Here is a 57404-nt window from a genome sequence, read left to right on the forward strand (position 1 = left end):
CGACGTCCCGCCGAGCAGCCGGCGCACGTAGAGCTGCACCGTCTCGCGCACGGACCGGTCGCCTGTGTTGTGCACCTCCACCGTGCACAGGAGTGGCTCCGCGACTCCGCGCGGCGCGTCCGCATCGAACTCCGCCACCGCGACGCACGCGCGGGACAGCCGGGGTGCGCCGTACTCGACCGACGTGTAGGCCAGGCCGTGGCCGAACGCGTGGCGTGCGGTGGCGGGCTGGTCGACATAGCCGCGGTAGCCGTGGTCCTTCCCGTTGTAGAAGACGGGCAGCTGGGCCGCCGACCGGGGCACCGAGACGGGCAGCCGGCCCACGGGTTCCGCCGCGCCGAACAGCACGTCGGCCACCGCGCGCCCGCCCCGCGGGCCGGGGTACCAGGCGCTCAGCACCGCCCCGGCCCGGTCGGCGAGATCCGGCAGTGCGTGCGGACGTCCCTGGACCAGCACCATGACGACGGGGGTTCCCGTCGCGGCGACCGCGGCGGGCAGAGCCGACTGTCCTACGGGAAGCCCGAGTTCAGCGAGGTCCACACCTTCCCCGCAGGTCATCTCCACGGGATTGCCGGAGGCGACGACCGCGGCTCCGTTGGCGTCGAATCGCGTCCCGGACGCCCGCGCGCTCGAACCGCCGAGCACCACCACCGCGACATCGACGCCGGCGGCGAGAGCGACCGCCCCGGGGACGGCCGACAGATCGCCGCCGACGAGATCGCTGCCCCGGGAGTGCGCGACCTCCGTGCCGTCCGGAGCGGCGGCCATGAGGCCGTCGAGGACGCTGAGCCCGTGCCGGGCCGCTGGGGCGCGGTGTAGTCGCCGATCTGCTGGGGTACGGAGTCGGCGTTCGGGCCGATGACCGCGATCCGGCGGACGCGACTCTCGAGCGGGAGCGTCACGCCGCCGTGTGCGAGGAGCGTGACGGATTCCCGGGGGATGCGCTCGCTCAGCAATTCCGGCCCCGGAGTCGGCGCGCGCTCCCCGGTGTACGGGTGCTCGAAGAGGCCGGGCCGGAACTTCAGCGCGAGGACCCGTCCGACCGCGGTGTCGAGGGTGCTTTCGTCGACCAGGCCACGCCGCACGGCCTGTTCCAGCCGGGGGAAGCAGTCGTCCCAAAGACTCAGGTCGGTCCCCGCCCCCAGCGCCGGCCGCCACCGGGTCCCCGGCCAGCCGGACCAGGCGGTCGAGCGCGAGCCCGTCGGCCATCACGAGGCCGGTGAACCCCCACCGTTCGCGCAGGATCCCGGTCAGCAGCTCCCGGTTGGCCGCACAGGGAATGCCGTCGAATTCGTTGTACGCCGCCATGACACCTGCCGCCCCGGCGTGGATCCCCGCCAGAGCGGCCTCCAGATGGATCTCGTGGAGCTCGCGGGCGCCGAGCTCGGTGGCCGCGCTGTTGCGGCCGCCGACCGTGGCTCCCTGCCCGGCGAAATGTTTGAGTACGACAGCAGCCCGGTCCGGCCCGAAGCGATTCCCCGGGGGCCCCTGGACGCCGCGCACCAGGGCTTCGGTGAACCGCGCCGCCAGGTACGGATCCTCGCCGAAGCACTCCTCCGCGCGGCCCCAGCGCGGATCCCGCACCAGGTCGAGCGCGGACACCAGCGCCACATGGCCGCCGCGTGACCGGAGCTGCGCGGCGGCGAGGGCGGCGGCCTCCTCGTACAGCTCCGGGTTCCAGGTGGCACCGACCGCCTGGTTGACGGGCAGCAGGGTGCCGTCCAGCGCCTGGAGACTGTGCGGCATCTCCTCGACCAGCAGGACGGGGATTCCGAGCCGAGTGTTTTCCACTACATACCGCTGGACGGCGTCGGAGACCCGCGCGCCGTCCGCCGCGCCGATGCCCGTTTCCGCCGTCACACCCGACCAGAGGTCGGCGCGCTGCAACCCGTACAGTGCGCCCATCCCGTCGTGGGCGGGCACCTCCGTCCGGAACGCCTCGGTCAGCTCGTGGCCCGAGGAAGTGCGTTCGTACGCGTCCCACCCGTACATCCGTTGGTTGACCTGGCCCACCTTCTCGGTGAGCGTCATCCGCGCCAGCAGGTCGCGCACCCGGTCGGCGACGGGCGCCGTGGGATCACGGAAGAGCGGCTCGGACATCGGGTGGCTCACTTTCACGGGGCAGGACAGGGAGGGTGTGCGGTACGGCAATTGGCACGGAGGGGTTCCCGTTCGGGGTCCGGGCTCGCGTGCCCGGGCCCGGCCGGAACGAAAAGCGCCCCGGCCGGTCAGCGCAGTTCGAGGACGCGCACCCCGTACGGGGCGATGAGCACGTCCCTCACCGGCTCGCCGCCGGTCAGCTCGCGCAGTTCCCCGTCCGCCGACGGGCGGACGGTCAGCTCCTCGCCCGACTGGCTCACCAGCCACACGTAGCGGGTGCCGTCCTCGCGGACCAGGGTGTCGGCGGCGACGTACGGCGTGTCGACCGTCACCGGCCGTGCTGCCCCGGCGAGTTCGGCGAGCGCCGCGTACAGCCGGTGTGTCTGCTCCGGGTTGGCGCGGGCCGTACGGGCAGCCATGTGCTCCAGCGGGTAGGTGGCCAGGACCGTACGGCCCTCGCCCGTCTCGTGACACAGCAGCGCCGGGCGGCCGTGCGCGTCGGTGGCGACGACCCGTGCACCGGTCGGGACCACCGACAGGTAGGCACGGCTGTCCTCGTTGCCGGCGACCGGGAACGTCAGGGTCTCGCCCGCGGCGATGGAGCCGAAGTCCTCGGTGAACGTCATCTCCAGGACGTCGTCCTCGATCGGCTCCGCGACACCGTAGGAGAGCTGGAGCTCCACGCCGAACAGACCGTCCAGGTCGTGGAACCACGGACCGCGTGTCGTCGGGTGCTCACCCGAGCAGAACGACAGATAGACCGTGGCTCCCTCGCGGGCCCGGCGTTCCAGCGCCCGCCGGGTGCGGGTGGTCAACTGCCGTGTTGAGGGCAGCAGATACAGTGCGGCGTCGTCCGGCAGCCCGTCCGCCTCCCGGGCGAACGCCACGGGCAGGTCCGCGCCGCGCGCGGCCACGTACCCCTGGGCGATGGTGGTCCGGGTCGTCGCACACATGCACAACCTTGCCCTGGGCGCCTGATCAGAACACTCGAAACCGAGCCCGGCTATCACAGCCTTCTGCAACACGCAGGGGCCTTCTCCGGGCAGCTCCAGGGAAGCGGTGTCAGACGGATCGATTTTCCGCGCTGACCATCCAGGCGTGCTTTTCCAGCGAGTCGATGATCGCGTGCAGCAGGTCGGCCGTGGCGGGATCCTCGCTGTCGACCCGGTCGTGCAGGGTGCGCAGCGTATCGACGGTGGCGCGCAGGCGTGCCGTGACGAGGTCGACGACGGTGCTCACATTCTGCTCGCCCTCCGGGAACGCGGGGAGGGTGGTGGTCGCTGCCACGCTGTCGGAACGGCCGTCCGGAAAGGTCGCGAGGGCCCGCATGCGTTCGGCGATGGTGTCGGCGGCCTCCCGCGCGTCGTCGACGATCTCATCCAGTTGCAGGTGGAGGTCCCGGAAGTTGTGGCCGACCACGTTCCAGTGGGCCTGCTTCCCCTGGAGTTGCAGTTCCACCAGGTCCACCACGATCTGCTGCAGGGCTCGGGCAAGCTGCGGCGACGCCGTGAAGCCGGCGGAATCGGTCTCTGAACGCCGGGAGCCCCCAGGGGCGGAGGATACGGTCATGGCGTCTCTCCTTCGAGAGCACAAGGGACTGGGCCCCCCGAACGAGAGGCCCGTTGACTGACACCAACAAGCCTACGAACGTCCCTCCGCGCCGCCACCGCTGTTCGGCCGCCTGGCCGTTCAGTGGCGTCGGCGTTACCTCGACCGGCGACCTGGCGTCACCGTGGCGCTATGCGCTCCAGCACCTCCACAGCCGCGGCGATGTCGCAGCCGTCCAGGCGCGAGAAGACGTGGCGTCGCACGCTCGCGAGGTTGGTGGGCCACGCCTGCTTCAGCTGCTTCTCTCCGGCACTGGTGAGGACGGCGAGCCATGCCCGTCCGTCGTCCGGCGACTTCTCACGTATGACCAGCGACTGCGACTCCAGCCGGTTCACTACTCGAGTCATGCCGCTCAGCGACAGCCCGCACACGTTGGCGAGCTCGCTCATCCGCATCTGACTGTGCGGCGCCTCGGAGAGGTGCACCAGGACCATGTACTCGGTACCGGAAATCGGATGCTCCTCGAGCATGTCCGCGTCAACGATGCGCGGCAGGAGTGTCATTACTCTGCCCAGAGCCCGAAGGAAAGCCTCCTCATCACGGTTGAGAGGATTGATATTCGCCACGTCTGCCATGGTCACAGTGTAAGTGGCTCAGCCCGGCCGCAGGCGACGGCCGTTCATTGATTTACGTTTCGCACTCCGACCATGGAGAAGAGCGGTCGGGATCGGAGTAACCAGTGGGAATGCAGGTGCGAGTTGCGCAGCAGATGCGATAAGCGACCAGCCTTGTAATTGTGTCGCAAACTCAGACGTATTCCCTAAGGGCTGTCCCGTAATCCCTGGTGGATCAGCGCGCGGCGTCGGATGCGGTGCATCGCAAGGCGGAGGGGCGTCCTCGTACGGGGCGTATTCGGGCGTTCCGACAATGCGGCGAGGTGCCGTAGCTGTCGTCGCGTTCCCTCGCTGGGAAGCGGGCGCCCGGGTCGAGATCTTCGTCTCGAGCATCACCTCAGTTGTTCGGCGACGGTCTGTAGGAGTTCGTCGGAGAGGTTCTTGTCGTTGACGGCTCGGGAGATGAGTACGGCGCCGACGAGGGCGCTGAGGGTGAGCATTGCTTCGGCTCGGGTGTTCTCGGTGTCGTCGTTGAGGCCTGCGATGAGTTCCAGGTAGGTGCGTACCTGCTTTTCGTAGGCGTCTTTGAAGTGTTGGTCGCCGCGTCCGGCGGAGGCTCCGAGGGTGACGAGTGCGCAGCCGGTGGCGGGTGTGTCCCGGTGCTGTTTAGCGAGGTAGGCGTCGATGAGGCCGGCGCGTGCGTTCTGGTCGTTCTTGCGTGTGGCGCGTTCCATTTTCGCTGTGCCTTCGGCCAGGGCCACGGCCGAAGCCTGTGCGATCAGGTCGTCGCGTGAGGCGAAGCGTTTGTAGAAGCCGCCGTGTGTCAGTCCCGCCTCGTTCATGAGGTCTGCGACGCCGGGGCGGGTGACGCCTTCGGTGCGGACCTTGCGTGACGCCAGTCGCAGGACCCGTGCGCGGGTTGCCGCTTTCTCTGCCTGTGAGTGGCCCATGTCCGTCCCTGCCTTCCGTGGGGCGGCGTGGTGGGATCGCCGCGCGACTGGATGATGGCCATCATGCACCTGTGCCCCGTATGGGCGTCTTGTAGTGACTTGCGTTTGACCTTCAGGATGACGAGCGTAATCTTGCATGTGGATGATGGTAAACATCCATGAAGGCACTCGACCCGGCCACCGGCGAACTCGTCGAATCCGAGTTCGTCTGACGGCGGACCGCCTCTGCCTAGCCGCAGGAGCAGGACTCTGCCCTGCGAGGCTGCCAGGCGACGTCGCCGCCAGCGCCGGATCCGACCATGAGCTGAACGTCGCGACACGGCACTTCCCGACGGGCTGTTGACGCGGTCCCCCTGCGTGCGACCGCGTCTTCGCCTGTCACGCCCGTGAATCACGCACATGAGGAACCCATGACCTGCGAAGCCACCACCCGCCCGGACGTGAAGCGGGGAACCATCCCCGTCTTCGCCACGGCGACTGCGATCACCGTTTCCAACATCTACTTCACCCAGCCACTCCTCGACGAGATTGCCCGGGGCTTTCACGCGTCGGCCTCAACTGCCGGGCTGGTGGCCACGACAGGGCAGATCGGCTACGCGCTGGGCATCATCGCCATCGTGCCGCTCGCCGACGCCGTACGGCTTCGCCGACTGTCCACCGTTCTGCTGGTGATCACCGCCGCTGCACTCCTCGCGGGGGCCGCCGCACCCTCGGTCGCTCTGCTGAGTGTGGTCACCCTCATACTCTCCGCGACCACAGTGCTCCCGCAGGTCATCATGCCGACCGTCGTCTCCATGGCGACTCCCGGCAACGCCGGTCGTGTCCTCGGAGCGGTGGGGACGGGTTTGACCATGGGAGCCCTACTCTCGCGCACAGCTGCCGGCCTCATCACCGAGGCCGCCGGAACCTGGCGGGCCGGATACGCCGTCGCCGCCGTCGCCACCGGTGCCCTGCTCCTGGTCCTCCCGCGCTTCATGCCGGCCGACCCGCCCACCCCGGCCGGAACGCAAAAGAGTTATCTCCGTCTGCTGGCTTCGCTCCCCAAGCTCATCACGGAGAATGCGCCCCTCCGTCTTTCGGCCGCGCTGGGGGCGACGGTCTTCGCGGCCTTCTCCGCCTTCTGGTCCTCACTCGCCTTCCACCTCACGGCTGCCCCGATCGCGCTGGGGCCGGCGGTGATCGGCCTCTTCGGCTTGTTCAGCGTGCCCGGGGCCCTGGCCGCCCGCTACTCGGGGCGCCTCGCCGACCGTTGGGGCGCGCCGAAGGTCAATGCCCTGTCCCTCGCATCGGTGCTGCTCGCCTTCGCCCTGTTCGGGTTTGCAGGCCAGTCGCTGCTCGGCCTTGCTGTCGGCTGCAACCTCCTCGGCTACGGAACCACTAGCGGTCAGATCGCCAACCAGGCACGTATCTTTGCCGCTCAGTCCGCGATCAGGGCCAGCCTCAACACCGTCTACATCTTTGCGGTGTTCGCCGGAGGCGCCGTCGGATCCGCTGTCGCCGGTGTGATGTTCACCGCGTACGGGTGGGCCGGTGTGGTGGCCACCGGACTGGGCTTCGTGCTGCTCTCGGGAATCGCTCTCGCCTGGCACGCCGTCCGAGTCCGCCACATGGCCGGCGGTACGGCCGTGGCCGCCGACGCCGTTCGGTAGGCACGGGCGGACGGCCGGGTGACCCGGCACAGCTATCGCAGCCGGCCGCTTCGTCGTTCTTGATGTGGGCTGCCGTCATCTGCGCACGCACGTGCAAGGAGGCGGATGCAGCACGGCCGCCTCCGTCAATCCCCCTGGTCGAGGCGGTCCGTTCCCAGTATCGGAAGTCTGGTTTCCCCGGCTCGACTTCGCAGGCGGCCTTGGCAGTTCTGTCTCCCGGTCTGCCGCCATCGGAGGCAGGACCGGTGCCCCACGCCCAGTGCTCACCTGCGGGTTCGTGATCACGGGCCGGAGTGTCGATAGACGGTGCCGTTGTTTGCCGACAGTCCGCAACCTGGTCCCAGCCTCCCCGGGGCGGTAAGGCGTCCGGATCGCGGCAGCGCGAACGTCGTCGTGCGACGCCCCATCCACCAACGAATTGTCCGATGGAGTAGCTGCACGGGTATCGATACCCGGCCTGGGGCGGTTGCGGGCAGGACTGGACGTACATGGTCGTCCCACTTACCATGTATTGCATGGTACCTGATGTGGCAAGTAAGGGCGGCTCAGGGAAGGCGGAAAGTCAGCTCCGAAAAGGGGTGCTGGAGTACTGCGTCCTGGGACTTCTGCGCAGTGGCGCTCGCTACGGCGTAGAGCTGCTGGAGGTGCTTGGCACGGTGAACGTGATGACCACCAGCCAGGGGACGATCTATCCCTTGCTGGCCCGGTTGCGCCGTGACGGCTTGGTGGATACCACCTGGCAGGAGTCCCCGAGTGGGCCGCCGCGCCGCTACTACATGCTGACCCCTCAGGGAGAGGCGGCGCTGACGGAGTTCACTGAGATCTGGCCACACTTCCGCGACGCCGTGGACCGCTTCATCACCGATTAAACGACCGAACTCCCCACTGCCTTTACCTGGAGACTCACTGTGAAGACCGTCGAGCACCCGCTTGCGGTGGCCTACCTGGAGGCTGTGGCACGCGAAGCCGCAGCCCTGGCGCCGGAGCGCCGCAACGAACTTCTTGCCGATCTGACGGAGCATATTGCGGTGGCATTCGCCGAGCAGCCGGCCCGCAATGAGGCAGAGGTGAAAGCCGTCCTGGACCGCCTCGGCGACCCCCGCACCATCGTGGCCACTGCCCGCGAAGGCGAGACCATTGCGCTGCCGACCAGCAAGTGGCACAGCCTTGCCCCGTTGATCTTGCTGCCGGTGGCCGGACTTCTCGGGGGCGTCAACCTCGTCCTGGGCGGCATTGCCATGATCGCGGGCGTCGTGCTGCTGTGGGCAGCACCTCACTGGAGCAGGCGCGACAAGACCATCGGCACTGCAGCCTCGCTCCTGGTCCCTATAGCGCTTGTCGGCATAGCCTTCACTGCAGCAACAGCGGGGGCGCTCCTCGAACCGGTGCTGCTCACTCTCGTCGCCACCAGCGCACTGGTCCCGGCGGCCGCATCGGTATACCTCTTCCGGGCAGGGCGCCGTATGTCGTCATGATGAGGAATCGCCTGTTCTGGCAGCGTCACCGCCCGCATGGCGCGGACCGGGCACCCTGACGGCCGGCGCAAGTTCGAGCCGCTTGTCCATGTCGAGGCGGAAGGTGCCGTACGGGTTGATGTGCGACCAGAACCACGCGGTCAAACCGCGCCGGTCCTCGTCGCACAGCTTCTTGGCCCAGGCCGGTTCGGCGAGGACCTTGTCGCAACAGCAGGGTGTTGACGTGGTGGAGTAGGTGCAGGACGAGACCCCGCCGCCGGGCGACCTACACCCGACCACACGGAGTCCGGCACCTGTTCACCGCCTACGACCTGAGCAAAGACAAGCTCTACGGCCACATCAAGAAGACCAAGAACAGATCCAAGCTCCTGGAATTCTGCCGCTACCTGCGCAGCCTCTACCGGCCCGAGGTCCGCATCGCCATCGTGCTCGACAACTTCTCTCCGCACCTGACGACGAAGAAGGACACCCGGGTTGGCGACTGGGCCGCGGCGAACAACGTCGAGTTCGCCTACACCCCTAATGGGCACCGAAGCGGACGCAGCACCAAGGTCTCAACTACTCCAAGACTCTGAGGCTTTGAGCCTTTGATGGAGAGGGGCCTGGTGCTGTGTACGGCGGTTGCTCCGTGGCTGCCACCGTGGACAGGGCCAAGGTCTATACATCATCAGGGCAGATAGCCCTATCGCCAGACTGACCCGGTCCTGTACCCAGAAGTTGATCAATTCAGCACTGTGTGGCGGTGGCGGCGGTCGGTGCCGGAGAACCGTTGTGCATCCCCCGGGGCGCTACCTCTTGAACGAGAGTCGGTCCCCGGCACCGTCCGCCCGTCACCATGTCCTGATTGTCGGGTCACGTCTGAAAGTCCACCAGGGCCGTTCGAGCCCTCTGCAGAGACGGGCAGGCCCCGGCTTTCACCCGCCGCGTCGCATCCAGTCAGATGATCGGATCGTTGTTGTTCGTGGTCCGAGCCATCCGCAGGGATCACCTCTCATCGCACCCGGAGCCTTCGAGCACTGGCCAAGACCGAGGGCCCTGCGGACAGCTGGGGTCACGAACGGCTAATCGGATGCTGGGCCTTCGAGCCCTTCCATTAGGGAGACGCGTGATCCTGCGCGGCTGCGACCGGCAGCAATGCACCCCGAACCAAAGGGACGCGAGAGCACATCATGCACGTGTACTGCGGGAACGACTGGGCCAGCGACCACCACGACGTCGCCCTGGTCGACCACGACGGAGCTCTATTGGCCAAGGCCCGGATCGGCGACGACACCCCGGGCCTGCGACAACTGATCGACCTGCTCGCCGCCCACGGCGACACCAAAGAGGACCCGATCCCGGTGGCGATCGAGACCTCTCGGGGCCTGCTGGTGGCCTGCCTTCGCGGCACCGGACGCCCCGTCTATGCCATCAACCCGACGGTCGCCGCCCGATACCGCGACCGCCACGCGGTCTCCCGCCGCAAATCCGACCACCTGGACGCCATGGTCCTGGCCAACATCCTGCGCACCGACGCTGCAGCCCGCCGGCAACTGCCCCGCAATTCCGAGCTGGCCCAGGTTATCGCGGTGCTGGCACGAGCCCAGCAGGACGCAGTCTGGGACCGCACCCAGGCTGGCAACAAACTCCGCTCCCACCTGCACGAATACTTCCCTGCCGCGCTGGAAGCGTTCAGTACCCGCGACGGCCTGTGCACCCCCGCGGCGCTGGTCATCCTGGCTTCCGCCCCCACCCCGGGGCAGGCCGCCAAGCTCACCCGCGCCCAGCTGCGGGCGCTGCTGAAGAAAGCCGGCCGCCAGCGCGGCATCGACGCGGAGACCGAACGGCTGCACGAGATCCTCCGGCTGCCGCACATGCGGCAACTGCCGCTGGTGGAAAACGCAATGGGCCGCCAGACCATCACGCTGGTACGGAAACTGGAGATCGCCTGCACCAGCGCGGACGACCTCGCGCAGGCGGCGGTGGAATCTTTTGAACAGCACCCGGACGCGCGGATCATCACCAGGGCCGCGCCATGTCCTTGACTGCGGAGGGGCCGTAGGCGGTCGCCGCGCCGCCGCTTTGAAAAAGCCTTCCGTGAGTCTCCGCCGCAGGACCTGCCACCGTTCCTGGAGACAGTCGGGCGTCGGCGGATTCCTCTTCACCCGCCCCGAAGTCGTCGCTGCTCAGCCATGGCCGGGCCGGTGGCCCCGACTCCCGGCGGGGCCACCGACTCCCGGCGGGGCCACCGACTCCCGGCGCGACCCGGGGCATCCGGATCAGACCCCGTTCCGGGATGAAAGTCCCGCAGAAAAGGCTTCTACGCCGCATCGACGGGTGGGATCGCAGCAGCGGTGCGGGCCTGGCCGACCGCTCGGCCGCGCTTCGACGCGGGGAAGCGGTCGAGCATGGCCCGCAGTTCGTCGGAGCTGACGTCGGCTCCGAAGGGTTCGGTCCCCGGTTCGAGCTGTACGCCTTCGGCGAGCGGGCCGACGATGACGGGGTCGAAGCCGAGAGCATTCACGAGGTGCGCGGTCGTGGCCCGGTCGGCCGGGCCGTTCCCGGCGAGGGCGATTGCCTTGCGGCCGGGCGCGCCGGCGGGCCGTGCCTCGTCCTCAAGGTCGTGGTAGCCCATGTGGTTGAAGGCCTTGACCACGCGGGAGCCCGGGAGGAACGCCTGGAGGATCTCGCTGGTGGAGGTGCGCGGGTCGGTGAGGTCGTCGCGCACGCCCTCGACCTCCCACCAGTAGTTCATCGCGTCGACGACCAGTTTGCCGTGCAGCGCTTCGACCGGGATGCTGCGGTACTTCCCCAGGGGAAGCGCCAGGATCGCGACGTCCGCCTGAGCCGCCGCCTCCGCCGCGGTGACCGCGGTCGCGCCGGGCGTGAGGACCTCGATGGTGAGCGCGATGTCCTCGGGTGCCCCCGAGCCGGCGATCAGCGCGCGAAGACCTGCTGACAGGGCCAGCCGCGCCAGTACGGTGCCTACTTTTCCGGCACCCAGGATGCCTATCGTACGGATGTCATGCACGTCCATTGCCTCTCCATTCACGACGTCAGCCGGCGAGGATGTCACGGACCATGGGGATCACCTTCGTGCCGTAGAGCTCAACTGCGCGAAGGCGGGCGCTGACCGGCTGCGGGCCCGCGGTGTACAGGAGGTCGAACCTGCCGACGCCGAGTCCGCGTACCGCTTGGGCGATCCTGCGTGCGACCGTGTCCGGCGAGCCGATGTACATGGAGCCGTGCTCGATCTCGGCCTCGAATTCCTCCCGGCGCACCGGTGGCCAGCCCCGCAGCGCGCCGATGCGGTCGCGCATGAGCCGGTAGCCCGGCCAGAACAGCTCCCGGGCTTCTTCGTCGGTGTCGGCGATGAATCCGGGTGAGTGCATTCCCACCGGATGTGCCGTGGTGCCGAACTGGTCTGCGGCGCGCCGGTAGAGGTCCGTGTAGGGCAGGAAGCGTTCGAAGGAGCCGCCGATGATGGCGAGCATGAGCGGAAGCCCGTATCGGGCGGTGCGGATGACCGACTGGGGTGAACCTCCGACTCCGACCCAGGTGGTCAGGCGCCCCGACTCGGTGGTCGGGAAGACCTCGGTGCTCTCCAGCGGCGCCCGCACTGTGCCCGACCACGTGACGGGCTTCTCCTCCAGCAGCTTCGCGAACAGTTCCATCTTCTCCTCGAACAACGTGTCGTAGTTGTTGAGGTCGTATCCGAACAGGGGGAACGACTCGGTGAAGGAGCCGCGGCCGAGAATGATCTCGGCCCGGCCGCCGGAGAGGGCGTCGACCGTTGCGAAGCGCTGGAACACTCGGACGGGATCGTCGGAACTGAGCACGGTCACACCGGAGGACAGGTGGATGCGCCGGGTGCGCGTGGCGATGCCGGCGAGCACGGTCTCCGGGGACGAGATCGAGTACTCGGGGCGGTGGTGTTCGCCGAGCGCGATGACGTCGACGCCGATGTCGTCCGCGAGGACGGCTTCGTCGACGACCTGCCGGATGGCCCTGGCGTGGGAGACCGGGACACCTGAGTCGTCTTCGGGCAGGTCCCCGAATGTGTCCAGGCCAAAAACGAGATCATCCATGGGTGGACTCCTTGGCGAGCAATTCCCTGACCCGCGGGGCGACTTCGCGGCCCAGCAGTTCGATCGTGCGGGCGCGGGCCTGGCGAGGCAGGTGCATGATGTCGTACTTGAGGTCGAAGCGGTTCAGGTGCAGGGCGCGCGCGGTCTGGGCGATCTTGTGGGCGACGGCCTCCGGAGAGCCGATGAAGAGTGCCCCCTGCTCGATCTCCGCCTCGTACCGTTCGCGGGTCGGCTTGTAGAACCCCCGCTCCTCGGCGGCTTGGGCAACGACCGGCTGCCAGTACTGCCACCAGGTCTCGACCGCTTCCTCGTCGGTGTCGGCGACGAGCCCCAGGGAGTGCTGGCCGATCGGTTGCGGCTCGTGCCCGGCCTGCTGCAGCGCCTGCAGGTAGAGCTTGACGTGGCCCGCGAACCGCTGCGGGCGTCCGCCGATGATGGCCATCATCAGGGGCAGTCCGTAGCTGGCCGCACGGATCACGGAGTGCGGGCTGCCGCCCACGCCGATCCAGGTGGGGATACCCCCGTGGTGCATCCGGGGGCGCAGCCGCTGTTCGACGAGCGGTGTCCGGAGCGCGCCGGACCACGTCACCGTCTCCTCCCGCTGCAGACGCATGAAGAGTTCGAGTTTCTCCTCGAACAACTCCTCGTAGTCGGCGAGGTCGTAGCCGAACAGGGGGAAGGACTCCGTGGCCGACGCTCGCCCGAGGACGAGCTGGGCCCGGCCGTTCGACACGGCGTCCAGGGTCGAGAATTCGTGGTAGAGCCGCACGGGATCATTGGTGCTCAGGACGGTCACCGATGTTCCGAGGCGGATGCGCTTCGTGGCGGTGGCGATGGCGGAGAGCAGCACGGGGGCGGCACTGTCGACGTGGCCCGGTCGGTAGTGCTCGCCGACGCTGAAGACATCCAGTCCCGAGGATTCGGCGAGTGCGGCCTCCTCGACGAGCAGGCGGACGGTCTCGGCGTCGCTGAGCGTCCGGCCGTCGTCCGTGGCGACCTCCCCGAATGAGTTGAGGCCAATTTCGAAGGTCAGGGGCGTCATGTTCTCCTCCACCGGTGGTCCCGCAGGTAGCTGACCACTCGAAAATCACTTGATTGACGAAACAAGTATCTTCATGCATGCTTGACGTGTCAATCAGGAGGGTGCGGGGCTCGGTGCGCGGACACGCCTCGCCGTCGAGCAGGGGCTGTGCGTCCGTCTGTCCGCAGGGGTGAACGCCGGGGTGCTCCCCGGTCCACTCGCTCGGGATCTGACTGGCGCCGGGTTCGCGGTGCTTCGCACCCGCACGGGATCGTCGCCCGGCTGCGATGTCGGTCGGTTCACCGCCCGTTCCGCGCATTGATCATGAACACGTATTTGATTCATCAACTAAGTGAGGTGACCAGTCGTGGCCCACGCCACGCAGATGCCGCACGCCGCCGTCCTGGCGTCGGGCAGGCCAGAAGGAAGCCCTCCTCGCGTCGTTCGGCAGGCGCGACAAGCGATCGTGCGCAGAACCTTGCGGCACGCGGCGACAGGCGCGGCGGCGATCGCGATGCTCCACGCAGCCCTGCTCGGCGTCTCCTCCGGTGCCGACCCCTATCCCGAATTCGGCTGGACGGACACGACGCAGGAGATGGCCTGCGTCTACGCCTTGACCCCCTGGCCCCTGACGGCACTGATCCTGCTCTGGCTGGCGCACCAGCGGCAGGCGGCCTACACCCGTGCCGCCTTCGCGCTGCTGCTGTCCAGCGCGGCCGGGCTGGCCTACACCTGGTCGGTCCCCCTGGAACACCTCCCGGGGCAAGAGAGTTCGCTCTTCCGTGAGTACCTCGCGATGCCCGGTGCGCTCACGGGCTGGTACCTGCTGATGGCCCTGGCGGTGGTCACCGCCATCTCGTCGGTCCGAGCACGCATCGTCGTCATGACGACGGCGGTGTGCGGCGTGACGACGGCCGTGCTGACGTCCCCTCACCCTGCCTCCGCCGGTGTGCTGGGCGCGGCCGTACCGCTCCTTACCTGGTTCGTCGCGGGGCGTCTTCCGCGGAAGGACTCATGGAGCCGAGGCCCTGCGGATGCCTGGGAGCCGGAAGGACAGGTCGTAGCCTTGCGGCCGCGCGCCGAGGAGCCGGGTGGCGGCCAGGCCGCGCCCCGGGGTCGAACGGCGGGGGCGCCGGCCCGACCGGCCCACGTCCTTTCCTTCGACCCCGTACCGTTGAGGCGCGCGGGCTGACCGCCATGCATCTCAACGGTGTGATCGAAGCGGCCGGATGGTGGTCGTACGCCGCGGTGTTCGTCCTGACGGCCAGTGAGACGAGCGCCTTCACCGGGCTGCTGGTTCCCGGCGAGACGGCCATTCTCCTCGCCTCCGCGATCGCCGGCCGGGGCGAACTGAACGCCTTCCTCCTCGCGACCGTCGTGGTGGCCGGAGCCGTCACCGGCGACAGCCTCGGCTATGCATTGGGCCGCCGCTGCGCGCGGCGCCCCGGCCGGCGGTGGACACTGAGAGCCACCGCCGACCACGGAATCGGACGCGCCCGGACCTTCCTCACCCACCACGGCGGAGCCACGGTCTTCACGAGCAAGTTCATCGGCTTCGCGCGGACCTTCGCGCCCTATTCCGCCGGCTCATCTGGCATGCCGTACCGCCGCTTCCTCCGCTACAGCGCGGCGGCGTCGCTGATCTGGGGCATCGGCACGGTGGCGCTCGGCTACTTCGCCGGTGCGGCCGCGACCGAGTTCCTGCACTCGGCCGGTCTGGTCGGCGCCCTGACGCTCGCCACCGTGACCGTGCCGGCCCTCATCGTCGTGAAGGTCCGCGCGCGCCGCCGACGCCGTCGGCTGCCCACCAGGTCCGCAGTCGTGGCATCGGGCGGGCCCCGGAGGCCCTCGGCGCGACGAGCAGTACACGAGTTCACCCATTCACAGGAGAAATGAGTCATGCGATTCGAGGCTGCGGACTGGGCCGTGGTGCCGCTGGACACCCCGCTGGCCCACAACCCGTCCATCACAGGCGCCAAGGCCGCCCATCTGGCTCGCGCCGCCGTGGCGGGACTGCCCGTCCTGCCAGGGTTCGTCCTGGTGCCCGCCTAGCGGGTACCAGGGGCCTCCTCTCCGGCCTCGCGACGGTCATTCAGAAGATCGCGAGGGCCCCAGCGTCGGGCGAGGAGCGGAACGGCGGCTGGCCGGACGCCAGACAGCCCTGACCGCGCCGCCGGCCGACGGTACGGAGCCTTGGGAGGACCACCCGGCGGTGCCACCCTCCCGGCCGGGGCGCACTGCGTTCGCCGTGGCAGCGAGCGTGGGAGGTCTGCTGCTGATCCCGCTGCTGTGGTCCGCCCTGGCGGATGCGACCCCGACCCGGCCCGAGTCCGCACCCGACGCGGTGGGCACCACGATGGTGTTCACGGTCGAGACCCGCGACGGCGACGTCCGGCTCGCCGCCGACGACCTCTGGGAGACGTGCCGCCGATCCACGGCCGCCCACAACGACGACGCCGACCTCACCCGGGTGCGCGAGAGCGTCTACGTCGGTGCCATCCGCCCTGCGCTACCCCCGCACGACGTGATGCGTCTGCGCAGCTGCATCGAGGACGCCAACACCAATCGGGTCAACGCGGTTGTCCTGCGCTGAGCGGAGCCCCGCTGTGCCGGCCGGTGCCGGTTGGCACAGCGGGGCGGGCACACGCCTCAGCCTGTGGCGGCGAGCAGTACGACCGTGTTGCGCATTTGCTGCCCGTAGGCGAAGCGGTGCAATCGGGTGGCGAGCAGTCGATGGATGTGAGGCAGCATGGCGGAGGTGAAGGGCGCCGGCGTGCGGGCTGATCAGCACGCCCGGCGCGCTCCACCGCGGATGCCCGCCGGCAGTGGTCACATCCAGGGCGCGCGCAGTTGACCCCTGCACTGCTTACCTGGGCAGCGCCTAGTAGGGCTTGGTCAGGTCGGTTGTGGTGGTGCGTGTCCTGCAGGTCCGGTGTGGCGTTGAGAGTGTGTGACTCCGGACGAGATTGCTGTGGTGCGTGGCGAGTTGGAGACGTTCGCGGCGGAGGTGTTCGAGCCGTTTGCGCGAAAGGATCAGCGCCGGTGGGGGCAGGTATATCTGCGGGGGCTGCTGACCGACGGGCAGCGTAAGTCGGTCGAGCCGATGGCCGCCCGGCTCGGGGAGGACGGCAATCGTCAGGCACTGGCCAACTTCATCACCACCAGCCCCTGGGACCCCGCGCACATCCGGGCCCAGCTCGCCTGGCGGATGGAGGAGGCGATCGGGCCGGAGGCCCTGGTCTTCGACGACACCGGGTTTTTGAAGGACGGGACCGCCTCGGCGTGTGTGTCGCGGCAGTACACCGGCACCGCGGGCAAGGTCACCAACTGCCAGGTCGGCGTCTCACTCCACCTCGCGTCCGACCACGCCTCGGCGGCGGTCAACTGGCGGCTGTTCCTGCCCGGGACATGGGATCCCGCCTCACCGAAGGCCGATGCGGGCAAGGTCGCCCGCCGTGCCGCCTGCGGCATCCCGGACGATGTCGGGCATGTGGAGAAGTGGCAGCTGGCCCTGGACATGCTCGACGAGACCCGCTCCTGGGGGATCGAGGTGCCGCTGGCCGTCGCGGACGCCGGATACGGCGATGCCGCCGCGTTCCGGCACGGACTGCAGGCCCGCGGCCTGAACTACGTGGTGGGGATCTCCACCACGCTGTCGGCCCAGCCCGCCGGCGCGGTGCCGGTGGCCGAGCCGTACTCGGGGTCCGGACGGCCGCCGGTGGCGAAGTATCCCGACAAGCCGCGGCCGGTGAAGGAGCTGGTCATCGCGGCGGGCCGGAAGGCGGCCAGGCCGGTGCAGTGGCGGGAGGGCTCCCGGCCCGGCACCGGCCGCTCGGGCCGCAAGCGGATGTACTCCCGCTTCGTGGCCTTGCGCATCCGGCCTGCCGGACGCGAGGTCCGCCAGGCCACCGACGGCCCGGAACTGCCGGAGTGCTGGCTGCTGGCCGAATGGCCCGCCGGTGAGAGCGAGCCGGTGCAGTTCTGGCTGTCCGACCTGCCCTCCGGCATGCCTCTGACCACGCTGGTCCGGCTCGCCAAACTCCGCTGGCGCATCGAACACGACTACCGGGAGATGAAACAGGCCCTGGGACTTGCCCACTTCGAGGGCCGCACCTGGAACGGCTGGCACCACCACGTCACCCTCGTCTCCGTCGCGCACGCCTTCTGCACCCTGCAACGACTGGCCCGGGCCCCAAAAGACGCGGCGCCGGCCTGAGCCTCTACCAGGTCGTCCGCGAGCTGCAGATACTCCTCGCCCTCTGGACCGGTGCCTGCCCCACCTGCCACCGCAACATACCCACACCGATACGAACCTGACCAAGCCCTACTAGCTGTGCCCCGCTGCGCCACGTGCTCCTGGTGCTGCTCCAGTGCCGTATGAGCCGTCCGTCCCCCGTCCTGACTTTCGCGCACACCGTGGCCGACAGCGTGTCCCGTGGGGTGATTTCGCGCGCGGCGTCGGCACACCTCTCATCAAGTGTTGCGTCCAGCTGGTCCTGGAGACGATGGCCGCCTTCGCCGGTGTCCTGGTGGCGCACGCGCTGGGCTGACCAGCGTGGCTCACCGGTGGAACGGGTTCGTCCGCGCGGCCGCGCTGGGGCTGGTATGGGTCCTATCCGTAGGGAGGCGGCGTGGGTCTCTGCCCGACCGACCGTACGAGATGTCGTGTGGTGCGACGGCGCTCAGCGATGTCCGCTTCAACTGCACGGCCGGCCGACCGGGCAAGTGCCCGAGGGTGACCGCCGCCACTGCGCAATGTCGGCCTGCCGGAGCCCAGGTGTCTTCAGACGTCTGGTGGGCGGAGCCGTAGTCACCGGCCGGGGAGACGGGTCGTCACTTCCTGCAGTACCCAACCGTTGCCGTCAGGGTCGCTGAACGCGGTGAAGGAACCGTAGCTGGCTCGCTGCGGGTCCGGGCCGCTGACGCGTCGCTCTTCCGTGCCGCGGTGGAACACCCCGCCCGCGTCGTGGAAGATCTCGCCCATCTCGATGCCGCGGTCGACGAGTTCGGCGTGGGCTGCCTCGATGTCCGAGACGATGAGGTGCAGACCCTGCACCGAACCCGGCGCGGCCGTGGTGACTCCGGCGCCGAAGAGGATCGAGCACTGCGATCCGGGGGGTGTCAGATGCACCACGCGGTAGCTGTCGTCGGCGACGTAGTCGACGTCGAGACGGAAGCCCGCCTTCTCGTAGAAGGCCTTGGCCCGGTCGACGTCAGAGACGGGCAGCACCACAACTTCGAGTTTCAGATCCATCTTCGCTTCTCTGTTCGCAGACGGCGGTTTCGCATGGTGTGCGTCACCGGTTGAACCGGTGAGATCATGGCACCTCCTTGCGTAACTGGTCAAGGAGGTGACGCAATTGGTCACCCGCTTGGCCGTTGAAGGCTGTCGGGGGTCGAGGGCGCTGCGTTGGCCGCGCAGGCGTGGGGCGAGGCGGCATGGGTCCGGGAAAGCGCCGAGCGGTGCACCCGCGCGGCGCGCTGTGGACAGCGTGGAGGCCGCCGCGGAGAGGGCAACCGACTCTCGCTCCGTGAGCGGGAAGTAGTGCAGCCGGCGCTCCGAGAAATGACGAACCGTCAGTTCCTGGGTGAGTTGTCGGGGTCTCCGAGCACGGTCGGGGCGCAGTTGAAATCGGCGATGCGCAAGTAAGGAGTGAGCTCCCGGACGGCGCTGGCCGTGATCGTCAGCCAGGCGGACGGCGCCTGAGATGCCCGGCCGGTGCGGGCTTGACGGGTCGACGGCCACCGCCGGGGCGCATGTCCGCGCGCCGTCGCGGGTGCTCTGAGTGACACGGGTCCTTCCGCCTGCTGACGCGGCAGGCGGACCTGACGCCCGACGTTTACATATCCGCTCAGATCCCACGGGGCCACTCTCGGGCTGCTTCCGAACTGGATGGGCGAGGCGCAGGTGCGAGTGGCGAAGGTGGACGGAACCGTGCTGCAACCTGCGCCGGCTTCCCCCGTCCGGATCTCCTGGAAGCTACGCACAGGTGTCCTCGCCTGGCAGCGGGTGTGATCGTTACGGCTGCTGTGGCGGGCCGGTGCTCCGCAGTCGGCCGGAACCCACGGCGGGAGTTCTTACGGGGTGGTCGCGCACGCCGTGAGCGGCGCCGCGTCGAGCAGGGTGGCCGCGGCGACGCGGGCGGTCGTGGCGGCGGAGGGGTCACGGTCCATGCGCGCGGACTGCCCCGCGCCGTCGTACAGCAGATGGAGCTGCCGGGCCAGCGCCTCGGGGGCGGCGTATCCGGACGCGGTGGCCAGTTCTGTCAACAGGCCACGCACCCAGACACGGTAATTGTCGGCGACCTGGCGGATCGCGCTGTCCTCGGCCGTCTCGGCGGTGGCCCGCACGAAGGCACAGCCGTTGTACTCGGGATCGGTGAACGCCTCGCCCAGCGCGTCGAAGACGCCGAGCAGTTGCTCGCGCGGGGTACGGAAGCGAGTCAGGGTCCGGGTGATCCTGTCCTTCATGCGTACGTAGCGGAGGTCGAGGTAGGCGCAGACAAGGCCTTCCTTGCTCCCGAAGGTGTTGTAGAGGGACGCCTTGGCCACCCCGGCGTGTTCGATGACACGGTCGATGCCGACGGTCTGCACGCCTTCGCTGTAGAAGAGCTCGTTGGCCGCTTCGAGTAGTCGCTCGCGTGCAGACGCCTTGGTCGCGGTCTTGGTCGCCATGGCCACCACCCTCTCAGACAGACCTGTTCATTCTAACGCCGGTGAATTCCGTCATACCTCTGAGACCTGTGCCACGGGCGCTGCCTCGGAGAGGGCGGTCTCCGACCGGACTACCGCCACCCGCTCCACACGGCGGCCGCTGAGGAGCAGCCCGATCGCGGCCGCGAGGGCCAGCACGATGACGGCGACGCCGTACTCCCTGGACGTCTGGATCAAGCCACCGCCGTGCACGACCAGGAGACCGGCGATCACGGCCGGCACACCCAGGCCCACGTAGCACACGACGTACAGCAGAGAGAGGACCCCGGCTCGCTCATGCGGCTTCACCTGCGGTACGACCAGCCTGATGCCGCCCTGGAACCCGCTGCCGAAGCCGAAGCCGGATATGGCGCCGCCCAAGAAGAATCCGATCACGGAGGGCGTACCGCCGGTGCCCGAGGCGATGGACCCCAAGGTGATCACCACGCCGACGACCAGTGTGGTGACGCTGATCAGCATCATGGTCCGCGTCCCGGCGCCTCGCAGGATCACGACGGCCAGACCGGCGGAGCCCGCGAGTACGAACAGGGGCAGCCCTCCCCACACTACGGAGGTGGAGTGCACCAGGGTCTGCGTGATGGCCGGTCCCAGTGCGCCGTACAGGCCGGTCAGCGCCCACACCGCGAACATCACGGGCGCGGCGATCGCCATCGACGCGCGGGCCGACCTGGGCAGCTTGAACTTGGGGACCATGCTGGCCAGCGCGCCCGGCTTGCGGCTCACCGTCTCGTTCAGGGCGAGCACGGCCAGCGCCTGCAGAACGAAGACACCGAGCAGCACGACATAGACGAGGTGGGTGGGGGCCGGCAGGTACTGCACGATCAGTCCAGAGGCGAAGGCGCCGCTCGCGGTCCCCAGCGTGGGTGCGAAGGAGTTCAGGAAGCCGCCCTTGCGTGCGTCGATGTCGAGCATTCCGGCGCCGAGCGCACCGACCGCCGCTCCGGTGCTCAGCCCCTGGAGGACGCGGGCGGTCAGCAATGCGCCCACATCACCGGCGGTGATGAACACGACCATCGCCAGCGCCTGCACGATCAGGGCCGTCAGGAGCACCGGGCGTCGGCCCACTTGGTCGGAGATTCTCCCGAAAATCAGGAGCGAGACCAGCACGGCCAGCGCGTACACGCCGAAAACGACGGTGATGGTGATGGGGGAGAAGCCCCAGTGCTGCTGGTAGATCGCGTAGAGAGGAGTCGGCGCGCTGGACGACGCCAGCAGCGATATGAGGATCGAGGCCAGCAGGCCGATGGAGGCCTTGGGCCCCAGGCCCAAGGCCCGGCGTCGCGGGGCTGCGTGCGCGGGAGACCGCTTGGCCGGGACACCCGGAGAGACGGGTTGACGCATGGTGGATGCGCGACTCATGGATCACTTTCCGAATAGGGCGAAGCAGACACCGTCATATTAGACAGATCTGTCTAATGGGTGGGGGGTCCAGATGGTGAGGTGTGTCGCATTGCCTCGGTGTGCCCGGACTGTCGCGGTGTGTGGCGAGGGGGTGACGCTCCCCCTGTGCGCATGTCGCGAACCGCTAGGCGCCGTCGGCCTCGTATCTATACTTGAGGTGGCAAGTAAGCGTGTGGGGCGATCGGCGCCATGACTGCTCTCGTCATCTCTCCCACGACCAGGGACCGGGCGGGCGCCTGCTGTCCCTGCCCCGGCGTAGCGCGTCCGGCTCCTGCCGTCGGCACGGCGGCTCAGAACACCGTACCGACGTGCTCGTCGCCAGGGCTGCGAACCGGGGGCGTTTCGTCAAGCTGGGGAGCCGCGGCGGCAATGCCCAGGGTGCCCGGTCCGTACAGGTCGTCGGCTCCGCACATCGGCGCGTCGCTCGGCCGCGGGGCCTACCGGGAGCCCGACACTCGGCGGAGCCGGCGCACCCGCGCCTGCCGTGCAGCGGTGTGCCGGATCCGCCCATGGTGGGGTCCTGCGCTCCGACCGGTTCTCTGCGTCTGCGGTCCGGATCGCCGGTCTTGCGGCGGTCGGGCCTGGGCACCGCCGCGGCGAAAGCTGGGCACCGGGGCGGCTCGACGCCGGCCTAGTTCACCTGCCGTCCAGCAACTGCTCGAACGGCACGGGGTCGTGATAGGGATCCGCGAGGGTCAGCGGCTCACTCCGGTGTACTTCGACGGCGAGTTCCCGAGCCGCTCGCGCTACTCGCCGCAGGAGCAGCCCCTGGGAGCCGCCGCCGCTGCCCCAGTCCTCCGTCGCGGCGTACACCGCGGTGGGCACAGCGTCAGAGATCTTGCGCGCGGTCGGTCTGTAGGGTCTTGTTCTGCAGCATCAGCGCCTCGAGAGCCGCCAGGCCGTCGGCGACGCGGTGCTCCCGGCCGAGGCCCACGCTCCCGTCCCGGACGGGCGCGTGGGCAGCGTCGTGGTCGGTTCCCTCGGGACCGTCCGCCGGCGGCAGCCAGGCAGTGCGGGCGATTCTGCGGTGACGGCCGTGCGCCGCGAAGTCGCCTTCGGGTACCCAGCCGTCCTCATCGGCACGCGTGCCCCGGTGTCGCCCGGTGCCCGTGCCCTCGACAGCGCTCCCGGGCAGGGAGAGGCCGGTCCGCACGTCGGTAAGGGTGAGGGTCATGTGTTTCCTTCCTCAGGGTCGGTTGCGCAGCAACTCGCAAAATCGGAAGTCGGCCGCGCGGCGTGCGACGAGTGCGCTCGCCCGAGTGGTCCGGTTCGGTGGAGCACCGCGGGGTGACGGACGCACCCGGGCGCACAGCCAGACTTAATTGCTACGCGAAGCAAATATAATCAGATCCGCAGCGGCCACGCGTATCTGATCCCTGCTGATCCCTATGCCTTGCGTCACACCGCAGGGGAATCGGGTCCACACCGCGCTGAGGGTGACCGTGACGAGCAAGAGCGCGCTCCGGGCCACCGCGGCGCCCCGGAGCGCGCTCCGCGCCTGGCGAGCATGAGGACCGGCGGCTGCCGCACACCAGTCGCCGGTGCCGGCCGGGTCAGGGCCGGCGTGGGCTCGCGCGGACTTGACCCGATGGCGCCGCGGTGTGCCGCGCATCGTCGCCACGGCCGATCCCCTCGTGCCAGGAGGAAGCACGCCGTAGCGGCGTGCGGCGCTCAGGTGGCGACGTTTCGCAGGGCAGCCGCGAGTTCCTTGAGGTCCAGTTCCTTGAGATGGTCGAGGAAGAGCCGGCGTGTCGCGGCGAGGTTGGTGGGCCAGGCCTCTTCGAGGCGGGTGAGGCCGGCGTCGGTCAGGGAGGCGTGCCAGCCGCGGCCGTCCTTTTCGCACTGCACCCGCTCGATGAAACCCTCGCTCTCCAGCCGGTGCACGATACGAGTCGTGCCGCTGAGCGACATCTCAATGGCACGGGCGAGCTCGTGCATGCGCAGCTGCCGACCGGGTGCCTCCGACAGGTGCATCAGGGACAGGTATTCCGTGTTCGACAACCCCTGCATTCGCGTCATCTCGGCGTCGATTGCGCGTGGCAGGGCGTGGATGAGAGCGGGAAGGGCCCGGACGACGGCCTCTTCGTCGGCAGTAAGCGGTTGCAACGCGTCTGCGGGTGGGGTGGGCTTCGGTGTCATGCTGGCATACCTCACATGTGTGCGGTGGAAGATACATCGGCCGACCTGGTGGCCCGGCTTCGGTTTCCGCTGCAGTTCTCTTTCGAGCTCTGCCTATCCCTTGCGTGTGAGACGGATCGGCCGGGCGAACGGCGATGACCTCTTTCGCTCCGCGCCGGACCTGCCCAACGGTCGTGTCGGCCGATAAGGGCCGGGATCGGCCTGCGGGCGGGGTTTGTCACTCCGTGGCCCCGATGCCAACCGACTCACTTACTTGACGGAGCAATCTCTTATGTTAGGTTGCTTGTCGAAGCAACTATATCCCGAACCGGTTGCCAGGGCTGCATCCATGCCCGGACGGTCGCGGGGCCACCTCGATGAAGGCTTTGGCGTGACCAAGATCGGGATCATCCTCGCGGTTGGAGAACCAGGGGCTCATCCAGCGGGTCGGGTCGGAGCAAGACGCTCGTGGCTGGAACGCCGTCCTTACCGACACGGGCCTCGCACGGCTGGGGGAGACCTGGCCGACCAACCTTGCCTCTGTCCGCCACCACTTCCTGGACCATCTGGCGGGTGTGGACCTCGGCAGACTCGCGGCAGCTCTGCGCAACATCGCCACATGACGGCGCGCGTCCTGGATCCCAATGGCTGACACGGGTCCGGGTCCTGGCCCATCGGCGCGCGATCACCGGACAGGCCGGGCTGTGCGAACGGGCGACGCACATTCACGGGACCGCACCCCCACAGCCCCTGTCCCGTGACACCCGCGAGGACAGACCGGTGCGGCGCCAACACCCATCCACGTCCTCCCCAAGGACCGTCGTGTACATCGCTGCTGTCATCCTCAGTGTTCTCCTCGCCCTCGTCTCCCTTGCCGCCGGCGCCCCGAAGGCGCAGTTCAAGGGCGACGTCGCGGAAAGCCTCGTCGCGAAGGGGCTCAGTTCCGCGCTGGTCCGCCTCATCGGCCTCGCCGAGGTGGCCGCCGCGGCGGGGCTCGTGGCGGGTATCTGGTGGCAGCCGCTGGGCATTGCCGCCGCCGTCGGGATGGCCGTCCTGCTCCTCGGGGCGATCGGTTACCACGTGAAGTGGAGCGACTACGGGGACAGCGCCTCTCGCGGCATGGTCGCGGTTCTGTTCGTCCTCGTTGCGGTGGCGGCGGCAGTCACACTGGCCGCGTCGCAGTGACCGATCTCCTCGGCACCGGGTGCGCGCAGCCTCGGCACCAGACACTCGTCGGCTCGGGCGGATGGTGCTTGTGCCAGTGAGGGAAGAACGTATCAACCTCGCCGGTCAAAACGTCGCCTGCACGGCCTCGGAGGGCACCGGCCGCACTGTTGTCCTGGTGCATGGGAACTCCTCGCCCGCGCGGGTATGACGTCCGTTCCCTTCGGGGAACGGTTCCGCTGCCTGGCACTCGACCTGCCCGGTTACGGCGGTTCGGCGTTCGGCAGGAACCCCGACGCCTATCCGCTTCCGGGTTACGCCTCTCTTCCCGCCGGCCTCGTCACGGAGTTGGACGCCGATGACGCGGTGCTGGTCGGGATGGAGTCTGGGAGGACACATCGCGCTCGAAGCAGCGGAGCGGCTGCCCGAGGCCGCGGGGTTCGTTCTCTTCGGCACTCCGCCCGTCGGCAGCCCCGCCGATGTCGGCAGGGCATTCCGAGTTCGGGCCTCAGCGCGCGTGAGGAGAAGGCCATAGCGGCCAAGATGCACCCGCATCTGGAGCGTGAGAGCGTGGTGCTTGGTGGCTGTGGAACCAGTCGTGCCCCTCCAGCGGCCAGGCTACGGTGCGAGCTGGAGTGACGGCGGCGGTCGCCCGATGCCGAGTGACGCGGAGATGGTTGGCGGCGCTCTCCTCATGAACGACCGGGGCCCATCGTCGAAAGGCGGCGGGTGCGCCGACGAGAGGACTCCCGCCATACCGGGAGTTGGCAAGCGGAAGAACCGAGGTGCGATGAACGCCCAGGAAGTGACATACCCGCCCGAAGATACCGCCCTGCTGATCATAGATCCGTACAACGACTTCCTGTCGGAGGGCGGAAAGCTGTGGTCGCAGGTCAAGGAGGTGGCGGAGGAGATAGGACTCCTCGACCACATGCGAGCAGTGCTGTCTGCCGCCCGCGAACAGGGTTTCCACGTCTTCATCGTGCCTCACCACCAGACGGCGCCGGGAGACTACGAGACGTGGGACCACCTGTCTCCGACCCAGCAGCGTGTCCTTGAGCGGCAGACCTTCGCGGCCGGTAGTTGGGGGGCCGAATGGCACCCGGACTTCGTGCCGCAGGAGAACGAGCTGGTCATGCGCCAGCACTGGGCATCGAGTGGCTTCGCGAACACGGACCTGGACATGATGCTGAAGCAGCACCGGGTTCAAAAGATCGTGTTCATCGGTATGAAGGCCAACACGTGCGTCGACACCACTGCCCGCTTCGGGCAGGAGCTGGGGTACCACGTGACGCTCATACGCGATGCCATCGCCTCTTTCTCCTGGGACGAGATGAGGGCGACGTTCGACATCAATGCACCTGCGTATGCCCATGCGATCTTCACTACGGATGAATTCCTGAAGACCCTTCAGAAAGCCGCACCGTAGGCCGACTCCGAACGGGCGGACGTGGCGGCGCCGTGCAGCCGGATCACTGGTTCGGCTGCACGGCCGTTCTGAGGTCGAGCATACCCATATGCTTGACAGATCAAGTATCATCAAGGTGCCGTGGTCAGCCGCCCAGGCCTGGCGGATTACCTGGTCATTGGACACTTCTTGTCGGTCCCTTCCCAAGACCGCAATCGAGCCCCGAAACAAGCCCTTTTTGCAGCAGTTTGTCACCGCCGGTCCGTGGGTGCAGTTCCAGAGTGTGCCGACCGCTGCGCGGCGCCATCGCATCGGTTGTCTCTCCGATCCGCGGCTCCACGGTCTGTGAGGATCTACGGACATGTCTATACGTGCCTGCCGCATCTGACGCCGTGCGCTGATCCATCAGGGATTACTGGACAGTGCCTTCATACCCTGCTTCCTTCGTCGCAGATGTTCCGATCAGGCCGGAATCTGTACTCGCCGACCCTGTCCTGCTTCGGCGCGCCACGAAGGCGAGCGCCGCGCCGAAGACGCCGCGGATCGCCCGAAGGGGCCGCCGCGGTGTCGCACGGGGTGGGCGTCTGCGGGCCCACGCGGCCCGATGCTTCAGCGCTAGTGGAAGGTTGTGATCATTTCAGAACGCAACACACTGTCATCAAAACTGGATGATAACCATCATGCACATCCATCAGCCACTAGGGCGAAATATGACTTTTGCCCCGACGGGATTGAAGCCCCTTGATCCCGCATCAGGATCGACACCATCGTCATCCACGACACGGAGTCGCCCTACGCCTCGGCCATCAGTACTTTCCAGCAGCCCGGGGGCGGCGCCGCGCACTATGTGATGCGGTCCTCGGACGGCGCGGTGACGCAGATGGTGCCGACGAAGGACATTGCGTTCCACGCGGGGAACTACTCCAGCAACCTGCACTCGATCGGCATCGAGCACGACGGCTACGCCGCGCACGGCGCGACCTGGTACGCGGAGGCGCAGTGCGAGGCGACCGCCGAGCTGGTGAAGTACCTTGCAGGCCGCTTCCAGATCCCGCTGGACCGGCAGCACATCATCGGCCACGACAACGTTCCCGGGCCCGACTCGGCCTCGGTCTCCGGTATGCACTGGGACCCGGGGTCGTCCTGGGACTGGGACCAATTCATGGCGCTCCTGGGCGCGCACGGCAAGGAGTGGCACGGAGTGGGCGGCACCGGTTCGGTGGTGACCATCGCACCCGGCTTCGCGCATAACAAGCAGACCGTGTAGATCTGCCCGTCCGACGACCCCACGGTGCCGTCGCCGCGTGCACGAACGTGGAACAGCCGTCGGACTTCGTCTACCTGCGGATGTTGCCCAGTAAGACCGCCCCGTCTTCGGAGACCAGACGATCCACATCGGCGCCGAGGGTACCGACCGCATTTCCGACTGGGGGAGCACGGCGCAGGCCGGCCAGCAGTGCGTGGTGGCCGACAAGCAGGGGCGCCTGGACGGCGATCTGGTTCAGCGGTTCGAAGGTGTGGTTCTACAACCCGCACGGTGCCAACGCCACGCGCGCCCACGGTGTGACCGTCGTCTCGTCCGGTGCGACGTCCGACAGCAACCCGGTCGCCGTGTACGGCTCCAGTTACCCCGACGCCTCCGAGTACGCGGCGGTCGGCCTGAAGCCCAGCACTCAGGCCCCGCTGAGCATCTACACCATCCCCGCCGGTCGGGCGTACGTGGCGAAGGCTGCCACGGACGACTACTTCTCGGGTACGGGCACAGTCCTCATCGGCGGCAGGACCATGTACACGATCCAGTACAACCACCGGACAGCGTTGGTGTACTCGAACGATGTCTCCGCCCAGTCGCTGGGTGAGGGGCACCACTGACGCCATGTCACAGAACCGGGCGGAGCGACCGGGGCTTCGGCCCGTACTCCGCCCGGTTCACCCGCCGTCTGCTGCCCCTGCGGGGCAGCAGACACCCACGTCGTTCGCGCCTCGTTCCTTGGGCGGTGTCGCCGTTCAGTGAGCGGCCGTCTGGGGAGCTCTCTTCTTCCGGGCGCGATACGCGGCGGCCTTGAACTTGTTGCCGCAGGACTCCATGCCGCACCACTGCCGGCGCGTGCCCCGGGAGCGGTCGACGTAGATGCGGGTGCACTCGGGGTTGCCGCACTCCTTCATCAGGGGCATGTCCGGACCGCTGAGCAACTCGACGGCATGCCGTGCGACAGTGGACAGTGCTTGTTCCGCAGTTGCCTCGGTCCGGCGCCCAGTCCTGGTGAGCTGCGGCGTCGCCGGAGACTTGCGCGCGGTGCCGTTCAGGACGCTCAGCGCCTCGTCGTCGTACTCCTCCTTGAGGCGGCGGGCCGTGACGAGCTCGTAGATCGCCTCCCGCACCGCCTTGGCCTGTTCCACGTCGGCTTCGTCGCCGGGCACGATGTTGTCGATGAGCCCGGACTCCACGAACCAGGCGTCCAATCGGTCCGGTGTCGCGAACATCTCGAAACGCACCGTACGCCGCGCGCGCAGAGTCGCGGCGAAGTCGAGGGCCAGGTTGCCGCAGACGAAGGCATGCTCGTGATTCACATCACCATTCTGACAGGTGACTCGCGATGGCGGCAGGGGATTGGTTCAGTCTGTGGCCTGACCAGGGGGAATGCCCTCGTTCCGGTCGTCCCGTCCGCCGTTGACAGTCCGCTGGAGGCCGTGTCAGTATCGTCACCAGTTGAACAGGTGACGTTGCTGAGAGTTGGTTCGGGCCGAGCCTCCGTTTCGCCGATGTCGCCGCGATGCATCGTGTGCGGGCGTTCCACGTCCTTCACGTCGCAACCGCCGACCGCGCCTCGCAGTCCGGGCTTCCGTCGCCTGCGGACGTCCGTAGCCGGCGCAATGCCGTGACGACGGCCGCCACCCTCGGCGGCACGACCGCGACCGCCGCCGACGCGCGACGCCGGAGCAGTTGCCACCCCGAAAGAGGATTGAACATGGCAAAACGGCCGAGGCGGAACGCCGACGGCGCACCGGTGGGGCGGCGTGCCATGCTCGGCATGCTCGCCGCAGGTGCCGCGGGCCTTGCCGCCGCCCCCTATCTGCAGCGCGGTTGGGAAGGGTTCCTGGGAACCGCCTCCCAGGTCGACGCGACCGGGCTGACCGGCCTGCTCCCCAACCCCGGCGGCTTCCGGTACTACAGCGTCGTCGGCTCGGTGCCGCGCAAGCACGAGACGAACTACGAGCTGCGGATCGACGGTCTGGTCGACCGGCCGAAGACCTACACGCTGCCCGAACTACGGGCGATGCGTCAGACGCGAGTCGTCGCCGACGTCCTATGCACGGACGGGTGGCGAGTGGACGACACGCCCTTCGCAGGCGTGAAGCTGGCGGACCTCCTCGACGCCGTCGGCGTGCGGTCCGAGGGCGCGGCCATCCGGTTCTCCTGCTTCGACGGCGCCTACACCGAAAGCCTCACCCTCGAGCAGGCGCGCCGCTCGGACGTCCTGGTGGCACTCAACATGCAGGACAAGCCCATCACCCACGAGCATGGGGGACCGGTGCGCCTCTTCGTTGCTCCCATGTACTTCTACAAATCGGCCAAGTGGCTGTCCGGTATCACGGTCACCGACAAGGTGGTCCCCGGTTTCTGGGAGGAGCGCGGTTATGCGGTCGACGGCTGGCTCGACGACGCCGACCGGGGCGATGAAGCGGCCTGAATTGTCCGGACAGGTCCGCCGGTTCAGCCCCGCCCAACGGATGGTCCACCGGGCGACCGGCTGGCTTATGCTGCTGGTCCTGGTCACTGCGGCCTGCCTGTACTTCGGTCCGCTGGCCCAACTCGTCGGCCGCCGCCACCTGGTGGCCGCCGTCCACGAATGGTCGGGCATCTGCCTGCCGGTTCCCTTCCTGCTGGGGCTTCTCTCCCGAGAGTTCCGCGCGGACCTGCGCAGTCTGAACCGCTTCGCGGTCTACGACCGGCAGTGGCTGAGGGCTGTCCGCAGACGGCGGAAGTCGCCGCAGGCGCGTCCCGCCGGCAAGTTCAACGCGGGACAGAAGATCTACGCCGGGTGGATCGCGGGTGCGGTGCTGGTGATGATGTTCACCGGTCTCCTCATGTGGTTCCTCGGCTTTCTGCCGTCCATCTCCCGCACCAGCGCCATCTTCGTTCACGACTGCCTCGCCTGGGCGGTCACCATCGTCCTGATCGGGCACATGCGCAAGGCGTACCAGGACCCCGAGGCCAGGCTCGGGATGCGTACGGGTTACGTCAGCAGGTCCTGGGCGGCGCGGTACCACTCCCGGTGGCTGCGGGACGACCGTCCGGACAGCGCCGCCGACGAGACGGACGCAGTCTGACCTTCCGGCCCGGTCACGTCCTGCCGACCCATGTGGCTCAGGCGGCGCCGACGGGGCGTCCGGCCCGCCGTCCGGAAGATGTTGCGCTGCCCGGCCCCGTGGTCGGCGCGGCGGCGGTGGCCTCGTAGGAGACCAGGCGCCAGGTTCCGATGAGGGCGGCGCGCAGTTCGTCGGGGGTCATGGATTGGCTGTTTCCTTCCACCGCTTCACAGCAGTTGGTCCATGGTGATGGGCAACGAGCGGATGCGGCGGCCTGTCGCGTGGAAGATCCCGTTGGCGATGGCGGGTGCCAGGCCTACCAGGCCGATCTCTCCGATGCCCTTGGTTCCGATGGGGTTGGCGCGGTCCCACGAGCCGACGAACTCGACCTGCATGTCGGGGATGTCGGCGTCCACGGGGACGATGTAGTCGCCGAGGGTGGCATTGGCGATGCGTCCGGTTCCGGCGTCGCTGACCGTCTCCTCGAACAGGGCCATGCCGATCCCGCCGACCGCCCCGCCGATGATCTGGCTGCGTGCGGTCTTCGCGTTGAGGATGCGTCCACCGTCGATGACGGAGACGGCCCGGGCGACGCGGATGCGGCCCAGGTCCGGGTCCACGCGCACCTCAACGTACTTCGCGCCGAACGCGCCGGCCGGCGCCATGCCCAGCTCCTGCGGCGTCGAAGGAGCACTCTCGCCCTCGGCGGTCAGGTCTGGCAGGCGGTGCCGGGTGAGGATGTCCCGGTACGACTCGAACCGGGCCGGGTCGTCGCGCCGCCGGATGCCACCGTCGCCGACCTCGACATCGTCGACCGTGCACCCGCGCAGCGGGGAGTCGATGTCGTCGGCGACAGTGTCCAGGACCTCACCGACGATTTTTCGGCAGGCTTCGTAGATAGCGCTGCCGACCGCGCTGGTGAGTCCAGATCCGCCCGTCTGAGGAGCCAGGGGCATGGTGGACTCGCCGAGCCCGACGGTGACCTCTCCGGGGTCCAGACCCAGCAGCTCGGCTGACAATTGGACGAAGACGGTGTACGCGCCGTTGCCGATCTCCGATCCGGCGCTGCACACGTAGGCGGTGCCGTCGCGCCGGATCGTGGCACGCGCCAGGCAGCGGGCGCGGAACCACGGGTAGCCGACGGCCGCCAGACCGTAGCCGACGAGCATCCCGTCCTCGCGCATCGAGCGCGGCTCGTGCGTGCGCCGGGACCATCCGAAGAGCTCGGCGCCGCGTTCCAGGCACTCCTTGTGCGCGCGGCTGGACCAGGGCAGCCCCGACGGGGGGTGCAGGGTGGCGTCGTTGCACAGGCGCAGGTCCAGCGGGTCCATGCCGAGCTTGTACGCCAACTCGTCCATCGCGCATTCCAGTGCGTAGTTGCCCGTCGCCGCTCCCGGACCCCGCATCGAGTTCGGGACCGGGATGTTCAGGCGGACCTGCATGTCGTGCGTGGAGACGTTCGGGCAGGCGTAAGAGGTGGCGGACACGGTCGCGGTGGGCTCGAAGTTGTCGTCGTCGATGGCGGTGGCGGTGAGTGCCTCGTGGTCGATGGCCACGAGGTGGCCTTCGCGTGTCGCGCCGAGCCGTACCCGCTGCCGGCCCTTGGGTCGGTGGCCGCAAGCAGTGAACATCTGCGGCCGCGTGAGGACGAGTTTGACCGGGCGTCCGGTCACCCGGGCGGCCAGTGCCGCCAGGACGACGTGCGGCCACACCCGCAGTCCGGCTCCGAATCCGCCCCCGACATAGGGCGCCATGACGTGGACGGACTCCTCGGGGATGCCGAAGATTGCTGCCAGGGATGTGCTTTCCAGGGAGGCCCACTGTGTCGAGTTGTTGACCAGGAGGGTGTCTCCCTCCCAGCGGGCGACCGTGGTGAGGGGTCCCATCGGGTTGTTGGTGTTGTCGACCGTGAGGTACGTCTCGTCCAGCACCACCTCGGCGGAGGCCAGCGCCTCGGCCACGTTGCCCCACTCGGCGTCCCGCCCCCAGGGGTTCGTCCGCAGTTCGGCCCGGGGCTCGTCCAGTTCGAGCAGGGCCGGTTGCGCCGAGTAGCCGACGCGGACCAGGTTCGCCGCCTCCGTGGCCTCTTCGAAGGTGTCCGCCACCACCACCGCGACGTGCTGGCCGTAGTGCAGGATCACGTCGTCCTGCAGGGGGGCGGGCGGGGAGACGCCCAAGGGCGTCATGGGCCCCCGTTCGAGATGTCCGGCGTTGAGGTGTGTGAGGACGCGCACCACTCCGGCGGCACGTTCGGCCCGCGTCGTGTCGATCTCGGTGATCCGCCCGGAGCCCACCGTGCTGCGCACGAGTACCGCGTGGGCCATGCCGCGATAGGCGAAGTCGCTGGGATACGGCGCTTTGCCGGTCACCTTCAGCGGCCCGTCGACACGGTTGACACCGGGCCCGAGCAGCCGGGGGCGCGAAATCGTCGTCATGACCTGACTCCCGTGACGGTCTGCAGCGTGCGCACGAGCGTGCGCTGGGCCAGTTCCACCTTGAAGGCGTTCTGCGGACGCGGCTCGGCCCCGGCCACCGCGGCCCGGGCGGCGCTCGCGAACACCTCGTCGCCGGCCCGGCTGCCGGTCAGCACCGCTTCCGCCTCCAGGGCGCGCCACGGCACCGTCGCCACGCCGCCCAAACCCACCCGGGCCCACCGGATGACGTCGTCGTCTCCCAGCACCACGGCCACCGCGGCGGAGGCCAAGGCGAACTCGTAGCTCGTCCGGTCGCGCACCTTCAGGTAGTCCGACCGGGCGCCTTCCGGCAGCAGTGGTATCTCCACGGCGGTGATGAGCTCTCCTGGGCTCAGATCGTTCTCCACGTCGGGGGTGTCACCGGGGGTCCGGTAGAAGCCGGTCAGCGGAACCTCGCGGCGGCCCTGCGCGCCGGTGATGTGCACGACCGCCCCCATGGCGATCAACGCGACCGCGACATCGGAGGCGTGCGTGGCGATGCAGTGCGGGCTGGTGCCCAGCACCGCGTGGGTGCGGTGCGAGCCGGTGATGGCGGCACATCCCGTGCCGCGCTCGCGCTTGTTGCACGCCCCTACCGTCGGATCGCGGAAGTACCGGCAGCGCGTGCGCTGCAGCAGGTTGCCGCCGATCGTGGCCATATTGCGCAGCTGGACCGAGGCGCTGCGCAGCAACGCCTCCCGTACGAACGGCAGCCGGCGGACGATCACGGGGTCGGTTGCGAGCTCCTCCATCGTGACCAGGGCTCCGACGACCAGTGCGCCCTGCCGCTCCTCGATGCCGTGCAGCGGCAACCGGGTGATGTCGATGAGGCGGCTGGGCTGCAGTACGCCATCCTTCATCAGGTCCAGTTGCGTGGTCCCTCCGGCGAGGTAGTCGGCGCTGTCGTCCGCCTCCGCCTCGGCCAGCGCCGCGGACACCTCGCGGGCCCGTACGTACTCAAAGGGTCGCATCGTGATCACCGGCGGCTTCCCGGATGGCGGCGACGATGTTCTGGTAGGCGCCGCAGCGGCAGATGTTTCCGCTCATGTACTCGCGGATCTCCTCAGGCGTACCGGCCCTGCCCTCGGACAGCAGGCCGAGCGCGGACATGATCTGCCCCGGTGTGCAGTAACCGCACTGGAAACCGTCGTGTTTCAAGAACGCCTCCTGCACCGGGTGCAGGTTCTCCTCGGTGCCGACGCCCTCTATCGTCGTCACCTCCCGCCCGTCGCACTGCGCGGCGAGCATCAGGCACGACAGAACCCGTTTGCCCTCGACATGGACGGTGCAGGCACCGCACGTGCCCTGGTCGCAGCCCTTCTTCGTCCCGGTCAGGCCCAGCCGGTCGCGCAGCGCGTCGAGCAGGGTGACGCGTGCGTCCACGCGCAGGGAATACTCCGTGTTATTGACCCGCAGGGTGAACTCCGCCTGGGGAACCCGTACCTCACCGGGCTTCGCCCGCATTGTCATGGCACCTCGGTCTCCGGCGCCCCCGACCGCCTTTTCCGCGGGTCACAGCACGTCACCGACTTCCGCCCGGACGCACCTCCCCGATCCCCTCCGGGCCTACCACGGCATGGGGTGACCTGCCAGTTTGGTTTCACCCTACGAGTCCCGACGGCACACCGCATCCGCACCCGGAAGGGAGGCGAGCGGGGCGGAAACGCTGCGCGATCAGGACCGGGCGAGGTCCGGTGCCGGACGCCGGTCGCGGTGGGTCGAGGTGTCGGACCGTGCAGGGGAAGGCCCCTTGGTGTCTCCTCCAAGCTTTGTCGCAGATGCGAGCGTGCTGCGGACCACCTCGCACGAATTTCGGCTCGCCCTGTAAGAAACGGGCCGCCGCGCGCATTGCTTGGTGAGAGAGCCAATACGAGGGGACGGCGCGTGACACATGCGCAACATTTCCGGGACGTCTACGAGGAGTGCTATCCGCGCGTCCTCGCCTACGCAACGAGCCTGGTGGGACGGCAGATAGGAGAGGACGTCACCAGCGAGACCTTCACTGTTGCCTGGCGGCGGGTGCGGGACCTTCCGGAGCCCGCGCTGCCATGGCTCCTGGGGGTGGCCCGCAATCTGGTGCGCGAACTGCGGCGCCGGGACAGCCATCAGTACGCCCTCGCCGCCGAGGAGGCCCAGCGCATCAGCAGCGGTGCCCGGGCCGACGTCGGTGACGTCGCGGCGGTCGTGACCGAGCGGCAGGCCGCACTGCAGGCACTGGCGAGCCTCCCCGAAGCCGACCGGGAACTGCTGACCCTGATCGCCTGGCACGGACTGAGCGCCAAACATGCCGCACGGGTCCTGGGCTGCACCACGGCGACGCTGACCGTCCGGTTGTACCGGGCGCGCCGTCGTCTGGAGAAGGCCCTGGAGACGTCCTCCGTTTTGGACAGGGCGCCCCTACCGGTCGCGACGTCCCGACCGGAGCCGACCGTGCAGAAGGCGGCGGTGTCCATACCGATCGTGCAGCCCCCGCACCACACTGATCGCAAAGGAGCACTGACGTGAAGAACAGCCACGAACGGTCCGGGCGGCCCGACGTCATGCAGGTGCTCGCGGGTGCCCGGCCCGACGAACTGGATCCGTCCCGCCTCGCCGACTCTCCACGCCAGCGCGAGGACCTGGCCCGCATCCTGGACGGAGCGCCGGCAAGTCGGGCGACACGCTCTCAGGTACCGGGGCGCCTGCGCGGCGGGATCCGGCCGCTCGGGGCCGCCACGGCTCTCGCGGCCGTCGCGGCGTCTGTGGTGGTCGTGAGCACGTTCGACCACCAGGAGCCGTCCGGACGTCCGGACGCACATCCGCAGTCCTCCACTGCCACGGCAAAGTCGGGTTCGCGGGCGCCGGACTTCCACGTCGACGGCCGCCTCGAACTGCTCAGCGCGGCGAAGAAGGCGGAGACGTCGGCCACCGGGGGAACGTACTGGCAGACCACCACACGCTCGGAGAACGTCGAAGTCTCCGGTGAGGAGGGAGGGCTCTTCGCCGTTCGCACCACGTCGACCGAACAGTGGTCCGTGGGTGTGCGAGCGGGAGCCCAAAGCCTCATGGTCTCCGGTCTGGACTCCGTGACCGAGCCGCGTACCAAGGCGGACGAGGCACGCTGGCGGGCCGCGGGCTCACCCCACACCGTGAAGATCAAGGTCAAGACCATGACCGGAACGAACACGCTGGGTCTCACGATGGGCACCAGGCCGCCGATGGTCATGCGGACGAACGTGGACGACAAGATCTACGCCCTCGGATCACGCAACGTCACCTATCAGGATCTTGGCGAACTGCCTTCCAAGAGCGGAGAGTTGCGTACATACCTGGAGCGTCTGTACGCGGCGGACAGCGGTGCCGAGACCGGCGCCGGGCGCACGGCCTGGGTGCTGCGCCAGGCGGCCAACCTCATCACGATGCCGGTGAAGCCCGCTGTCCGGGCGGCCGCGTATCGGGTGATGGCGGATCTGCCCGGCGTCAAGGTGCTGGGACAGGTGTCCGATCCGTTGGGTCGTGAAGGCGTCGGTGTGGTGTTCCCCGGCACGGCGCCGACATCACTGGGGATCACGGAGCAGCGGCTGGTCGTGGACCCGTCCACCGGCGCGATGCTCAGCGAACAGCAGGTGCTGGTCGAACCGTCGGCCCGGGCCCGGGAAGCAGGCCTCGACGCGGGCACGACGCTGAACTACCAGGCGACGTCCCGGATGAGCTGGGGGGAGCACCAGATCACGGTGCCGAAGAACGCTCACCACTGAGCCGGGAGCCGCACAGAACAGCTGTCCGGCGAAGGATCGAGGGTGATGGTGCGGGCGAACTGCCGGACCACGGCTGAGCCGTCTCGCAGCGGCTCGGGCATACGGGGCCGGTCCGCCACCGGAGGTTGCCCTTTGAACGTGGACACCCCCTCAGGCAGACCCCGCGGTTCACCGCACGTTGTCCTTGCTGCCTAATGGGAGCTACGGAGTCGGGGAATGCTCGGTTCCGTAGCCGCCAGCAGGTGAGCACTATCGCCGCCGGAACCAGCCGAGTTCTGGAGTCAGACCGTGCCCCTGCTGGTCGGCCGGGAGGCCAGACCGCTGATGGGGTGGCGTGCCCGCCCCACGGGGGCGTGAGCACTGGATCCATTAGGCCGCGTGCCGCGCCTTCCGCAGGCTGCACCGCTGTGTCAAGTACGAGACGGGGAGGGTCTGTTGCTGCTGATCGGTGATGACTGGGCCGAGGACCACCACGATGTCGAGGTCCAGGACGAGACCGGCCACAAACTGGCCGCCGCGAACCTGCCCGAAGGGGTGGCAGGCATCGCGAAGCTGCACGAACTGATCGCCCGCCACGGCGGCGCGGACCTGGACCCAGCCGAGGTCGTGGTCGGCATCGAGACCGACCGCGGCTCGTGGGTGCAGGCCCTGATCGCCTCCGGCTACCAGGTGTTCGCGATCAACCCCCGCCAGGTCAACCGCTTCAAGGAACGCTATGCCTCCTCCGGCGCCAAGAGCGACAAGGGCGACGCGCACGCGCTGGCGGACATGGTCCGCATCGACCGGGACCAGCTTCGACCGGTGGCCGGGGACAGCGAGCAGGCCCAGGCCGTCAAGGTCGTCGCCCGTGCTCACCAGAGCCTGATCTGGGAACGCACCCGCACCTTCCAGCGGCTGCGTTGCATTCTGCGCGAGTACTTCCCAGCCGCTTTGGCCGCATACGCGGACCTGACACTGACCAGCACGGACGCGCTGGAACTGCTGATCAAGGCACCTGCCCCGGCAGCCGGGGCAAAGCTGACCCGCACCCAGATCACCGCCGTCCTGACGCGACACCGCCGCCGCAACCGGGACGCGAAAGCGGCCACCATCCAGGCCGCGCTGCGTGAGCCGCAACTTGGTCTGCCCGAACCGGTCACCGCCGCCTACGCGGCCACCGCCACCGCCCACGCCCGCTTGATCATCGCGCTGAACGAGCAGATCGCCGCGATGGAAGAGCAGGTGAAGACCCATTTTCTGGCGCACCCGGACGCTGAGATCTACCTCTCGATGCCTGGCATCGGGGAGATCACCGGCGCCCGGGTGCTTGCCGAGTTCGGAGACGATCCCACCCGATACGCCAACGCGAAAGCCCGCAAGAACTATGCCGGCACCAGCCCCATCACCCGAGCTTCCGGCAAGAGCCACAGCGTCCAGGCCCGCTACGTCCGCAACAACCGCCTCGCCGACGCCCTGCAATCCCAGGCGTTCGCTGCCCTGCGATCACCGGGCGCCCGCCGCTACTACGACAAGCAACGCGCCCGCGAGGTCGGCTACAACCCCGCCCTCCGCCAGCTCGGCAACCGGCTCGTCGGCATCCTCCACGGCTGCCTCAAAACCCGTACCCACTACGACGAAGCCACCGCCTGGTCACACCATGCCTACACCTCTGCCGCTTGACCTCAAACGACATGGGGTGTCTGACTCCCTCTCCCTCGCCCTGGTGAGGCCCGCGCCGTACACGGGGGCGCACCTGTCTCCCCGGCCGGCTGATCGCCACGCTGATCCGCATGCGACACGACCTGCCGCGCAAGGTTCTGGGCATGCTCGTGCGGTTGTCGAGGAGGTTTACGGAATTCTCCTGGTATTCCCGGAGCGTCGGCGACGGGTTGGCAGGTCTTCAGTCGGCGGCGTGGCGGGTTGCCTTCTGTGGGATGCAGAAGAGCGCGAGGGCGGCGGCCGCCAGGTACGCGGCCGCGCCGATGGCCATGCTGGTGCGCAGCCCGGTGGTGAAGTCGGCTGCGCCGGCCAGTAGCGAGCCTCCCAGCGCGACGCCTGCGGCGCTGCCGACCTGGCGGGTGGTGTTGAACAGTGCGGAGGCGGTGCCGGAGTACGTGTCGGGGGCGGCTGACATCGCGGTGGCGGTTGATCCGGTGAGGGCGAAGGACGTGCCGAAGCCCGCCGCCATCATCGGCGCCACGATCAGTAGGTAGTCCGGGTTCGGTCCGGCGGCGGCCCAGCCGGCCAGGCCCGCCGCTCCAAGGAGCATGCCCGTGACCACAAGCGGGCGGTGTCCGGTGGTGCCTGACAGTCGTCCGGACAGGACGGAGGCAAACATGGTCATGGCCACCGCCGGGAAGAGGGCGATCCCGGTGCGCAGCGCGGTCAGGCCGCGCTGGTGCTGGAAGTAGAGACTGGCGGTGAAGATCATGCCGTAGAAGGCGAAGTTGAACAGCAGGCCGATGGCCGCGCCCCCGCTCATCGCGCGGGAGCGCAGCAACCACAGGGGTACCACGGGTGTGCGGGCCAGACGCTCGCGCAGGACGAACGCGGCGGCTGCCAGCAGGCACAGGCCGGCCCCGGTGAGAATCAGTGGGTCTGCCCAGCCACGTCGTCCGGCCTCGTTCAGGACGGCGGTGAGCAGGGCCACCGTCGCGATGATCGCGCACTGGGCCGGCCAGTCCACGGGGCGGTCCGGGCGCCGGGCCGAAGCGGGCACGCGGCGCAGAGTCAGCAACAGGCAGGCGCATCCGACGGGCAGGTTGATGAAGAACACCCAGCGCCAGCCCAAGGTGGTGACCAGGAGGCCGCCCAGGAGAGGGCCGGCGCAGGCGGCGATGCCCGCCACGGAGCCCCAAATGCCGAAGGCCCGGGAGCGCTCGGCGGGTGAGGGGTACGCCTGTTGGAGGAGGGCGAGGGAGCCGGGGACGATCAGTGCCGCGCCGAATCCTTCCAACAGCCGGGCGGCGACCAGGGCCCCGGCACTCTGTGCCAGTCCGCAGCCGGCCGAGGCGACGGTGAACACCACCACCCCGGTGCAGAAGATCCGACGGTTTCCCAGCCGGTCGCCCAGTGCGCCGCCGGTGAGCAACAGGCCGGCGAAGACCAAGGTGTAACCGTCCGTGATCCACTGGATCCCGGTGAGCGAGGCCGACAGTTCCCGTCCCACGACCGGAACGGCGACGTTGATGACCGTCACGTCCAGGATGACCATGAAGTAGCCCGCGCAGACCGCGAGAAGCGGAGCCAGGGACCGGCTCGAAGCAACAGGGCCATCCGGTACATCGGCTTCGGGACTGCCGGCGCGCACCATGGCGACAGGGTATTCCCGGGACGAACGCCTCCCGCGGCTTGAGCAGTCCGGTGGCGCGCCGAGACCTCGCGCTGCGCTGCGTCTCAACGGCGCGCTTCAGGACCCCGGTTACTGAGCCGCGATGTCACCCGTGTGGAGGTAGCCCTCCGCGCGTCCGCAGGGCGGGGGCCGACGGCGGTGCGGTGATCGCGAAGAGCCGGCGGCGATCGTGCTGGTGGCCACGACGGACGGTATGTGGCAGGAACTGCTGCCGGTCTGCGGCCTGTCCGGGCCTACCGCGCACCGGCGGTTCACCCGGTGGAGCCGGGCTTCGGACCGAGCACGTCCAGGTCGGCCGGTGGGGGCCGACCTGGACGTCATGATCAGACGAGGTCGAACCGGTCGAGGTTCATCACCTTGTCCCACGCCGCGACGAAGTCCTTCACGAACTTCTCCTTCGCGTCATCGCTCGCGTAGACCTCCGCGACCGCGCGCAGCTCGGAGTTCGACCCGAAGACGAGGTCGGCGCGGCTGCCGGTCCACTTGACCTGGCCCGTGGCGGCGTCGCGGCCCTCGAACATATTCGCGTCCTCGGACGTCGCCTTCCACGTGGTGCCCAGGTCGAGCAGGTTGACGAAGAAGTCGTTGGTCAAGGACCCGGGGGTCGTGGTGAAGACGCCGAGCGGCGACTGCTGGTGGTTCGCGCCCAGGACGCGGAGGCCACCGACCAGGACCGTCAACTCGGGGGCGCTCAGAGTCAGCAGGTTCGCCTTGTCGAGCAGCAGGTACTCGGCCGGCAGCCGGTTGCTCTTGCCGAGGTAGTTCCGGAATCCGTCGGCGGTCGGCTCGAGCGCGGCGAACGACTCCAGGTCGGTCTGCTCCTGCGACGCGTCGACACGCCCCGGCGTGAAGGGGACCTGGATCTCGAAGCCGGCGTCCTTGGCGGCCTGCTCGACACCTGCACCACCGGCGAGCACGATCAGGTCCGCCAGCGAGACCTGCTTGCCGCCGCTCTGGGCCGAGTTGAAAGACTTCTGAATCCCCTCGAGGGTGCGCAGCACCGTCGCCAGCTGGTCGGGGTCGTTGACCTCCCATGCGCTCTGCGGCTGGAGACGGATGCGTGCGCCGTTGGCGCCGCCGCGCTTGTCGCTGCCGCGGAAGGAGGAGGCAGACGCCCATGCGGTGGACACGAGCTGGGACACCGACAGGTCCGAGGCGAGGATCCGCCCCTTGAGGGCGGCGATGTCCTCGGCGCCGATGAGCTGGTGCGTCACCTCGGGGAGCGGGTCCTGCCACAACAGCACCTCGGCGGGGACCTCCGGGCCGAGGTAGCGCACGATCGGACCCATGTCGCGGTGGGTCAGCTTGAACCACGCCCGGGCGAAGGCGTCCGCGAACTCGTCGGGGTTCTCGAGGAAGCGTCGCGAGATCTGTTCGTAGGCCGGGTCGAAGCGGAGCGAGAGGTCGGTCGTCAGCATCGTCGGGGCGTGGCTCTTCGACGGGTCGTGGGCGTCGGGGACGGTGCCCGCCCCGGCGCCGTTCTTCGGCCTCCACTGGTGGGCGCCGGCGGGGCTCTTGAACAGCTCCCATTCGTGACCGAACAGGATCTCGAAGAAGCTGTTGTCCCAGGTGATCGGGGTGTTCGTCCAGATGCCCTCGAGGCCGCTGGTGATCGTGTCGCCGCCCTTGCCGGTGCCGAAGGAGTTCCTCCAGCCGAGGCCCTGCTCCTCGAGCGGGGCGGCCTCGGGGTCGGCGCCGACGCTGTCCGCCGGGCCGGCGCCGTGGGTCTTGCCGAAGGTGTGGCCGCCCGCGATCAGGGCGACCGTCTCCTCGTCGTTCATCGCCATCCGGCGGAACGTCTCACGGATGTCGCGGGCCGCGGCGAGCGGGTCCGGAGTTCCGTTCGGACCCTCCGGGTTGACGTAGATGAGGCCCATCTGGACCGCACCGAGAGGGTTCTCCAGCTCACGGTCCCCGGTGTAGCGCTCGTCGCCGAGCCAGGTGCTCTCGGGACCCCAGTACACGTCCTCGTCAGGCTCCCAGACGTCCGCACGACCGCCGCCGAAGCCGAAGGTCTTGAAGCCCATCGACTCGAGGGCGACGTTGCCTGCGAGGATCATGAGGTCGGCCCACGAGAGGTCCTGGCCGTACTTCTTCTTGACCGGCCAGAGCAGGCGGCGGGCCTTGTCGAGGTTCCCGTTGTCCGGCCAGCTGTTGAGAGGGGCGAACCGCTGCTGGCCGGCCCCGGCGCCGCCGCGGCCGTCGCTGATCCGGTAGGTGCCCGCGCTGTGCCACGCCATCCGGATCATGAACGGGCCGTAGTGGCCGAAGTCGGCGGGCCACCAGTCCTGCGAGGTCGTCAGCACCTCTGCGATGTCCCGCTTCACTGCCGGAAGGTCGAGAGTCTTGAACGCCTCGGCGTAGTCGAACTCCTCGCCGAGGGGGTTGGCCACGCCGGGGTTCTTGGCAAGAATCTTCAGGTTGAGCCGCTCCGGCCACCACTGGCGGTTTCCACCGCCTTGAGTCGGGTGCGGGGCGCGCCCGTGTGCGACCGGGCAGCCACCTCCGCCCTCCGCCTTCGCGTCTACGACGATTGCATCATGGTTCTCAGACATGGGAATCCTTCCGGACCAGGCGGATCACGGTGCTCAGGAACTGTGGACGGCGGAACAGTTGGGCATGGGCCCCAGCAGTCGGCTTCGGCCTTGTCGATCGAGAAGGCTTGGCCATCGGGCGCGACAGGAGCAGGGTGCCTCGCCGACCGCGCAGTCGACGTCGGCGCGATGCGTCCCTCGAACCGGGCCGGGCTTCCGGCCGGTTCGATACGGCGTACGTGTCGCGCCGAGGTGAGCGCACGGGGGGTCTCACAGACGTGAAGGGAGATACGGCCCAGGCGATCGCGCACCGTGGCGGTGATCGTCTCGACGCCGAGGTGGTCACCGCCCTGGACGGCCTCAAGCAGCGCGACGCGGGCGGCTGTGACCCACAGGCTGGCACTGCGCAGCTCCTCGAGGGTGGTCCGGCACGGCTCTTTCTCCTGCGGTACTGGAGTCTTCCTGTCCCTTGGCTATCAACGAAACCGATCCTACAATGGACAGAATCCAAGTCAAGAAGCGCGCCAAACCCATATCCAGCAGGAACCCGGACGTGCGTCGGCACCTTCGGGTATCCAACCGAACCTGAATAGGTGAACCGATATGAGTGACCTGCTGGAGCGACTGCGAGGGCGTGACTGGCGGATGACCTCCCAGCGGCGTGTCGTTGCGGAGGTCCTCGATGGGGAGCATGTGCATCTCACGGCCGACGAGGTGCACGCCCGTGCGGTACAGCGACTGCCCGAGATCTCCCGGGCGACCGTCTACAACGCCCTGGGCGAGCTGGTCGCTCTCGGTGAGGTCGTGGAGTTCTCCACCGACGGCCGCGCAAAGCGTTACGACCCCAATGCACAACACCCGCACCAGCACCTGGTGTGCTCCAGCTGCGGCATCATCCGCGATGTCCACCCGACCGGCAATCCGCTGACCGACCTCCCGGCGGAGGAGCGGTTCGGCTTCACGGTGTCCAAGGTCGAGGTCACCTACCGCGGGTTGTGCCCGTCGTGCGCCCAGGCCGTGTCTGATCATTGATCTTGTGGTGGGTCGCGGTGAGTTGACGGACGTGGCAGGGAGTCGGACTACGCCGTTGCTGCCGGTGGGCAACAAGCCGGGACGGCCTCCCGTCCCGTCGAGCGAGGACTGACCATGCACTCCGCGTAAGGTCGGCATGGTGATTGAGACCATCGTCTTCGACATCGGCGAAACCCTCACCAGGGACGACCGGTACTGGCGGTCCTGGGCGGAATGGCTCGACGTCCCACGGCACACCGTCAGCGCACTCGTCGGGGCTGTCGTCACCCAAGGCCGCGACAATACGGACGCGTTGAGGATCCTCCGCCCCGACATCGACGTCGGCGCCGAGTACCGTGCGCGCGAAGCCGCCGGCCGGGGCGAGCACCTCGACGAGACGGACCTCTACCCGGATGTTCGGCCGGTCCTCACGGGACTTCGCAAGCTCGGCGTCCGCGTCCTCGTCGCCGGGAACCAGACCGAGAAGGCCGGCATCCTGCTGCGTGCCCTGGACCTGCCCGCAGACCTCGTCGTCACCTCGGCGGAGTGGGGGGTCGCGAAGCCTGATCCGGCATTCTTCCAGCGGGTTCTGCAGGAGTCCGGTGCTGCTGCTCACGAGACGGTGTACGTCGGTGACCACCCTGCGAACGACGTGTTCCCGGCCAAGGCGGCCGGACTGCGGGTTGCCCACATTCGCCGCGGACCGTGGGGAAATTGGTGGGGCGACGACCCGGACGTCATTGCGACCGCGGACTGGTCCATCAACTCACTCACCGACCTGACCGCCATCGTCCACGGGTGACGCAACCGGATGGCCCCACCTGAGAGCATGCGTCCAGGCGGGGCCGTCTGCGTATCCGAGGCGTAGCCGCACAGCAGGAGCGGTACGTACACGCATCCCCACTGCCGCATCGTCGCCCGCTCCGGTATGACCCGCCGACAGCTCGCCGAGGCGGCAGCCTGCCTCGTGCGCCCGGCGCGGCTGAACCTCCGGACGCGGTGGAGCCGCTCCGTGGTTCCGTCGCCGGTCGAGGGCCTTGGACACCGGGGTTTTCACCGGCCATCCGGATTCCGTCCGCCTGACGGTCGGCTGCCGGTGGCCCGGGCAGGGCTACCGTGCGCGCATGCTGGCACCGGACGCGATCGCCGACCCGCGCCGCTGCCGGTGGCTCGGGTTCGCGGGCTCGGTCGCGGTCGCGGTCGGCGGGCTGACTGCAGGGGCGTTGCCGGTGCGGGACGCGGTGGGGCCGTACGGCGGGCGACTGGGGCTGGCCGGTGCGTACTTCGGGCTGGTGCTGCTGGTCGCCGCGTGGTGGTGGCTGGGGCGGGCGGTGCGCGGGCCCGAACCACCGGGGGAGCGGTTCCTGTTGGTGACGCTGGGGATCTGGGCGGTGCCGCTGGTGCTGGGTCCGCCGCTGTTCAGCCGGGACGTGTACAGCTATCTGGTGCAGGGCACGATGGCCGCCGCGCACATGGACGTGTACGCGCACGGTGCCGACCGGCTCGGCGGGCCGCTGGCCGCCGAGGTGCCGCCGATCTGGCAGCACACGCCGACGCCGTACGGCCCGGTCTTCCTGGTCGTGGCCAGGGCGGCGGTACCGCTCGGGATCGTCGGCATGCGGCTGGTGGCGCTGTTCGGCGTCGCCCTGATGATCGCCTTCCTGCTCGTGCTCGCCGAGCGCTGCGGCACCGACCGGTCGGCCGCGCTCTGGCTGGGCGCGCTCAACCCGTTGCTCCTGCTGCACCTCGTCGCGGGCGCGCACAACGACGCGGTGATGCTGGGGCTGCTCGGTGCGGGGCTGGCGGCGGCGTCCGGACGGTGGCCGGTGTGGGCCGCGGTGCTGGTCACGCTGGCCGCGCTGGTGAAGGTGCCTGCCGTGCTGGGGCTGTTCGCGGTCGCGTCGATCTGGTCGAACAGGCTGCACGGGCGTGCCCGGCTGGTCAGGACCGGACTTGCCACCCTCGCCGTCGCGGTGGCGACCACGATGGTCGCCACCGCCGCCTCCGGCACCGGCTACGGCTGGATCGGCGCCCTCGGCACCCCCGTCTCCGCCCACAACTGGTCCCTCACCGGTACTCTGGGCCGCCTCACCGGCGCCGTGCCCGCCTGGCGCTTCCTCGGCGTCGCCGCGATCGCCGTTGTCCTGCTCCTGGTCTGGCGCCGTCGCCACGGCCTCGGCCCGGTGTACGCCCTCGGGATCGGCCTGGCCGCTGTCGCCCTGCTCGGCCCCGCGATCCGCCCCTGGTACGTGCTCTGGGCGCTGTTTCCCATCGCGGCCGCCGCACCGCGCGGGCGGGTGCGCCGCTGGGCAGCCGTCGGCAGCTGTGTGCTCGCCCTCGCCGTTCTCCCGGACGGTTTCGCCCCCGACGTACGGCAGTTGATGCTTGCGGTGGGCGGCGGCGGACTGGCGGCGCTGGCCCTGCTGACCTGGCGGGCAGCGGCCCGGCCGCAGGCCGCCGACGCCCCGGGAACGCTGCCGTGACCCGGCCGCGGCAGCTGCTCCGCACCGTGGTCCCGGTCACCGGCGCCGTGCTTTTCATGGTGACGGTGCCGTACTACCGGGGCTGGTTCGACCTCTACGTCTACTACGGGACCGTCGACGACTGGATCCGGCACGGCGGCCGCATCTACGACTACCTGCTGCCCGGGACCGGATACGGCTTCACCTATCCGCCCTTCGCCGCCGTCTGCATGCTGCCGATGCTCCTGGTCGGGCGCACCGGGGCGGTGGTGGGCTGCGTGCTGCTCAGTGTGGCTGCGTCGGTGCTGCTGTTGCGTGGTCCACTGCGCGAACTGCCCTTGGGTCGAGGCGGGTCGGTGGTGACCGGGTGCCTTTTCGTGATGTTGGAGCCGGTGCGGGACACCTTCAGCCTGGGCCAGGTGAATCTGCTGCTGATGGCGCTGGTGTACGCGGACGGCGGGCGCGGCCGTTTCGCGGGCGTCGGCATCGGGCTGGCGGCGGCGTTCAAGCTCACGCCGGGCATTTTCATCGGGTACCTGCTGCTCACCGGCCGCCGCCGGGCTGCTGCCGTCGCCACAGGTATGGCGGTGGCAGCGACCGTGATCGGTGTGCTGGCGGCGCCGCGCGCGTCATGGGTGTTCTGGACCCGGGCGCTGTGGGACACGCACCGGGTCGGTGCCTTGGACTACGTGTCCAACCAGTCGCTCCAGGGCGCGCTGGCCCGGATGGGCGCGGCCCGCCCGGTGTGGGTGTCGGCCGTGCTCGTGGTGCTCGTCCTCTGGGCGTACCGGGTGCGCCGGGCGACGGCGGTCGGTGACGACGAGGCCGGCATGGCGCTCACCGGCCTTGCGGCATGCCTGGTCAGCCCCGTGACCTGGGTGCACCACCTGGTGTGGGCGGTGCCCGCCATCGCCTTGCTCGCCAGAACCGGCCGTCGCGCCGTTGCCGCAGCCCTGTACGTGGTGCTGTGCAGCAGTGTCGTATGGCTGTGGCGTGATGACCCGTCCGGCGTGGACGGCTTCCTCGGCGGGAGCACGTACGTATGGATCTGCCTGGGGCTGCTGGCGTTGTGGCCGCAAGCGTCCTCCCGGCTTCCGTCGCGTAGCTGTGCTCGGCGCACGGACGAACCGGGTCCGGAGGCAGCGCCCTGAGCCGGCCGGGCGCCGGCTCGCCCTCCGGCCGAACGTACTCTTCGGGGGCTCATCGATCCGCCGGCGGTGACCGTACGGCCGTTCCGCCCGGTGTGAGACACAACCGTCGCACGACCGGTTTTCAGACCACCTTCGAGCGCACCAGGGCGCCGAGTACCAGCGCCCCGGGGATCAGCGGCAGCCATACCGTGATGATGCGGTAGCCCAGGACCACGGAACCGGCGGCGGTGACCGAAGCCCCGGCGGCGACGAGAGCGACGACCAGCGCCGCGTCGACGGAGCCGATGCCACCGGGCGTCGGGACGGCGGCGGCCGCGATGCTGGCGGCGAGATACGCGATCGCGACATGGACCACGGGTACCGGAACGCCGACGGCCAACGCGACCGCGACCAGTCCGGCGGCCTGCAGGACGGGGAAGGCCAATGAGCCGCCCCACAGGGCCAGCGCCCGGGCCGGCCTGGAATGCAGTGCACGCGCGTCGGTCAGAGCGGTGCCCAGAAAGGTACCGATGACCCTGCGGAGCGGGCGTATGGCGACAAGCGCGAGCACTGCCGTGCAGACCAGCCCGACCGCCGCCCACACGAGCGGGAGGGCGACCGCTCTCGGGACGAGGCCGTCCAGCCGGAGCGCGTCGGGATAGGCGGTCAGAAGCGTCAGCAGGAGCACAACCCGGCCCGCTGCCTCCGCCAGCAGATACAACGCGAGTGCGGCAGAGGACCGGGTCAGCGGGATCCCGCAGCCCCTGAGGAAGCGCAGATTGACCGCGCCCGCACCCAATCCGGCCGGCAGGAGGTGGTTGGCGGCACCTGAGGCGAACTGGGTGGCGAACAGCCGTCCGGCGGGGAGCGGTTCGAGCACCGCGCCCTGGCGCGCGAAGGACACCGCGACCCAGCCCAGCCCGGTGACTGCCAGCGCGGCCAGCAGCCAGTAGCGGTTGGCGGTGAGGAGTCCACGACCGCCGGAGGCGATGACCGGCCAGTTCAGCACCACCCAGACGCCGATGACAGTGATCGGGACCAGGCAGGCGATCCGGCCCAGGAACGGCATGCGGGGTAGGGCCATCGGTCTCGGTCGTCCCTGCTCGTCGTGCACCCGTCGAGAGCGGGCTCGCCGACAGCGTCCCCGGCGTGCGCGACGTCCCGGCGTCGTGCGGCCGACGCCCGGTGGGCGAGGTGGTGGCCGGAAGGGGAGCCGGCACCGCGCAGACAGCATCGGCTCCGGTCGTCCCCGGCCTGCCCAGTGCCCGCCGGGCGGCGGGTGGGGCCGCGGACCATGCTGCTGGCCGGATGGTGGACGCCTTCGGGCGGCCATGCGCGCGGTGCCGGTGACTTTGCGCGTCGTCGCGATGGTCGGTGATCTCCGGAGCGTGTATCGAAAGTGGATCAGTGGCTGGGCCGCATGGAGGGAAAGGGCCAGTCCGCGCGTCAGCTCCCGGCAGCCGGCCTTCCATCAGGCAGCATGCGGCCATGGCACAGAAGATGAGCGACGCCGAGTGGCGCGCATTCGTCATGTCCGGCACCCGGACCGGCAAGCTCTCCACCGTCCGCGCGGACGGCAGCCCGCACATCGCCCCCGTCTGGTTCCTGCTCGACGGCGATGAGCTGGTGTTCAACACCGGTCAGGACACGGTCAAGGGTCGCAACCTCGCCCGGGACGGCCGGGTTGCGCTGTGCGTGGACGATGAGCGGCCGCCGTTCGGGTACGCGGTACTGCAAGGTCGCGCGGAGCTCAGCGACGCCCTCCCGCAGCTCCGGGAGTGGGCCACCCGGATCGCGGCCCGTTATGTAGGCGCCGACCGCGCCGAGGAGTACGGCGCCCGCAACGGCGTCCCCGGCCAGTTGCTCGTCCGGGTACGGATCGACAAGGTGCTCGCAGTGTCGGGCATCAGCGAGTGAAGGGCCGCTCTCCGGGAGGGCGTCAATGAAAGCGGCGTGTCGTGGTCAGTGGACCCGCGGTCCGGCGTCCGTGGCGTGCACCGGTACGGCCGGGCCGCCCGGGGGCCTGCCCTTGAAGACGACCTCGCAGGAGTACTTGGTCTTCACGTTCAGAGGCACCAGTACGGCCTTGGGGATGTCATTGCAGCGCGCGTGGTCGATGCTGTCGCGGTAGTTGCCGTACAGCAGGCGTGCGACGCCGTCGCTGGTGAGGATGCCCTTGTCCGGGACCGCGTCGAATTCCACGACGTTGTCCGACCAGCCGGTCTTCTTGCCGATGGTCACATCCCACACCACCTTCAGCCCCTCGTAGGTGGTTGTGCAGCTCGCCCGCGTACCGCTCTTCGATTCCAGGCCCTTGGGGCACTCGGCGGTGGTCCTGCCTGTGGCCTGGGCCATTTTGAGGGTTTTGAGGCGCAGTTCGTACGCCAGATTCTCGTCGAACGGGGCGTCGTCGGCCGGGGAGGGCTGCGGCTCCGTCTCCGGCTCCGTGTTCGGCTTGGTCAGCTTCTGCGGCAGCACGGTAGGGGCCGGCGCCGACTTTGCATCCTTGTCCGAGCCGGAACTTCCATCCGTGCATCCCGTGGCCAGCAAGCCCGCCACACCGACAGCCACAATGATCTTCATCCGCATGGCCGTCACCCTATCGATCACACAGACGTGACGCCGACGCTGTGCTGGTGGTCGGCGAGACCGCCCCTGCCTGTCCGGGCACCGTGCCGGCCAGGCGCCTCTTGACCGGCTCACTCCCTGTGTATTGGCCGGCCTTTCATCGCTACGTCACCTGGCGGCGTTCGGCCCGGTTGCCGCGCGATTCAACCTGGTTGTGATGGGCATGCCAATCACAGTCGCGTGCCCCCGCCACGCGTCGACCAGGAGGACGCAGTGAAATACAGAGCACGGACCCGCAAGGTCTCGCTCGTCGTCGGCAGCGCCATCGCGCTGGTCATCGCTGTACCCGGCAGCGCTCTCGCTGCCCCGCCCACCGCCCTGCCCGCGAACGCGGACGGACTGGAGCAGACGTTCCAACCCGCGTACGACTACGACACGGACGGCTGCTACCCCACTCCCGCCATCGGCCCCGACGGGTCCATAGCCCCCGGCCTCAACACCACCGGGGCCGTCAACGGTCAGTGCCGTGACTCCTGGGACCTCGACAACACCAACGGATACGCCCGCTACAAGTGCAACAACGGCTGGTGCGCCATCATGTACGGGCTCTATTTCGAGAAGGACCAGGCCGTGGCCGGCAGCGGGCTCGGCGGGCACAGGCACGACTGGGAGCACGTCGTGGTGTGGGTGCAGAACAACGAGGTCCGCTACGTATCCACCTCCGCACACGGCAACTTCAACGTCTACGGGCGTGACCAGATCCAGTGGGACGGGACGCATCCCAAGATCGTCTACCACAAGGACGGCGTGAGCACGCACTGCTTCCGCCCCGCGAGTTCAGGTGACGAGCCGCCGGAGAATCACTACCACGCGTGGCAGTTCCCCCGCCTGGTCGGCTGGAACGGCTACCCCGCGGGCCTGCGGGACAAGCTGAGCCAGGCCGACTTCGGTAGCGCCGTCTTCGGCCTCAAGGACGGCAATTTCAACTACCACCTCGAAAAGGCCAAGCCGGCCAACATCTCGTTCGACCCCAACGCCTGACGGGTGGGCGGGGATGGGGGCGGGTGCGGCACGGGCAGCCGCAGAACCCGCCTCCTGACCTGCCGGCCGGACGGATGCCCTGCACCGGGGCCGGCCGCGGAAGTGGCCGGCCCCGAAGCGGACGCTACGCGTGTGTCACCGTTCGCGCGCTGTTGTATCCCTCGGTCAGCAGCGCGGGCCGCCCCGACCGCAGAGCCTCCGCGGGCCAGGAGAGGGTCACCGTGCGCGACTCCCCGGGCAGCAGCCACACGTAGTTGTCGCTGTAGAGCGTCGGCAGCACGCGCCCGCCGTCATCGGCGTCCAGCAATGCCAGCCGCACCATCGACGCGACCGCGGAGCCCCGGTTGCGTATGGTCGCGGGCATCGTGCGGCGCGTCCCCGACCGGGAGACGTGGCCGAGGTCGGCGGTGACCTTGACTGTCCTGGCCTTGTTGAGCGCCTTCATGTCGGCCGTCTCGCGGTAGCGCCAGTACGTGTTCTCCGAAAGGGTTCTGCCACGGCTGTCCTCCAGGGTCAGCCGCAGTAGGTGCAGGCCGGGCAGATCCTTCCCGAAGTCGGCCGTGAACGCCGGTGTCGTGCCCGACGCGGCGACATCCACCTTCGTACGGTGGGTGGACCCGAGCCGGCGCCCGTTCAGGTCGAAGAGCCGGGCCGTGACGGTCACGGCCTTCAGGCCGCGCGCGGTGTGGTTGACCGCGACGACCTCCCACTTCTGCGGGTCCGCCTGCACATGGACGGCCTCGCAGGCCTTGCGCGCCCCGTAGTAGGTGCCGTTGACATCGAAGTCGTAGTCGTAGGTCTGCCATACGGTGCTGTGCCAGGCCGGGTGGGACATCCAGAGCATCAGGCCGCTGGCGTCCTTCCACAGATTGGCGTTCCAGGCCTCGAACATCGCCCGGGTGTTCTCGTAGTTGACGAACTGTGCCTTTCGGGCGAAGTCGTCCAGGCTGTCGGCCGTGTCGAGCCGGGCCTCGATTGCGGCACGGTAGTTCTGCGGAGCCTGGTTCCCCCTGGTGCTCCAGTCGTGGTAGTACCACGCGTCACCGATCGGCCACTCGGGCTCGTCGCCGACGAGGCTGCGCATGCTCGCCGCAGTGGACACCACGGGCATGCCGATCTCGGTGTGGAAGCCGAAGTGGCCGCCGCCGTAGGTGGACCGGGAGAAGTAGCGTTCCGGCTCCACCCAGCCGTAGGGGCCGCCGCCGGAGATGATGCCGCCGGCCGAGTTGTTCTGGTAGAAGACACCGGGTGCCTCCGACCGGACTGCCTCGCGCATACCGGTGTCGATCGCCGCGGGCGGGTTGCCCTCGTTGGCACCGCACCAGACGACGACGCTGGGATGGATGCGGTAGCGCCGTACGGTGTCCCGTGCCAGGCTGTTGAAGGCGTCGTGGTCCGGTGGGTCCATGGCCCACGCGTTCGGGAAGTCGTTCCACACGAGCATGCCGTACGCGTCACAACTCGCGAAGAACTCCTCCCTGTTGCTGCTGCCGAGCCAGTTGCGGATCATGGTGAAGTTCATGTCCCGGTGCATCCGCACCGCCGTGTCCATCCGCTCGGCCGGCATCCGGCGCAGCAGTTCGTCCCAGCCCCAGTTGCCGCCCCGGCAGAAGACCCGCACACCATTGACGCTGATCTTCAGCGGTTCCGGGGTGTTGTCGACGGACTTCACGTCCGTCCAGTTGTCCCCGTCGTCGGAGATCTGGACGACATACGTCTTGGGGTAGGCCGACTCCCACACGACGACGACGCGGTCGAAGGAGACGGACTCGCCGAGGTCCACCTGGATCCACTGGTTGTCCTCGTACGCCGAGGACCAGCGAGTGCCGGGCTTGCCGTCGGTCGCGTTCTGCGCCGTGTTCGAGCCGTCTTCCGTCGAGGCGGCGGCGGTCCTGTGCAGGGCGAGGTCGGTACCGGGCGTCCCGCTGTCGATCACCGACAGGCTCCACAGCGACGTTCCCCAACTCGTCGCCCGCTCACCGCAATCGAGCCGCACATACCGTGCCGTACGGTGGCCGATTTCCACACTCTGCAGGCTTGCGTTGGCGTTCTGGAACGGCAGCGGCACCGCCGAGTTGTCGACGGACTCCGCATCTGTCCAGATGTCGCCGTCGGCGGAGACCTGCACCACGTACGTCTTGGCGTACGCCTGTTCCCAGACGAGCTCCACCCGGTCGAAGGAGACCGACTCGCCGAGGTCCACCTGGATCCACTGGTCGTCCTCGAACGACGACGACCATCGCGTCTTCGCGTCCCCGTCGGTGACGTTGGCGGCTTCGTGGCCCGGCTCGTCCACGGTCGAGGCCGTGGCGGTCCTGTGCAGGGCCAGGTCGGTGCCGGGCGCCGCGCTGTCGATCACCGAGAGGCCCCACAGCGACGAACCCCAGTCCGTGGTGCGTGTCAGGCACCTGATCCGCACGTACCGAGCCTTTCTGGGGCCCAGCTCCACCGACTGCGTGTACGCGTTGGTCCCACCGTCGAAGGGCAGCGGCACCGCGTACTCGTAACCGAACTGGCGGATGCCGAATCGTGTGGTGCGCCGGTCACTCTCCTCGCCGTCGACCGATGCGACGAGCGTGAGGTCGTGCAGGGCGGGCTCGCCGTAGCCGTTGGGCCACCACAGCTCGGGATTGCGTACCCGCAGCTGCGCGTGGTCGGTGGGCGCGAAGACCACGTCGGTGCTCTCACCACCCGGCACGGTGACGGTCCGCGAGACCCGCACGTCGTCGAAGGACGCGGTGACCGTCACGCGCCGCTCGGCGGAATCGGCGTTGCGCACCGGCACCACGATCGTCACTTCGGCAGTGCCGGTGTCGGGCAGGTGGGGGAGCGTGGTGTCGACACGCGGGTCGCCGATGACCGCGTGGCCCGTCGAGCGCAGCCGCACGTGGTTCCAGATGCCGGAGACGCGGTCGCGTACGGCCGGCATCCAGTCCCAGCCGGAGGCGGCCAGGTACGTGGGCGAGTTGCGGTTCATCATGGTGGCGCCGGCGTCGACGAATGCCAGGCCCGCCTCGCTCTTGTCCCCGGGGCTGCCGGGGAAGGGCATCGGGGTGATCCGTACGGCCAGCGCCTGCTCGCCGCCGGACGCCAGCAGGCGCGTCACGTCGTGGGCGGAGCGGGCGAAGGGGTACGTCAGCCCTCCCACCTGCTGCCCGTTGAGCCAGATGTCTGCCTTGTGGTTGACGCCGTCGAACTCCAGCCAGACATGGCGCCCCGAGCCGGTGCGCAGGCCGCGCGGCAGGCGGAAGCCGCGTCGGTACCACCACGCGTGGCGCGACAGGGCCTCCGGGATGTGGAGGTTGTTCATCCCCGAGACCGGGTCGGGCAGGTGGCCCTGGTCCACCAGGGAGCCGAGAACCGTACCCGGCACCGTCGCGGGCAGCCAGCGGCTGGTGTCCACCGAAGGCAGGGACAGTTCGGCGCCCTCGGCGCCGGCCCAGTCGTCCATCGTCAGGGTCCAGCCCGACTCCAGCGGGACCGTACCGTCGTCGGCGACCTTCAGCGCCGGTGCCTCGTGGTTGTGCGTGCCCCAGTCGGTCCACCCCGTGGCGGCGGACCTGTGGCCCTTGGCCGTGCCGTACACCTCGAAGCCGTTGAGACCCAGCGGGTTGGAGTTCGACCGCTTCGTCACGGTCATCCGCACCCAGCGTGCTGTGGAGGGACTGTCCAGCTCGATCTCCATCACCCCGCCGGCGCCGGAGGTGGTGCGGTACACCGTGGTCCACGCATGGCGGTCCCGGGACGTCTCGATGGTGAACTCCACCGCGCAACTGGACAGGATCTCCTGGCCGGTCGTGCTGTCACGCGGATTGCCGCTGGTCGACGGCGTGAAGGCGGGGTCGTCCTTGGTGGCTTCGAACGTCAGCCGCAGCGAGTCGACCTCGCACTCGGACTGGAGGTCGATGGAGATCCACTGCGGGTCGCCGCCGGCGGCGCGCCACCCGCTGCCTTTCACGCCGGTGGAGTTGAGCCTGTCCACCACGAACTCGGCCGGTGTGGGGGCGTAGTCGACCGACGAAACCTCGACCGGGCGGTACGCGGCGAGTTCGCCCCGGGAGCGGGTTGCGCTGCCGGTGGAGGTTGCGGACCCGGCCGCATGGCTCGTCCCGGGGAGCGCGACCCCGAGCCCGAGGCTTGCGAGCAGTGTGGAGCCGGTCGCGACAACTGCTCTGCGGGTAGGGCGAGATGACTGGTCAGGCATGAGTGACGTGATCCGTTTCAGGTGAATCCCTCAAGAGCAGGCGGCCTGTACGAGCCCGCCTGACAACGTTGCCATAGGCTGTAATCCGGTGAAGGTTCTGTCAAGAGTCGGCGCGATGTCCGGTTCGTGGATCCCGGGAGACCTGCCGGTTCGGCTCGGCGGCGCGGGCGATGTGGGGCATGGGATTCGCCAGGACCTCGGCGATCGCTGCGGCCGTCCCCGGCGGCCGACGAAGAGGTGCGGCCGGTCGTCGAACGGCAACCGGGCGGTCGCCCAGGGCGACCGAGGTGAGCCCGAGCCGGGGCCGCGGGTTCTTCATTCGTTCGTGCTGGTCAGCCGCATCTGCGAGACGGCTGTCCGGGACATGTTGACGAGCGTGTCCAGGTCTTGGCGGGGGCGCGCCGAGTACGGGTCGTCAGGTCGGCCCACAGTGCGTGGCCGGTGGGCGGAACTTTCTCCGAGAATCCGTTTTTAAGTTAATTAGCAATTAATATTGACAGGTTTCGGGGGCCCGACCACAGTTTCCGCCGTGGCACCGCCGCCCGCCGCAATCGGCGGGCGGGGTTACCCCGTGGAACCCAACTCTCGGGAGATTTGAGTGACTTCGCATCGTGCAGGGATGGCGCGAGTGCGGCGTACCGCGGTCGTGCTCGGCGCCGTGGTGCTGGTCGGGACGGCAGTTCCCGCGGCGCACGCCGCGGACGACCAAGGCGCGCCGCAGTATTACGACAGTGGCCTCGCCCCCACGCCGTACATGGGATGGAACACGTACTACGGGCTCGGCGCTCCGACGGAGGACCAGGTCAGAAAGGTCGCCGACCATCTGGTCGGCAGCGGGCTGCGCGACAGCGGCTACAACATCGTCTGGCTGGACGGCGGCTGGCAGGCGGACGAGCCGCGCGACGCGGCGACCGGGCGGCTCGTGGCCAACCCCACCCGTTTCCCCTCGGGGATTCCGGCGTTGGTGGCCTACCTTCACCGGAAGGGCCTGAAAGCCGGTATCTACACCGACGCCGGCACCTACGACGGCGGCAAGAGCTGTGGGCTGGGCAGCCGTGGGCACTACGAGCAGGACGCCCGCCAGTTCGCCGGGTGGAAGGTCGACGCGATCAAGGTGGACTTCCTGTGCGGGATCGGCGAAAAGCTCGATCCCGGACCGGCGTTCAAGGAGTTCAGCGACGCCGTCGCCAAGTCCGGGCGGCGGATGCTGCTCAACCTGTGCAACCCGCTCACCGACGACTGGGGTCTGCCGCACACCCCCGAGCAGGACGCGCACAACGCCTTCGTCTACGGGCCGACGACCGCCGATTCCTGGCGCACCGGCACCGACATCGCCTGGGGCACCCCGACGGCGGGGGAGTGGCCCAACATCCTGCGCAACATGGATGCCAACGCCTGGCACCCCGAGGCCCAGGGGCCGGGTCACTACAACGACCCCGACTACCTCATCCCCATGCGCAAGCTAGCCGAGGGCGGATACGAGCTGTCGGAGGAGGAGTCCACCACGCAGTTCGTGATGTGGGCCGAGATGGCCTCGCCGCTGGTGCTGGGCAGCGACCCGCGCACCCTGCCGCAGTCCATGATCGACACCCTGCGCAACCCCGAGATCATCGCCGTGGACCAGGATCCGCTCGGCATTCAGGGCGTGCGCGTGGCGACCGACTCGGTCGGCGACGTGTACAACAAGGTGCTGAAGGGCGCGGGCAAGCGCGCGGTCGTCGTGCTCAACCGCTCCGACCAGGCGCAGGACCGTACCGTGCGGTTCTCCGACGCCGGGCTGAGCGGCCCGGTCGCGGTGCGCGACCTGCGGGCCCGTACGGCGCGGGGCACGCACACCGGCTCGTACACAGTGCGGGTCCCGGCGCACGGCACCGCCTTCCTCAAGCTGACGGGCACGGACGACGCCCCCGGGGCGCAGCTGCCCGGACGGTCCTCGGCGAGCCCGGCGCTGGTGCGCGACGGCGATCGGCTGACGGTGTTCACACGCGGTACGGACGGTGCCCTGCGCGCGCAGACCGCGCCCGGTGGCGACTGGTCGAGGGCCGCGACCACCGATCTGGGCGGGCCGACGCGCGGCCGCATCCTCGGCCAGCCTGCCGCCTATGCCTCGTCCGGCGGCCGGATCGACGTCTTCGTCCGAGGTGCGGACGACACCGCCTACCGGCGGGTGTACGCCGACGGACGCTGGGGGCGCTGGGAGAGCCTGGGCGGGACCCTGACGGACGCGCCGACGGCGGCCTTCGCCGCCCCGGACGACTGGACGCTGTTCGCGCGCGGCGCGGACGGCAGCGTGTGGTCGCGCGGCCCCGCTTCCGGCTGGACGTCGCTTGGGGCGCCGCAGGGCCGGCCGTTCTCCGGGCGGCCGTCGGCCGTCATCGACGACGCCGGGCGGC

Annotated in this window: 46 protein-coding genes and 7 pseudogenes (2 of these 53 cut by a window edge); 28 read left to right on the forward strand and 25 right to left on the reverse strand. The window is 69.1% G+C overall.

All coding sequences use genetic code 11. The features are described from left to right. The 5 genes and pseudogenes from OHA03_RS37700 to OHA03_RS37720 all read right to left on the reverse strand — a co-directional run. Nucleotides 1–2100, reverse strand: a pseudogene (locus OHA03_RS37700) (glycoside hydrolase family 3 N-terminal domain-containing protein) (it extends 234 nt beyond the left edge of the window). A 128-nt stretch (nucleotides 2101–2228) separates the two neighbouring features. Further along, a pseudogene (locus OHA03_RS37705) lies at nucleotides 2229–3035 on the reverse strand (beta-mannosidase); the annotation flags it as partial. 127 nt (nucleotides 3036–3162) lie between these two features. Beyond that, nucleotides 3163–3669, reverse strand: a complete 507-nt coding sequence (locus tag OHA03_RS37710; protein ID WP_267008516.1) for a Dps family protein — start codon at nucleotides 3667–3669, stop codon at nucleotides 3163–3165. Nucleotides 3670–3827: 158 nt separating this feature from the next. Further along, complete coding sequence (locus tag OHA03_RS37715) at nucleotides 3828–4283, reverse strand: MarR family winged helix-turn-helix transcriptional regulator (RefSeq protein WP_267008517.1); 456 nt, start codon at nucleotides 4281–4283, stop codon at nucleotides 3828–3830. A gap of 371 nt (nucleotides 4284–4654) precedes the next feature. Then, complete coding sequence (locus OHA03_RS37720) at nucleotides 4655–5212, reverse strand: TetR/AcrR family transcriptional regulator (protein ID WP_267008518.1); 558 nt, start codon at nucleotides 5210–5212, stop codon at nucleotides 4655–4657. A 410-nt stretch (nucleotides 5213–5622) separates the two neighbouring features. Here OHA03_RS37720 and OHA03_RS37725 point away from each other — a divergent pair, with 410 nt between their 5' ends. The 5 genes and pseudogenes from OHA03_RS37725 to OHA03_RS37745 all read left to right on the forward strand — a co-directional run. Next, nucleotides 5623–6861 (forward strand): MFS transporter, encoded by a 1239-nt coding sequence (locus OHA03_RS37725; RefSeq protein WP_267008519.1) that lies wholly within the window; start codon nucleotides 5623–5625, stop codon nucleotides 6859–6861. Between the two features lie 515 nt (nucleotides 6862–7376). Beyond that, nucleotides 7377–7730, forward strand: coding sequence for a PadR family transcriptional regulator (locus OHA03_RS37730; RefSeq protein WP_267008520.1), 354 nt, complete (start codon nucleotides 7377–7379; stop codon nucleotides 7728–7730). A gap of 39 nt (nucleotides 7731–7769) precedes the next feature. Further along, nucleotides 7770–8336, forward strand: a complete 567-nt coding sequence (locus OHA03_RS37735; protein ID WP_267008521.1) for a hypothetical protein — start codon at nucleotides 7770–7772, stop codon at nucleotides 8334–8336. 245 nt (nucleotides 8337–8581) lie between these two features. Then, nucleotides 8582–8857, forward strand: a pseudogene (locus tag OHA03_RS37740) (IS630 family transposase); the annotation flags it as partial. Nucleotides 8858–9505: 648 nt separating this feature from the next. Beyond that, nucleotides 9506–10336 (forward strand): annotated as a pseudogene (locus OHA03_RS37745) (IS110 family transposase); the annotation flags it as partial. Nucleotides 10337–10635: 299 nt separating this feature from the next. Here the strand turns inward: OHA03_RS37745 and OHA03_RS37750 are convergent. The 3 genes from OHA03_RS37750 to OHA03_RS37760 are packed head-to-tail and all read right to left on the reverse strand — an operon-like array spanning nucleotide 10636 to nucleotide 13445. Beyond that, a complete protein-coding gene (locus OHA03_RS37750; protein ID WP_267008523.1) occupies nucleotides 10636–11352 on the reverse strand; it encodes an NADPH-dependent F420 reductase in 717 nt (238 codons plus the stop codon). Between the two features lie 19 nt (nucleotides 11353–11371). After that, nucleotides 11372–12403: an LLM class flavin-dependent oxidoreductase gene (locus OHA03_RS37755; protein WP_267008524.1), complete on the reverse strand. Its 1032-nt coding sequence runs from the start codon at nucleotides 12401–12403 to the stop codon at nucleotides 11372–11374. Next, nucleotides 12396–13445, reverse strand: a complete 1050-nt coding sequence (locus tag OHA03_RS37760) for an LLM class flavin-dependent oxidoreductase (RefSeq protein ID WP_267008525.1) — start codon at nucleotides 13443–13445, stop codon at nucleotides 12396–12398. Before OHA03_RS37760 ends, OHA03_RS37755 begins: the two co-directional genes overlap by 8 nt. 445 nt (nucleotides 13446–13890) lie before the next feature. On the opposite strand from OHA03_RS37760, the gene OHA03_RS37765 reads away from it, so the two are divergent. From OHA03_RS37765 to OHA03_RS37785, 5 genes are all read left to right on the forward strand, one after another. Beyond that, entirely contained in the window at nucleotides 13891–14616 is a 726-nt protein-coding gene (locus tag OHA03_RS37765; protein WP_267008526.1) for a hypothetical protein, read from the forward strand. A gap of 5 nt (nucleotides 14617–14621) precedes the next feature. Beyond that, nucleotides 14622–15320 (forward strand): DedA family protein, encoded by a 699-nt coding sequence (locus OHA03_RS37770; RefSeq protein ID WP_267008527.1) that lies wholly within the window; start codon nucleotides 14622–14624, stop codon nucleotides 15318–15320. Between the two features lie 3 nt (nucleotides 15321–15323). Then, a complete protein-coding gene (locus tag OHA03_RS37775) occupies nucleotides 15324–15476 on the forward strand; it encodes a hypothetical protein (RefSeq protein ID WP_267008528.1) in 153 nt (50 codons plus the stop codon). Nucleotides 15477–15672: 196 nt separating this feature from the next. Then, entirely contained in the window at nucleotides 15673–16017 is a 345-nt protein-coding gene (locus OHA03_RS37780) for a hypothetical protein (RefSeq protein WP_267008529.1), read from the forward strand. Between the two features lie 357 nt (nucleotides 16018–16374). Further along, nucleotides 16375–17640, forward strand: a complete 1266-nt coding sequence (locus OHA03_RS37785) for an IS701 family transposase (RefSeq protein ID WP_267008530.1) — start codon at nucleotides 16375–16377, stop codon at nucleotides 17638–17640. A 594-nt stretch (nucleotides 17641–18234) separates the two neighbouring features. On the opposite strand, the gene OHA03_RS37790 is transcribed toward OHA03_RS37785, so the two are convergent. From OHA03_RS37790 to OHA03_RS37815, 6 genes and pseudogenes are all read right to left on the reverse strand, one after another. Continuing rightward, nucleotides 18235–18678 (reverse strand): VOC family protein, encoded by a 444-nt coding sequence (locus OHA03_RS37790; RefSeq protein ID WP_267008531.1) that lies wholly within the window; start codon nucleotides 18676–18678, stop codon nucleotides 18235–18237. Between the two features lie 824 nt (nucleotides 18679–19502). Next, nucleotides 19503–20099, reverse strand: coding sequence for a TetR/AcrR family transcriptional regulator (locus tag OHA03_RS37795; protein ID WP_267008532.1), 597 nt, complete (start codon nucleotides 20097–20099; stop codon nucleotides 19503–19505). A 51-nt stretch (nucleotides 20100–20150) separates the two neighbouring features. Next, entirely contained in the window at nucleotides 20151–21497 is a 1347-nt protein-coding gene (locus tag OHA03_RS37800) for an MFS transporter (protein ID WP_267008533.1), read from the reverse strand. 678 nt (nucleotides 21498–22175) lie between these two features. Continuing rightward, nucleotides 22176–22364 (reverse strand): annotated as a pseudogene (locus OHA03_RS37805) (oxidoreductase); the annotation flags it as partial. Nucleotides 22365–22368: 4 nt separating this feature from the next. Next, nucleotides 22369–22713, reverse strand: a complete 345-nt coding sequence (locus OHA03_RS37810; protein ID WP_267008534.1) for a hypothetical protein — start codon at nucleotides 22711–22713, stop codon at nucleotides 22369–22371. Nucleotides 22714–23210: 497 nt separating this feature from the next. Continuing rightward, nucleotides 23211–23678, reverse strand: coding sequence for a MarR family winged helix-turn-helix transcriptional regulator (locus OHA03_RS37815; RefSeq protein WP_267008535.1), 468 nt, complete (start codon nucleotides 23676–23678; stop codon nucleotides 23211–23213). A gap of 398 nt (nucleotides 23679–24076) precedes the next feature. On the opposite strand from OHA03_RS37815, the gene OHA03_RS37820 reads away from it, so the two are divergent. From OHA03_RS37820 to OHA03_RS37840, 5 genes are all read left to right on the forward strand, one after another. Continuing rightward, entirely contained in the window at nucleotides 24077–24280 is a 204-nt protein-coding gene (locus OHA03_RS37820) for a hypothetical protein (protein ID WP_267008536.1), read from the forward strand. A 199-nt stretch (nucleotides 24281–24479) separates the two neighbouring features. Next, nucleotides 24480–24842, forward strand: coding sequence for a DoxX family protein (locus OHA03_RS37825; protein ID WP_267008537.1), 363 nt, complete (start codon nucleotides 24480–24482; stop codon nucleotides 24840–24842). 769 nt (nucleotides 24843–25611) lie between these two features. Next, on the forward strand, nucleotides 25612–26250 hold the full coding sequence (locus OHA03_RS37830) for an isochorismatase family cysteine hydrolase (protein WP_267008538.1): 639 nt from the start codon (nucleotides 25612–25614) through the stop codon (nucleotides 26248–26250). 784 nt (nucleotides 26251–27034) lie between these two features. Further along, on the forward strand, nucleotides 27035–27496 hold the full coding sequence (locus tag OHA03_RS37835; protein ID WP_267009611.1) for an N-acetylmuramoyl-L-alanine amidase: 462 nt from the start codon (nucleotides 27035–27037) through the stop codon (nucleotides 27494–27496). 248 nt (nucleotides 27497–27744) lie between these two features. Beyond that, nucleotides 27745–28101 carry a hypothetical protein gene (locus OHA03_RS37840; RefSeq protein WP_267008539.1) on the forward strand — a complete coding sequence of 119 codons (357 nt, stop codon included), beginning with the start codon at nucleotides 27745–27747 and terminating at the stop codon, nucleotides 28099–28101. Nucleotides 28102–28236: 135 nt separating this feature from the next. On the opposite strand, the gene OHA03_RS37845 is transcribed toward OHA03_RS37840, so the two are convergent. Further along, entirely contained in the window at nucleotides 28237–28800 is a 564-nt protein-coding gene (locus tag OHA03_RS37845) for a CGNR zinc finger domain-containing protein (RefSeq protein WP_267008540.1), read from the reverse strand. A 398-nt stretch (nucleotides 28801–29198) separates the two neighbouring features. Here OHA03_RS37845 and OHA03_RS37850 point away from each other — a divergent pair, with 398 nt between their 5' ends. Both OHA03_RS37850 and OHA03_RS37855 read left to right on the forward strand, forming a co-directional pair. Continuing rightward, on the forward strand, nucleotides 29199–29921 hold the full coding sequence (locus tag OHA03_RS37850; RefSeq protein WP_267008541.1) for a molybdopterin-dependent oxidoreductase: 723 nt from the start codon (nucleotides 29199–29201) through the stop codon (nucleotides 29919–29921). Further along, complete coding sequence (locus OHA03_RS37855) at nucleotides 29869–30561, forward strand: cytochrome b/b6 domain-containing protein (protein ID WP_267008542.1); 693 nt, start codon at nucleotides 29869–29871, stop codon at nucleotides 30559–30561. The genes OHA03_RS37850 and OHA03_RS37855 overlap by 53 nt, the downstream gene beginning before the upstream one ends. A gap of 37 nt (nucleotides 30562–30598) precedes the next feature. Here the strand turns inward: OHA03_RS37855 and OHA03_RS37860 are convergent, their stop codons facing one another. The 4 genes from OHA03_RS37860 to OHA03_RS37875 are packed head-to-tail and all read right to left on the reverse strand — an operon-like array spanning nucleotide 30599 to nucleotide 34463. Further along, a complete protein-coding gene (locus tag OHA03_RS37860) occupies nucleotides 30599–30742 on the reverse strand; it encodes a hypothetical protein (protein WP_267008543.1) in 144 nt (47 codons plus the stop codon). 25 nt (nucleotides 30743–30767) lie between these two features. Continuing rightward, nucleotides 30768–32975 carry a xanthine dehydrogenase family protein molybdopterin-binding subunit gene (locus OHA03_RS37865; protein ID WP_267008544.1) on the reverse strand — a complete coding sequence of 736 codons (2208 nt, stop codon included), beginning with the start codon at nucleotides 32973–32975 and terminating at the stop codon, nucleotides 30768–30770. Continuing rightward, the gene (locus OHA03_RS37870; protein WP_267008545.1) at nucleotides 32972–33964 is read right to left on the reverse strand and encodes a xanthine dehydrogenase family protein subunit M; all 993 of its coding nucleotides are present in this window, start codon (nucleotides 33962–33964) and stop codon (nucleotides 32972–32974) included. The genes OHA03_RS37865 and OHA03_RS37870 overlap by 4 nt, the downstream gene beginning before the upstream one ends. Then, entirely contained in the window at nucleotides 33951–34463 is a 513-nt protein-coding gene (locus OHA03_RS37875) for a (2Fe-2S)-binding protein (RefSeq protein WP_267008546.1), read from the reverse strand. The genes OHA03_RS37870 and OHA03_RS37875 overlap by 14 nt, the downstream gene beginning before the upstream one ends. A gap of 414 nt (nucleotides 34464–34877) precedes the next feature. Here OHA03_RS37875 and OHA03_RS37880 point away from each other — a divergent pair, with 414 nt between their 5' ends. The 3 genes from OHA03_RS37880 (at nucleotide 34878) to OHA03_RS37890 (ending at nucleotide 38389) form a co-directional block, all read left to right on the forward strand. After that, complete coding sequence (locus tag OHA03_RS37880; RefSeq protein WP_267008547.1) at nucleotides 34878–35498, forward strand: RNA polymerase sigma factor; 621 nt, start codon at nucleotides 34878–34880, stop codon at nucleotides 35496–35498. After that, nucleotides 35495–36730: a CU044_5270 family protein gene (locus tag OHA03_RS37885; protein ID WP_267008548.1), complete on the forward strand. Its 1236-nt coding sequence runs from the start codon at nucleotides 35495–35497 to the stop codon at nucleotides 36728–36730. The genes OHA03_RS37880 and OHA03_RS37885 overlap by 4 nt, the downstream gene beginning before the upstream one ends. Before the next feature lie 435 nt (nucleotides 36731–37165). Beyond that, nucleotides 37166–38389 carry an IS110 family transposase gene (locus tag OHA03_RS37890; RefSeq protein WP_267000497.1) on the forward strand — a complete coding sequence of 408 codons (1224 nt, stop codon included), beginning with the start codon at nucleotides 37166–37168 and terminating at the stop codon, nucleotides 38387–38389. Between the two features lie 220 nt (nucleotides 38390–38609). Here the strand turns inward: OHA03_RS37890 and OHA03_RS37895 are convergent, their stop codons facing one another. Further along, on the reverse strand, nucleotides 38610–40022 hold the full coding sequence (locus OHA03_RS37895) for an MFS transporter (protein WP_267008549.1): 1413 nt from the start codon (nucleotides 40020–40022) through the stop codon (nucleotides 38610–38612). Between the two features lie 151 nt (nucleotides 40023–40173). On the opposite strand from OHA03_RS37895, the pseudogene OHA03_RS37900 reads away from it, so the two are divergent. Then, nucleotides 40174–40332 (forward strand): annotated as a pseudogene (locus OHA03_RS37900) (IS5/IS1182 family transposase); the annotation flags it as partial. Nucleotides 40333–40384: 52 nt separating this feature from the next. Here OHA03_RS37900 and katG read toward each other — a convergent pair. Next, nucleotides 40385–42616, reverse strand: a complete 2232-nt coding sequence (gene katG / locus OHA03_RS37905; RefSeq protein WP_267008550.1) for a catalase/peroxidase HPI — start codon at nucleotides 42614–42616, stop codon at nucleotides 40385–40387. Then, nucleotides 42586–43005, reverse strand: a pseudogene (locus OHA03_RS37910) (transcriptional repressor). Before OHA03_RS37910 ends, katG begins: the two are co-directional and overlap by 31 nt. Before the next feature lie 193 nt (nucleotides 43006–43198). On the opposite strand from OHA03_RS37910, the gene OHA03_RS37915 reads away from it, so the two are divergent. The 4 genes from OHA03_RS37915 to OHA03_RS37930 all read left to right on the forward strand — a co-directional run bounded on the left by OHA03_RS37915 (nucleotide 43199) and on the right by OHA03_RS37930 (nucleotide 47219). Beyond that, complete coding sequence (locus tag OHA03_RS37915; protein ID WP_267008551.1) at nucleotides 43199–43627, forward strand: Fur family transcriptional regulator; 429 nt, start codon at nucleotides 43199–43201, stop codon at nucleotides 43625–43627. 139 nt (nucleotides 43628–43766) lie between these two features. Further along, on the forward strand, nucleotides 43767–44408 hold the full coding sequence (locus OHA03_RS37920; protein WP_267009612.1) for an HAD family hydrolase: 642 nt from the start codon (nucleotides 43767–43769) through the stop codon (nucleotides 44406–44408). A 322-nt stretch (nucleotides 44409–44730) separates the two neighbouring features. After that, complete coding sequence (gene mptB / locus OHA03_RS37925) at nucleotides 44731–46089, forward strand: polyprenol phosphomannose-dependent alpha 1,6 mannosyltransferase MptB (RefSeq protein WP_267008552.1); 1359 nt, start codon at nucleotides 44731–44733, stop codon at nucleotides 46087–46089. A 56-nt stretch (nucleotides 46090–46145) separates the two neighbouring features. Beyond that, on the forward strand, nucleotides 46146–47219 hold the full coding sequence (locus OHA03_RS37930) for a glycosyltransferase 87 family protein (protein ID WP_267009613.1): 1074 nt from the start codon (nucleotides 46146–46148) through the stop codon (nucleotides 47217–47219). A 121-nt stretch (nucleotides 47220–47340) separates the two neighbouring features. On the opposite strand, the gene OHA03_RS37935 is transcribed toward OHA03_RS37930, so the two are convergent. Beyond that, nucleotides 47341–48282 (reverse strand): lysylphosphatidylglycerol synthase domain-containing protein, encoded by a 942-nt coding sequence (locus tag OHA03_RS37935; RefSeq protein ID WP_267008553.1) that lies wholly within the window; start codon nucleotides 48280–48282, stop codon nucleotides 47341–47343. A gap of 404 nt (nucleotides 48283–48686) precedes the next feature. Between OHA03_RS37935 and OHA03_RS37940 the strand changes: the two genes are divergently transcribed. Then, nucleotides 48687–49115, forward strand: a complete 429-nt coding sequence (locus tag OHA03_RS37940; RefSeq protein WP_267008554.1) for a PPOX class F420-dependent oxidoreductase — start codon at nucleotides 48687–48689, stop codon at nucleotides 49113–49115. 45 nt (nucleotides 49116–49160) lie between these two features. Here the strand turns inward: OHA03_RS37940 and OHA03_RS37945 are convergent, their stop codons facing one another. Further along, nucleotides 49161–49787 carry a hypothetical protein gene (locus OHA03_RS37945; RefSeq protein ID WP_267008555.1) on the reverse strand — a complete coding sequence of 209 codons (627 nt, stop codon included), beginning with the start codon at nucleotides 49785–49787 and terminating at the stop codon, nucleotides 49161–49163. A gap of 252 nt (nucleotides 49788–50039) precedes the next feature. Between OHA03_RS37945 and OHA03_RS37950 the strand changes: the two genes are divergently transcribed. Continuing rightward, nucleotides 50040–50807, forward strand: a complete 768-nt coding sequence (locus OHA03_RS37950) for an NPP1 family protein (protein WP_267008556.1) — start codon at nucleotides 50040–50042, stop codon at nucleotides 50805–50807. 124 nt (nucleotides 50808–50931) lie between these two features. On the opposite strand, the gene OHA03_RS37955 is transcribed toward OHA03_RS37950, so the two are convergent. Beyond that, complete coding sequence (locus OHA03_RS37955; protein WP_267008557.1) at nucleotides 50932–55011, reverse strand: discoidin domain-containing protein; 4080 nt, start codon at nucleotides 55009–55011, stop codon at nucleotides 50932–50934. Between the two features lie 619 nt (nucleotides 55012–55630). Here OHA03_RS37955 and OHA03_RS37960 point away from each other — a divergent pair. Further along, nucleotides 55631–57404, forward strand: partial view of a glycoside hydrolase family 27 protein gene (locus tag OHA03_RS37960; RefSeq protein WP_267008558.1) — the 5' portion only. 338 nt of this gene lie beyond the right edge of the window; 1774 of the gene's 2112 nt are visible here — the first part of the coding sequence; it begins with the start codon at nucleotides 55631–55633; its stop codon lies off the right edge, out of view.

It is taken from the genome of Streptomyces sp. NBC_00154 (assembly GCF_026342835.1).
In the GTDB taxonomy this organism is placed as follows: domain Bacteria; phylum Actinomycetota; class Actinomycetes; order Streptomycetales; family Streptomycetaceae; genus Streptomyces.

What these genes read in the sequence shown, in the direction of transcription:
- OHA03_RS37710 (WP_267008516.1), bottom strand. Translation starts at nt 3,669, where the DNA reads ATGACCGTATCCTCCGCCCCTGGGGGCTCCCGGCGTTCAGAGACCGAT.
- OHA03_RS37715 (WP_267008517.1), bottom strand. Translation starts at nt 4,283, where the DNA reads ATGGCAGACGTGGCGAATATCAATCCTCTCAACCGTGATGAGGAGGCT.
- OHA03_RS37720 (WP_267008518.1), bottom strand. Translation starts at nt 5,212, where the DNA reads ATGGGCCACTCACAGGCAGAGAAAGCGGCAACCCGCGCACGGGTCCTG.
- OHA03_RS37725 (WP_267008519.1), top strand. Translation starts at nt 5,623, where the DNA reads ATGACCTGCGAAGCCACCACCCGCCCGGACGTGAAGCGGGGAACCATC.
- OHA03_RS37730 (WP_267008520.1), top strand. Translation starts at nt 7,377, where the DNA reads ATGGTACCTGATGTGGCAAGTAAGGGCGGCTCAGGGAAGGCGGAAAGT.
- OHA03_RS37750 (WP_267008523.1), bottom strand. Translation starts at nt 11,352, where the DNA reads ATGGACGTGCATGACATCCGTACGATAGGCATCCTGGGTGCCGGAAAA.
- OHA03_RS37755 (WP_267008524.1), bottom strand. Translation starts at nt 12,403, where the DNA reads ATGGATGATCTCGTTTTTGGCCTGGACACATTCGGGGACCTGCCCGAA.
- OHA03_RS37760 (WP_267008525.1), bottom strand. Translation starts at nt 13,445, where the DNA reads ATGACGCCCCTGACCTTCGAAATTGGCCTCAACTCATTCGGGGAGGTC.
- OHA03_RS37770 (WP_267008527.1), top strand. Translation starts at nt 14,622, where the DNA reads ATGCATCTCAACGGTGTGATCGAAGCGGCCGGATGGTGGTCGTACGCC.
- OHA03_RS37775 (WP_267008528.1), top strand. Translation starts at nt 15,324, where the DNA reads ATGCGATTCGAGGCTGCGGACTGGGCCGTGGTGCCGCTGGACACCCCG.
- OHA03_RS37790 (WP_267008531.1), bottom strand. Translation starts at nt 18,678, where the DNA reads ATGGATCTGAAACTCGAAGTTGTGGTGCTGCCCGTCTCTGACGTCGAC.
- OHA03_RS37795 (WP_267008532.1), bottom strand. Translation starts at nt 20,099, where the DNA reads ATGGCGACCAAGACCGCGACCAAGGCGTCTGCACGCGAGCGACTACTC.
- OHA03_RS37800 (WP_267008533.1), bottom strand. Translation starts at nt 21,497, where the DNA reads ATGAGTCGCGCATCCACCATGCGTCAACCCGTCTCTCCGGGTGTCCCG.
- OHA03_RS37810 (WP_267008534.1), bottom strand. Translation starts at nt 22,713, where the DNA reads ATGACCCTCACCCTTACCGACGTGCGGACCGGCCTCTCCCTGCCCGGG.
- OHA03_RS37815 (WP_267008535.1), bottom strand. Translation starts at nt 23,678, where the DNA reads ATGACACCGAAGCCCACCCCACCCGCAGACGCGTTGCAACCGCTTACT.
- OHA03_RS37830 (WP_267008538.1), top strand. Translation starts at nt 25,612, where the DNA reads ATGAACGCCCAGGAAGTGACATACCCGCCCGAAGATACCGCCCTGCTG.
- OHA03_RS37850 (WP_267008541.1), top strand. Translation starts at nt 29,199, where the DNA reads ATGGCAAAACGGCCGAGGCGGAACGCCGACGGCGCACCGGTGGGGCGG.
- OHA03_RS37855 (WP_267008542.1), top strand. Translation starts at nt 29,869, where the DNA reads ATGCGGTCGACGGCTGGCTCGACGACGCCGACCGGGGCGATGAAGCGG.
- OHA03_RS37860 (WP_267008543.1), bottom strand. Translation starts at nt 30,742, where the DNA reads ATGACCCCCGACGAACTGCGCGCCGCCCTCATCGGAACCTGGCGCCTG.
- OHA03_RS37865 (WP_267008544.1), bottom strand. Translation starts at nt 32,975, where the DNA reads ATGACGACGATTTCGCGCCCCCGGCTGCTCGGGCCCGGTGTCAACCGT.
- OHA03_RS37870 (WP_267008545.1), bottom strand. Translation starts at nt 33,964, where the DNA reads ATGCGACCCTTTGAGTACGTACGGGCCCGCGAGGTGTCCGCGGCGCTG.
- OHA03_RS37875 (WP_267008546.1), bottom strand. Translation starts at nt 34,463, where the DNA reads ATGACAATGCGGGCGAAGCCCGGTGAGGTACGGGTTCCCCAGGCGGAG.
- OHA03_RS37895 (WP_267008549.1), bottom strand. Translation starts at nt 40,022, where the DNA reads ATGGTGCGCGCCGGCAGTCCCGAAGCCGATGTACCGGATGGCCCTGTT.
- katG (WP_267008550.1), bottom strand. Translation starts at nt 42,616, where the DNA reads ATGTCTGAGAACCATGATGCAATCGTCGTAGACGCGAAGGCGGAGGGC.
- OHA03_RS37915 (WP_267008551.1), top strand. Translation starts at nt 43,199, where the DNA reads ATGAGTGACCTGCTGGAGCGACTGCGAGGGCGTGACTGGCGGATGACC.
- mptB (WP_267008552.1), top strand. Translation starts at nt 44,731, where the DNA reads ATGCTGGCACCGGACGCGATCGCCGACCCGCGCCGCTGCCGGTGGCTC.
- OHA03_RS37930 (WP_267009613.1), top strand. Translation starts at nt 46,146, where the DNA reads ATGGTGACGGTGCCGTACTACCGGGGCTGGTTCGACCTCTACGTCTAC.
- OHA03_RS37935 (WP_267008553.1), bottom strand. Translation starts at nt 48,282, where the DNA reads ATGGCCCTACCCCGCATGCCGTTCCTGGGCCGGATCGCCTGCCTGGTC.
- OHA03_RS37940 (WP_267008554.1), top strand. Translation starts at nt 48,687, where the DNA reads ATGGCACAGAAGATGAGCGACGCCGAGTGGCGCGCATTCGTCATGTCC.
- OHA03_RS37945 (WP_267008555.1), bottom strand. Translation starts at nt 49,787, where the DNA reads ATGCGGATGAAGATCATTGTGGCTGTCGGTGTGGCGGGCTTGCTGGCC.
- OHA03_RS37955 (WP_267008557.1), bottom strand. Translation starts at nt 55,011, where the DNA reads ATGCCTGACCAGTCATCTCGCCCTACCCGCAGAGCAGTTGTCGCGACC.